52 protein-coding genes (1 of these 52 running past the window's edge) are annotated in these 57,671 nt (G+C 61.7%); 26 read left to right on the top strand and 26 right to left on the bottom strand.

The features are described 5' to 3' along the window. The 5 genes from EOA19_RS26330 to EOA19_RS26310 all read right to left on the bottom strand — a co-directional run. On the bottom strand, positions 1-310 hold the 5' portion of the coding sequence (locus EOA19_RS26330; RefSeq protein ID WP_206638127.1) for a glycosyltransferase family 2 protein. It extends 680 nt beyond the left edge of the window; only the first 310 of its 990 coding nucleotides appear in the window; its start codon is at positions 308-310; the stop codon falls past the left edge of the window. Positions 311-390: 80 nt separating this feature from the next. Further along, on the bottom strand, positions 391-1,890 hold the full coding sequence (locus tag EOA19_RS26325; protein ID WP_128305259.1) for a HAMP domain-containing sensor histidine kinase: 1,500 nt from the start codon (positions 1,888-1,890) through the stop codon (positions 391-393). Continuing rightward, positions 1,887-2,561, bottom strand: coding sequence for a response regulator transcription factor (locus EOA19_RS26320; protein WP_128305258.1), 675 nt, complete (start codon positions 2,559-2,561; stop codon positions 1,887-1,889). Before EOA19_RS26320 ends, EOA19_RS26325 begins: the two co-directional genes overlap by 4 nt. Positions 2,562-2,601: 40 nt before the next feature. Further along, positions 2,602-2,994 (bottom strand): hypothetical protein, encoded by a 393-nt coding sequence (locus tag EOA19_RS26315; RefSeq protein ID WP_128305257.1) that lies wholly within the window; start codon positions 2,992-2,994, stop codon positions 2,602-2,604. Between the two features lie 317 nt (positions 2,995-3,311). Then, positions 3,312-3,929, bottom strand: a complete 618-nt coding sequence (locus EOA19_RS26310; protein WP_128305256.1) for an outer membrane protein — start codon at positions 3,927-3,929, stop codon at positions 3,312-3,314. A 460-nt stretch (positions 3,930-4,389) separates the two neighbouring features. On the opposite strand from EOA19_RS26310, the gene EOA19_RS26305 reads away from it, so the two are divergent. Further along, positions 4,390-4,653: a DUF6460 domain-containing protein gene (locus EOA19_RS26305; protein WP_023813886.1), complete on the top strand. Its 264-nt coding sequence runs from the start codon at positions 4,390-4,392 to the stop codon at positions 4,651-4,653. A gap of 59 nt (positions 4,654-4,712) precedes the next feature. On the opposite strand, the gene EOA19_RS26300 is transcribed toward EOA19_RS26305, so the two are convergent. Further along, the gene (locus EOA19_RS26300) at positions 4,713-5,615 is read right to left on the bottom strand and encodes a histone deacetylase (RefSeq protein ID WP_023813887.1); all 903 of its coding nucleotides are present in this window, start codon (positions 5,613-5,615) and stop codon (positions 4,713-4,715) included. Positions 5,616-5,786: 171 nt separating this feature from the next. Here EOA19_RS26300 and EOA19_RS26295 point away from each other — a divergent pair, with 171 nt between their 5' ends. Then, positions 5,787-7,121, top strand: coding sequence for an MATE family efflux transporter (locus EOA19_RS26295; protein WP_164893050.1), 1,335 nt, complete (start codon positions 5,787-5,789; stop codon positions 7,119-7,121). Positions 7,122-7,599: 478 nt separating this feature from the next. On the opposite strand, the gene EOA19_RS26285 is transcribed toward EOA19_RS26295, so the two are convergent. Both EOA19_RS26285 and EOA19_RS26280 read right to left on the bottom strand, forming a co-directional pair. Beyond that, positions 7,600-8,676 (bottom strand): quinone-dependent dihydroorotate dehydrogenase, encoded by a 1,077-nt coding sequence (locus tag EOA19_RS26285; RefSeq protein WP_128305254.1) that lies wholly within the window; start codon positions 8,674-8,676, stop codon positions 7,600-7,602. Next, a complete protein-coding gene (locus EOA19_RS26280) occupies positions 8,673-9,023 on the bottom strand; it encodes a DUF952 domain-containing protein (protein ID WP_164893049.1) in 351 nt (116 codons plus the stop codon). The genes EOA19_RS26285 and EOA19_RS26280 overlap by 4 nt, the downstream gene beginning before the upstream one ends. Positions 9,024-9,210: 187 nt before the next feature. Here EOA19_RS26280 and EOA19_RS26275 point away from each other — a divergent pair, with 187 nt between their 5' ends. Both EOA19_RS26275 and EOA19_RS26270 read left to right on the top strand, forming a co-directional pair. After that, positions 9,211-9,639: a hypothetical protein gene (locus EOA19_RS26275; protein WP_128305252.1), complete on the top strand. Its 429-nt coding sequence runs from the start codon at positions 9,211-9,213 to the stop codon at positions 9,637-9,639. 122 nt (positions 9,640-9,761) lie between these two features. After that, the gene (locus EOA19_RS26270) at positions 9,762-10,421 is read left to right on the top strand and encodes a response regulator transcription factor (RefSeq protein ID WP_128305251.1); all 660 of its coding nucleotides are present in this window, start codon (positions 9,762-9,764) and stop codon (positions 10,419-10,421) included. A 32-nt stretch (positions 10,422-10,453) separates the two neighbouring features. Here EOA19_RS26270 and EOA19_RS26265 read toward each other — a convergent pair whose 3' ends face one another. Continuing rightward, complete coding sequence (locus tag EOA19_RS26265; protein WP_023813894.1) at positions 10,454-11,965, bottom strand: MFS transporter; 1,512 nt, start codon at positions 11,963-11,965, stop codon at positions 10,454-10,456. A 146-nt stretch (positions 11,966-12,111) separates the two neighbouring features. On the opposite strand from EOA19_RS26265, the gene EOA19_RS26260 reads away from it, so the two are divergent. Then, a complete protein-coding gene (locus tag EOA19_RS26260) occupies positions 12,112-13,020 on the top strand; it encodes a LysR substrate-binding domain-containing protein (RefSeq protein ID WP_023813895.1) in 909 nt (302 codons plus the stop codon). A 147-nt stretch (positions 13,021-13,167) separates the two neighbouring features. On the opposite strand, the gene EOA19_RS26255 is transcribed toward EOA19_RS26260, so the two are convergent. After that, a complete protein-coding gene (locus tag EOA19_RS26255; protein ID WP_128305250.1) occupies positions 13,168-16,656 on the bottom strand; it encodes a PAS domain-containing hybrid sensor histidine kinase/response regulator in 3,489 nt (1,162 codons plus the stop codon). Positions 16,657-16,920: 264 nt separating this feature from the next. On the opposite strand from EOA19_RS26255, the gene mscL reads away from it, so the two are divergent. Both mscL and EOA19_RS26245 read left to right on the top strand, forming a co-directional pair. Next, entirely contained in the window at positions 16,921-17,343 is a 423-nt protein-coding gene (gene mscL / locus EOA19_RS26250) for a large conductance mechanosensitive channel protein MscL (RefSeq protein WP_027038576.1), read from the top strand. A 112-nt stretch (positions 17,344-17,455) separates the two neighbouring features. After that, positions 17,456-18,619: a pyridoxal phosphate-dependent aminotransferase gene (locus tag EOA19_RS26245; RefSeq protein ID WP_128305249.1), complete on the top strand. Its 1,164-nt coding sequence runs from the start codon at positions 17,456-17,458 to the stop codon at positions 18,617-18,619. A 336-nt stretch (positions 18,620-18,955) separates the two neighbouring features. Here the strand turns inward: EOA19_RS26245 and hemA are convergent, their stop codons facing one another. Continuing rightward, positions 18,956-20,233, bottom strand: a complete 1,278-nt coding sequence (gene hemA / locus EOA19_RS26240; RefSeq protein WP_127297829.1) for a 5-aminolevulinate synthase — start codon at positions 20,231-20,233, stop codon at positions 18,956-18,958. A 268-nt stretch (positions 20,234-20,501) separates the two neighbouring features. Here hemA and galE point away from each other — a divergent pair, with 268 nt between their 5' ends. The 3 genes from galE to EOA19_RS26225 all read left to right on the top strand — a co-directional run bounded on the left by galE (position 20,502) and on the right by EOA19_RS26225 (position 24,682). Next, positions 20,502-21,497: a UDP-glucose 4-epimerase GalE gene (galE, locus tag EOA19_RS26235; RefSeq protein WP_128305248.1), complete on the top strand. Its 996-nt coding sequence runs from the start codon at positions 20,502-20,504 to the stop codon at positions 21,495-21,497. 105 nt (positions 21,498-21,602) lie between these two features. Continuing rightward, the gene (locus EOA19_RS26230; RefSeq protein ID WP_128305247.1) at positions 21,603-22,853 is read left to right on the top strand and encodes a D-amino acid dehydrogenase; all 1,251 of its coding nucleotides are present in this window, start codon (positions 21,603-21,605) and stop codon (positions 22,851-22,853) included. Positions 22,854-22,855: 2 nt separating this feature from the next. After that, complete coding sequence (locus EOA19_RS26225) at positions 22,856-24,682, top strand: alanine racemase (protein ID WP_128305246.1); 1,827 nt, start codon at positions 22,856-22,858, stop codon at positions 24,680-24,682. Here EOA19_RS26225 and EOA19_RS26220 read toward each other — a convergent pair whose 3' ends face one another. The 7 genes from EOA19_RS26220 to EOA19_RS26190 form a co-directional block, all read right to left on the bottom strand. Further along, positions 24,683-26,059 carry an FGGY-family carbohydrate kinase gene (locus tag EOA19_RS26220; protein WP_128305245.1) on the bottom strand — a complete coding sequence of 459 codons (1,377 nt, stop codon included), beginning with the start codon at positions 26,057-26,059 and terminating at the stop codon, positions 24,683-24,685. Then, on the bottom strand, positions 26,056-26,373 hold the full coding sequence (gene rhaM / locus EOA19_RS26215) for an L-rhamnose mutarotase (protein ID WP_128305244.1): 318 nt from the start codon (positions 26,371-26,373) through the stop codon (positions 26,056-26,058). The genes EOA19_RS26220 and rhaM overlap by 4 nt, the downstream gene beginning before the upstream one ends. Then, positions 26,373-27,368, bottom strand: coding sequence for an ABC transporter permease (locus EOA19_RS26210; protein WP_128305243.1), 996 nt, complete (start codon positions 27,366-27,368; stop codon positions 26,373-26,375). Before EOA19_RS26210 ends, rhaM begins: the two co-directional genes overlap by 1 nt. Beyond that, positions 27,365-28,345 (bottom strand): ABC transporter permease, encoded by a 981-nt coding sequence (locus EOA19_RS26205; RefSeq protein ID WP_023813906.1) that lies wholly within the window; start codon positions 28,343-28,345, stop codon positions 27,365-27,367. The genes EOA19_RS26210 and EOA19_RS26205 overlap by 4 nt, the downstream gene beginning before the upstream one ends. Further along, positions 28,342-29,883 (bottom strand): sugar ABC transporter ATP-binding protein, encoded by a 1,542-nt coding sequence (locus tag EOA19_RS26200; RefSeq protein ID WP_128305242.1) that lies wholly within the window; start codon positions 29,881-29,883, stop codon positions 28,342-28,344. Before EOA19_RS26200 ends, EOA19_RS26205 begins: the two co-directional genes overlap by 4 nt. Positions 29,884-29,967: 84 nt before the next feature. Beyond that, complete coding sequence (rhaS, locus tag EOA19_RS26195; RefSeq protein WP_128305241.1) at positions 29,968-30,963, bottom strand: rhamnose ABC transporter substrate-binding protein; 996 nt, start codon at positions 30,961-30,963, stop codon at positions 29,968-29,970. A gap of 55 nt (positions 30,964-31,018) precedes the next feature. Further along, positions 31,019-31,828: a DeoR/GlpR family DNA-binding transcription regulator gene (locus EOA19_RS26190; RefSeq protein ID WP_023813909.1), complete on the bottom strand. Its 810-nt coding sequence runs from the start codon at positions 31,826-31,828 to the stop codon at positions 31,019-31,021. A gap of 184 nt (positions 31,829-32,012) precedes the next feature. Here EOA19_RS26190 and EOA19_RS26185 point away from each other — a divergent pair, with 184 nt between their 5' ends. From EOA19_RS26185 to ggt, 3 genes are all read left to right on the top strand, one after another. Continuing rightward, positions 32,013-34,115 carry a bifunctional rhamnulose-1-phosphate aldolase/short-chain dehydrogenase gene (locus EOA19_RS26185; protein ID WP_128305240.1) on the top strand — a complete coding sequence of 701 codons (2,103 nt, stop codon included), beginning with the start codon at positions 32,013-32,015 and terminating at the stop codon, positions 34,113-34,115. Positions 34,116-34,128: 13 nt separating this feature from the next. Continuing rightward, positions 34,129-35,418 carry an L-rhamnose catabolism isomerase gene (gene rhaI, locus EOA19_RS26180; RefSeq protein WP_128305239.1) on the top strand — a complete coding sequence of 430 codons (1,290 nt, stop codon included), beginning with the start codon at positions 34,129-34,131 and terminating at the stop codon, positions 35,416-35,418. A gap of 299 nt (positions 35,419-35,717) precedes the next feature. Next, a complete protein-coding gene (gene ggt, locus EOA19_RS26170; protein ID WP_128305238.1) occupies positions 35,718-37,457 on the top strand; it encodes a gamma-glutamyltransferase in 1,740 nt (579 codons plus the stop codon). Between the two features lie 86 nt (positions 37,458-37,543). On the opposite strand, the gene EOA19_RS26165 is transcribed toward ggt, so the two are convergent. Then, complete coding sequence (locus EOA19_RS26165; RefSeq protein WP_032808338.1) at positions 37,544-37,891, bottom strand: hypothetical protein; 348 nt, start codon at positions 37,889-37,891, stop codon at positions 37,544-37,546. A gap of 514 nt (positions 37,892-38,405) precedes the next feature. On the opposite strand from EOA19_RS26165, the gene EOA19_RS26160 reads away from it, so the two are divergent. From EOA19_RS26160 to EOA19_RS26150, 3 genes are read left to right on the top strand one after another with little or no spacing between them, the layout of a single operon-like run. Further along, positions 38,406-39,281, top strand: a complete 876-nt coding sequence (locus tag EOA19_RS26160; RefSeq protein ID WP_128305237.1) for an ABC transporter substrate-binding protein — start codon at positions 38,406-38,408, stop codon at positions 39,279-39,281. Further along, positions 39,274-41,325: a Fe(3+)-hydroxamate ABC transporter permease FhuB gene (fhuB, locus tag EOA19_RS26155; RefSeq protein WP_128305236.1), complete on the top strand. Its 2,052-nt coding sequence runs from the start codon at positions 39,274-39,276 to the stop codon at positions 41,323-41,325. The genes EOA19_RS26160 and fhuB overlap by 8 nt, the downstream gene beginning before the upstream one ends. Before the next feature lie 25 nt (positions 41,326-41,350). Beyond that, complete coding sequence (locus EOA19_RS26150) at positions 41,351-42,232, top strand: alpha/beta hydrolase-fold protein (protein WP_128305235.1); 882 nt, start codon at positions 41,351-41,353, stop codon at positions 42,230-42,232. Here the strand turns inward: EOA19_RS26150 and EOA19_RS26145 are convergent. After that, complete coding sequence (locus EOA19_RS26145; RefSeq protein ID WP_128305234.1) at positions 42,229-43,338, bottom strand: DUF4432 family protein; 1,110 nt, start codon at positions 43,336-43,338, stop codon at positions 42,229-42,231. The two genes, EOA19_RS26150 and EOA19_RS26145, sit on opposite strands and share 4 nt — an antisense overlap. A gap of 175 nt (positions 43,339-43,513) precedes the next feature. Further along, entirely contained in the window at positions 43,514-43,951 is a 438-nt protein-coding gene (locus EOA19_RS26140) for a hypothetical protein (RefSeq protein WP_023813918.1), read from the bottom strand. Between the two features lie 601 nt (positions 43,952-44,552). Here EOA19_RS26140 and EOA19_RS26135 point away from each other — a divergent pair. The 7 genes from EOA19_RS26135 (at position 44,553) to EOA19_RS26100 (ending at position 50,363) form a co-directional block, all read left to right on the top strand. Continuing rightward, positions 44,553-45,668 carry a hypothetical protein gene (locus EOA19_RS26135; RefSeq protein WP_128305233.1) on the top strand — a complete coding sequence of 372 codons (1,116 nt, stop codon included), beginning with the start codon at positions 44,553-44,555 and terminating at the stop codon, positions 45,666-45,668. Positions 45,669-46,129: 461 nt separating this feature from the next. Further along, entirely contained in the window at positions 46,130-46,579 is a 450-nt protein-coding gene (locus EOA19_RS26125; protein ID WP_128305232.1) for a hypothetical protein, read from the top strand. Positions 46,580-46,684: 105 nt separating this feature from the next. Next, positions 46,685-47,458, top strand: coding sequence for a hypothetical protein (locus tag EOA19_RS26120; RefSeq protein WP_128305231.1), 774 nt, complete (start codon positions 46,685-46,687; stop codon positions 47,456-47,458). 351 nt (positions 47,459-47,809) lie between these two features. Further along, positions 47,810-48,427 carry a hypothetical protein gene (locus tag EOA19_RS26115; protein WP_128305230.1) on the top strand — a complete coding sequence of 206 codons (618 nt, stop codon included), beginning with the start codon at positions 47,810-47,812 and terminating at the stop codon, positions 48,425-48,427. Positions 48,428-48,491: 64 nt separating this feature from the next. Continuing rightward, positions 48,492-49,046 carry a hypothetical protein gene (locus EOA19_RS26110; RefSeq protein WP_128305229.1) on the top strand — a complete coding sequence of 185 codons (555 nt, stop codon included), beginning with the start codon at positions 48,492-48,494 and terminating at the stop codon, positions 49,044-49,046. Between the two features lie 261 nt (positions 49,047-49,307). Next, the gene (locus EOA19_RS26105) at positions 49,308-49,922 is read left to right on the top strand and encodes a hypothetical protein (protein WP_128305228.1); all 615 of its coding nucleotides are present in this window, start codon (positions 49,308-49,310) and stop codon (positions 49,920-49,922) included. A gap of 75 nt (positions 49,923-49,997) precedes the next feature. Beyond that, positions 49,998-50,363, top strand: a complete 366-nt coding sequence (locus EOA19_RS26100) for a DUF3768 domain-containing protein (RefSeq protein WP_128305227.1) — start codon at positions 49,998-50,000, stop codon at positions 50,361-50,363. A 44-nt stretch (positions 50,364-50,407) separates the two neighbouring features. On the opposite strand, the gene EOA19_RS26095 is transcribed toward EOA19_RS26100, so the two are convergent. After that, on the bottom strand, positions 50,408-50,674 hold the full coding sequence (locus EOA19_RS26095; protein ID WP_128305226.1) for a helix-turn-helix transcriptional regulator: 267 nt from the start codon (positions 50,672-50,674) through the stop codon (positions 50,408-50,410). A gap of 118 nt (positions 50,675-50,792) precedes the next feature. On the opposite strand from EOA19_RS26095, the gene EOA19_RS26090 reads away from it, so the two are divergent. Next, positions 50,793-51,149, top strand: a complete 357-nt coding sequence (locus EOA19_RS26090; RefSeq protein ID WP_128305225.1) for a hypothetical protein — start codon at positions 50,793-50,795, stop codon at positions 51,147-51,149. Further along, positions 51,146-52,747 (top strand): DUF4339 domain-containing protein, encoded by a 1,602-nt coding sequence (locus EOA19_RS26085; RefSeq protein WP_164893045.1) that lies wholly within the window; start codon positions 51,146-51,148, stop codon positions 52,745-52,747. The genes EOA19_RS26090 and EOA19_RS26085 overlap by 4 nt, the downstream gene beginning before the upstream one ends. Before the next feature lie 258 nt (positions 52,748-53,005). On the opposite strand, the gene EOA19_RS26080 is transcribed toward EOA19_RS26085, so the two are convergent. Both EOA19_RS26080 and EOA19_RS26075 read right to left on the bottom strand, forming a co-directional pair. Further along, on the bottom strand, positions 53,006-54,070 hold the full coding sequence (locus EOA19_RS26080) for a hypothetical protein (protein WP_128305223.1): 1,065 nt from the start codon (positions 54,068-54,070) through the stop codon (positions 53,006-53,008). Between the two features lie 175 nt (positions 54,071-54,245). Continuing rightward, on the bottom strand, positions 54,246-54,644 hold the full coding sequence (locus EOA19_RS26075; protein WP_128305222.1) for an MAPEG family protein: 399 nt from the start codon (positions 54,642-54,644) through the stop codon (positions 54,246-54,248). Between the two features lie 288 nt (positions 54,645-54,932). On the opposite strand from EOA19_RS26075, the gene EOA19_RS26070 reads away from it, so the two are divergent. Beyond that, complete coding sequence (locus EOA19_RS26070; RefSeq protein ID WP_245486336.1) at positions 54,933-55,226, top strand: hypothetical protein; 294 nt, start codon at positions 54,933-54,935, stop codon at positions 55,224-55,226. A 245-nt stretch (positions 55,227-55,471) separates the two neighbouring features. Here EOA19_RS26070 and EOA19_RS26065 read toward each other — a convergent pair whose 3' ends face one another. After that, the gene (locus EOA19_RS26065) at positions 55,472-55,903 is read right to left on the bottom strand and encodes a hypothetical protein (RefSeq protein WP_128305221.1); all 432 of its coding nucleotides are present in this window, start codon (positions 55,901-55,903) and stop codon (positions 55,472-55,474) included. 99 nt (positions 55,904-56,002) lie between these two features. Further along, positions 56,003-57,671 (bottom strand): hypothetical protein (locus tag EOA19_RS35420; RefSeq protein WP_164893044.1); only part of this gene is annotated, 1,669 nt, incomplete at its 5' end.

Raw genomic sequence — 57,671 nt, 5'->3', positions numbered from 1 at the left:
TCGCGCCGAGCAGTTCAGGCGGATCCTGCAAGTCGGCATCGAGAATGAGAATGCGCTGGCCGCGACAGAATTCGAGCCCGGCGCTCAACGCGATCTGGTGGCCGTAATTGCGGGCAAGGTCGATGGCGACGACATGGTCGTCCTTTTCAGCCAGCTGGAGAATGGCCTCGCGCGTACCGTCGGTCGCGCCATCGATGACAAGGACGATCTCGTAGGAAGGGCCTTGTTCAAGGCATGCGGCCGTTACCCGCCGGTGCAGTTCGGCCACGCCATCCAGCTCGTTGTAGCATGGTATGACCACCGACAGCATGACGCCGCGTCGCGCGGTGTTTCTCTCCGTCTCCACCAAAGCCTTGCTCCCGCTATTCGATTGGGAATAGCGGCAATTGGTTAGAAAACAGATAAGCCAATGGGATCGGCCGCAACCGTCGGCCGGCCATCATTTCTGCCGCACGCGGCCACCGACCGAACCGGCAACTCCATGCGGATGCGGGCGCCTTGCCAGGAGCCCGCCAATATCCGGATGGAGCCGTCGTGCAGCAGTGCGATCTGCCGGGCAAGGTTCAATCCCAGACCGGCGCCGCGCGATTGCGGCTGCAGGCGGTAGAAGGGCTCGAAAACATTCTCGTGCTCATCGGCCGGAATGCCTGGGCCTTCGTCGCGGATTTCGACGCCGCCGGTTTCATAGGTCGCTATGGTGATCGTGCCGGAACCGCCGCCATGATCGATGGCATTGCGCACGAGATTTGCCAGCGCCCGCTCGATTTGCGGCACGTTGATCTCGACATGGACCTTGTTGGCTGTCGGCTCGAAGGCAAGATCGTAGCCTGCTTCGATGGCGAGCGGGGCGAAGTCGGCCGCGACCCGGCTGACAAGATCGCAGAGGTCGATGATCTGGCGCTGGTCCGCCGGGCGGTCGAGCAATTGGTGGTCGAGCAGCTGTTGCGCAAGATGCGACAGGCGCTCGATGTCATGCAGCAGGCGCGCGCTTTGCGGTTCCTGCTTCAGCAATTCGGCGCGCGTGCGCAGGATGGCGATCGGCGTGCGCAGTTCGTGCGCGGCGTCGGTGAGGAAGCGATTGTGCCGGTCATAGCCCTGGGCGAGGCGCGCCAGCGTCTGGTTGAAGGCATGCACGAGCGGCGCGATCTCCTGCGGCACATTCTTGACCGGCAGTTGCATCGCACGGGTGCCGATGTCGATGCGCGCGGCCTGCTGGACGGTGTCGACAAGTCCGGCAAACGACCGGCGCACGACGGCTGGCGTCGTCACCAGGGTCGTGGCTCCCATGACGAGGACAATCGGCAACAGCAGGATGACGATGATGGCCACGAGAGCGGGAAGCGCCTTCTCCCAGTTCCTGCTGCCATCCGGGTTCTTGGCGACGTCGATGCTGGCCGAAATGGTGACCTCGAGGCCCTCGGTCTCTTCCCGCGATGACCTTGTCGCGGCGATGATCTGAACCGTGCCGGCCTTGGTCGAAACCCTTTCGAGATAGGCCTCCGGCCTCAAATCATCTTCGGAAAATCCGATGGTGGCGTGATCGGCCTGGCCCAGCAGATCGCCAAAATTCCTGGTGTAGACGTCGGGTATGCTGCCGAAGCGGATGCTCTGGCCGCTGTTGTCGCGAATGATGTACCAGACATTGGGGAAACCCTCACGAAACGAACGCAGCCCGTCGGTCTCATGGACGATCAATTTGCCGTTGCCGTCACGATCGACGGCCTCCTTCAGGGCGGCAACGGCAGCTTCGTTGTCGACAAGAAGCCGCGGATTGGCGATCCATAGCGCGGCCGCGCACAGCACGATGAAGGCAAGGAGTGTCGCCGCCTGCAGCAGGATCATCCGCCGCACCAGCACCCATTGCAGCGATCGCGTGCGCGGCTTCTTCACGAGGCGGCCCGCAAGAGATAACCGAGGTTGCGGATCGCCCTGATCTCGATACCGGCAGCGACGTCGTCAAGCTTGCGACGCAGCCGCGAAATGTGGGCATCCAATGCATTGGAGCCGATCTCGTCGTCGAGAGCATAGACGGCTTCTTCCAGCGTCCCGCGCATAATCGTCCGGCCCGGCCTGCGGATGAGCGTTTCGAGCACCAGCCGTTCGCGCCGCGGCAGCTCCAGCGTCTGGTCCTCGACAAGCGCCTCGCGATGGCGAAAATCATAGGTGAGGCGGCCGACCACCGTCTGGTGGGCGCGCGTGGTGAACGAACGCCGGTGCAAGGCATTGAGCCTGGCAACCAGTTCCACCGTGGCGAACGGCTTGACCATGTAGTCGTCGGCGCCGGCATCGAGCCCCGCCACGCGATCGTCGAGCCCGCTGAGCGCCGTCAACGCGATCACCGGCACGTCCAGATGCAAGGCCCGCAGGCGCGGGATCAGGCTGAGGCCATCGCCGTCCGGTAGCCGGCGGTCCAGCACCACCGCGTCATGGTGGCCGAGCCGCGCCACGGCTTCGGCATCCGCCAGTGTCGCGGCATGGTCGACGATGATGTCCTGGCGCTCGAGTGCGGTCTTCAGCACCGAGGCCATTTCCGGCTCGTCCTCGATCAGCAGGATACGCATGCGCACTCTCCGTCACAGGCAGCCGGCACGCCGTGGCAATTCATTCGCATTCCAGCTTCGGTTGACGAAAATTGGTGATGAACCATCGGCCGCCCGAGGCGCGGGCATAGAACGTATAGAAGCATTCCTGGCGCTCGATATAGCCAGGCGTTTCGGTTTCTTCGTAGACGGTTCCGTGTTTTGTGTGGCGAACCTCGCCGCTGGAGGTCCCGGAAACCGCGTTGGTGGATATTGTCCGCCACTGATAGGCCCGCTCGCCCCGGCCGAGATCAACGACGGCGGTCGGCGGCCCGTAGTCCAGAATGACCGATTCGACCGGTTGCCCGATGTAGTTCTTCATGATGTCGGAGGCGCATCCCGTCAGCACCAGCACGATTGCGACGAAGAACGCCTTGGAGATCCACACCAGATGGTTTGCGCTGCTTTTGGACATATCCGATTCCCGTCATCAAGGTTATCCGCGGCACCGAATGCATGTCGCCCAAAAGTGGCCCCGGTTTTTGGGACAACGACATGCACAAAAACAAAAACCTGAAGCGGGCCGCATGATCCGCTTCGATGCGACGCGCTTTAGGGTGTGAAGATTGCATCGACATTACGCAGGACCTGGCACACAAATGCGGTCTGCCGACACGCGTCGACGCCGGTGCGGATGGAGGCAAAGCAATTGCGCGGCCCCGTTGCATCCGGGCGCCGCGCAAGGTCGTTCGAGCAAAATACAGACGGGTTCAACGGAACCCATGGCCTGCCCTAGAACCGGTAGTTGATGCCGGCCTTCAGTTCATGGCTGCCGATCGTCGCCTTGGATTTGCCCAGGGCGGACGTCGTTTCGACGCCTGGGGTGCGCACATAGTCATATTCGACCTTGGCCGAGAGGCCGCCGGCAAAACCCTGCTCGATGCCGCCGCCGACCAGATAGCCGAGTTTCCATCCGTCGGTGCTGCTTACCTTGTCGCCCTTGTCGAATTTGGTCATGGCGACGCCGCCGGTTCCAAACAGCAGCGTCTGGTCGAAGCTCAAGCCGGCCTTGGCCTTGGCGGCTCCGCGCCACTTTTCCTTGATCTTGCCGCCCCGGACGTCGTGCTCGGCGCCACCAAGATAGGAGCCCTCGATCTCGGCACCGAGAACCGCTGGACCCATCTGCTGGTTGTAGCCGGCCTGAACGCCGCCGCTGAGACCATTCCTGCCGGCAAACGGGTTCGGCATCCCGGTGAACGCCGTGCCGCCATGCACGCCGACATAGGCGCCGCTCCACTGGAACGCGGGGGGATCATTGTAGGTGGGCGAAAGGTCGGCGGCCATCGCCGGCCCTAGGAGGCATACGGCAAGGGCACTTGCCGTCAGGATGATCTTTGCTTGAGAGAACACTGCATTACTCCACACACGCGCGCATCCGGCAATCGATGCGCAGGTTAATTCCCGAAGAACTCGACCGTTGGGGCGGTCGGGCTCCGATTTAGCGTCTTTCAGGGATGGTTGCGCGGTCCTGGGACTGGCTTTCGCCAGCTGTGGTAGGGGGGTCAGAGCGCCCGCGCGGCCAATCACCTGAAAGACGCCGACCGTCTCGCAGGCGAAAATTGCACGCACATTGCGGGAAGTCGAAAAATGAAGATTTTCGCTTTATTTTCAAGATATTAAAGCGGTTCTGTTTACGCAAATTTAACAGTCTGGCGCGGGTTTGGCCAGTTCAGCAGCACAATCTTGCCATGCAATCGCTCGGTGGAGGCCTTTGACATCCCGCAAAACTGCCGGCTTGAAGCGGGCAAGCCAAGTGCGTATGTCTGGGCCGAAGCCCTCGAGTCTGGGTACCTCAATCTGGAGACGGGCCTTGTCCGCATTGACGCGCTTCCTTGGCGACTCGCCGCTCAAGGTGATCCTGAAACTGCTGGTGGTGTCTTTCCTCGTCGGCCTGGTCATGAATGCCTTCGGCTGGTCGCCGATGGATGTGCTCTACGGTATCCGGAAGTTCTTCATGGACCTGTGGAATCTCGGCTTCCACGCCATCGACCGCTTCCTCGGCTATATCTTGCTGGGCGCGGCTATCGTCGTGCCGGCGTTCATCTTGTTGAGGATCGCCAACTACCGGAAGTAGAGCATGATCCCGAAAAGTGGGAACCGGTTTTCCGACAAGACCGTGCTTGAAAAGGACTATCAGGCGTAGCCCGCGGCGACCTCGAACAGGATGGCGTGGCGCGCCGCGAGTGCGGGCACATCCGTTGAATAGCCACCCCCGATGACGCCACACACCGGAACGCCCCGCGTGCGAAAGTGGCTGATGACCATGTCGTCGCGGGCGCGCAGGCCGTCATCCGACAGCGACAGCCTGCCAAGCCGGTCCTCAGCATGGACGTCGACGCCTGCATTGTAGAACACGATGTCCCAATGGGCTTGGGCGGAGAGCTCCGGCAGGATGGCGGCGAGCCTCTTCATGTAAGCGACGTCACCCGTGCCGTCGGGCAGCGCGACATCGAGGTCGGAGGCGATCTTGCGCACGGGATAGTTGCGGTCGCCATGCATGGAAAAGGTGAACACGCGCGGATCATCGGCGAGAATATCCGCCGTGCCGTCGCCCTGGTGCACGTCGAGGTCGACGACCAGGATGTTTTGTGCCGCGGCTTCGGCGAGCAGGACCAATGCGGCGACGGCGACATCGTTGAAGGTGCAGAAGCCCGCGCCCTGCGCGCGCCGCGCATGATGGCTGCCGCCTGCGGTGTTGCAGGCGATACCGTGGCGCAAGGCCAGCCGCGCCGCCAGCACGGTGCCGCCGGTGGCAAGCTGCGCGCGCAGCGAGACGCGGGGTCCGATCGGAAAACCGATCTCGCGCTCGATCTTCTCGGCCACGCAGCAGTTGACGACCTGGTCGACATAGTCCGCCGCATGGGCAAGCTCCAGCCATGACGCTGGTGCCGGTTCGGCGGTGCTGAGCGCGTCGGGGCCGGCGAGGCCGCGCGTACGCAGCGCCTCCATCAGCAACGGATATTTGCTCATCGGAAAGCGATGGTTGACGGCGAAGCCGGCGTCGTAGTCGGGATGATGGACGATCTGCAGAGGCATGAAATCGTATCCGGCTGGCTCACGCCAGACCGGGATTTCGGTTGGCCGTCAAGGGATAGGTGATTGCGCGGTGGCCGGAAAATGGGGCACATCGACGGTTCTATCAAGCCGCAATCAGCAAGGCAGCAATCCTTGGACAAAGGTGCAACACCAGCCGACGCCGGATCCCCTATCCACGCGGGATCCCCGATCCACCCCGGATCATTTGTCGTCACCAACCGCTCCGTGCTCGCCATCGCCGTGCCGATGACGCTTGCCTATCTGACGACGCCGATGCTCGGCCTGGTCGACACGGCTGTCGTCGGCCAGTTCGGCGATGCCGCCCTGCTTGGCGGCCTGGCGGCCGGCGCATTGATCTTCGACGTCGTCTTCACCTCTTTCAATTTCCTGCGCTCGGGCACCACCGGCCTTGTCGCACAGGCGTTTGGGCGTGGCGATGCCCTGGAGGAACAGGCGGTGTTCTGGCGAGCCGTGCTGATCGCGGTTATCGCCGGCATCGTGCTCGCTGCCCTTGCGCCGCTGGTCGCCATCGTCGGGCAAAAGTTCATGGGCGCCGAACCGCGCGTCAGCGAGGCGATGGGCGTCTACATCAGGATCAGGCTGCTCGCGGCGCCGTTCTCGCTGATCAACTACGCCATCCTCGGCTATGTGCTGGGGCGCGGCGAGGGCGGGCTCGGGCTGATGCTGCAATTGGTGCTGAACGGCATCAACATCGCGCTCTGCTTCCTGCTTGGGTTGGAACTTGGCTGGGGTGTCGCCGGCGTTGCCTGGGCGACCGTCACCGGTGAGTTCCTGGCCATGCTGCTCGGCCTGGCGATCGTGATCCGCCGGTTCCGGTCGGCCCCGCCCTTGCCGCGCCACCGCCTGCTCGACATGGCCGCCTTCCTGCGCATGCTGTCGCTCAACCGCGACATCATGATCCGCTCGTTCTCGCTGCTCGCCGCCTTCGCATTGTTCACCCGCCAGGGCGCGCAGTTCGGCACGGTGACGCTGGCCGCCAACGCCGTGCTGATGAACTTCTTCCTCGTCGCCGGCTATTTCCTCGACGGCTTTGCCACCGCCGCCGAACAGCTGGCGGGCCGTGCCGTCGGCGCACGTGCCGCCGCACCGTTCCGCCAGGCCGTGCGGCTGACGCTGTTCTGGGGTTTCGGACTGGCGGGAGCCGCGACGCTGGTAATGCTGTCTGGGGGCGCCAATCTGGTCGCACTCGTGACGACATCGGAGGACGTCCGTTCGGTGGCCGACATCTACCTGCCGTGGGCGGCATTCACGGCGCTGAGCGGTGTGCTGGCGTTCCAGATGGATGGCGTCTTCATCGGCGCGACCTGGTCCCGCGACATGCGCAACATGATGCTTCTGTCGTTCCTGGTTTTCGCGGCCGCGCTGCTGACCCTTGCGCCCGCCTTCGGCAACAATGGACTGTGGGCGGCGCTGCACGTCTTCCTGCTGGTGCGAGGCTTCAGCCTGCTGACGATCCTGCGGCTCAGGGTACGGACGGCGTTTTAGACGATGTCCCCGGAAGGCCCAGCGTCGTCCATGGCACCGAACGGCTTTCCGCGATAGGAATTTTTTCTTGACTGGGTGCTCTCAGCTATGGTACATTTTTGCTCATGGTGCTGATTTGCGCCGGTGACCCGCCGAACAGGCGGGTTTTTCGTTTGATGCTCCGTCAGCCAACGCCCCGGCGAGGCACCGAAGGAACCCGTTAACCCGAGTTCGACGCCCTGCGGTGCGGTCGGATGCACTTGCACTTCCAGTCGATTTCCAACAGACTTGATGCACCAATTGTTCCAGGGCGAGCTTATGCGAAGCTACCTGCCATATGTCTTGGGCGCGGCGCTGGGATTGCTCGCTGCGTTCATTCTCTCCGCGGTTTCTGGCATCGGCGGAACCGCACAGTTGCTTCTCTTCGGAGTGTTGCCTGCCATCGGCGGCACCATCTGCGAGCGGGCCGTCAGTCGCAATCTACGCTCCTGAGAGCGATTCAGAGTTGCCTGGACGCCCACAAGTCGAGGCGGCTGTCGCGCAACTCGCAAATCGACTTCAGCCGTTCTTTTTCGACGAAACGGATCATTCCGGAAAGAATACGGCCTGGCAGTGAAGGCCCGGCATAGATCATGCCGGTGTAGAGCTGCACCAGATCAGCGCCCGCACGGATCTTGTCTAGCGCCGTATCGGCGGAATCGACGCCGCCGACGCCGATGATGGCGCGGTCCGGTCCGAGCAGTTTGCGCATCTTCGCCAGCACGATGGTCGAACGCTCGAACAGCGGCTTGCCGGAGAGTCCCCCGGTCTCGCGCGCGGTGTCGCCGCTACGCAGCGGCGGTCGGGAGATGGTGGTGTTGGAGACGATGACGCCGTCGATGCGCTTCTCGGTGACCTCAGCGGCGATGTCCTCCAGTTCGGCCTCGACCAGATCCGGCGCGATCTTCAGGAACACCGGCGGCTGCGCCGTTCCCGTGGCGCGCGCGGCCATGACCCGCGACAAGAGCTCGCCGAGCTGCTCGCGCGCCTGCATGTTGCGCAGGCCCGGCGTGTTGGGCGAGGAGATGTTGACGGTGAGATAGCTGGCGTACTGCGCAAACCGGGCGACGCCGCGCTCATAATCGCCGATGCGGTCGCTGCCGTCCTTGTTGGCGCCGATGTTGACGCCGACGATGCCGGGGCGCTCCTTGCGCGCGGCAAGGCGCTTTTCGGCCGCTGCATGGCCTTCATTGTTGAAGCCCAATCGGTTGATCACCGCATCATCGGCCGTCAGCCGGAAAATACGCGGCTTCGGGTTACCGGCTTGCGGCAGCGGCGTGATGGTACCGACCTCCGTGAAGCCGAAGCCCAGGCCAATCAGCGCGTCGGGCACCTCGGCATTCTTGTCGTAGCCCGCTGCCATGCCGAGCGGGTTCGGAAACTCGAGGCCGCAGACCGTAATCTTCAGCCTGTCATCGCGGACCGCCGGCGCACCAACCGGAACGCCGCATCGCAGCGCCGCAATCGACATACCATGCGCGGTTTCCGGATCGAAGGCGAACAGCAGCTTCTGGCCGAGCCGGTCGAGCACGCTCATTGCCCCTCCAGTGCCGGGAACTGGTGTACACCATCGGCGCCAAGCGGCAGTGGCCGGACCCACAGCACGGCCTTGAGGTCCAGCGGGCCATAAAGATGCGGAAACAGCGCACCGCCGCGCGAGACCTCATATCTCAGCGCAGCGCCCAGGCCGGCGCCGTCGATGGCGACCAGCAAAAGGTCCGGCTGGCCGGCAAAGTGCTTTGCCGCCGTTTCCCTGACCTGCGCCGCCGTGGAGAAGTGGATGAAGCCGTCTGCGACATCGATCGGCGCGCCGGTGAAGCGGCCATGTGTTTCGGCCTCGCGCCATGGCGCTTGCGGGGTTATCTTGTAGATAATCTGAGACATGGTTGCGCTATAGAGCAGTTCCAGGAAAAGTGTGAAACGGTTTTCCCGGGAAAAGCGCATAGCGCTTTCCCTTGGGAATTGCGTCAAGAAGATTCCGAACCAGCCATTCGGGAAAGGCCACGCCAAGGGTCTTCCCCATTTCCGGCGCAAACATGCGATATTCCAGACCTTGGCCATGGAGGACAACATGCGTCTGCAGCACATCTTGATCCCCGCCGCGCTCGTTTCGCTGGTCGCGGCTTCAGCTTATTCGGAAGAAACCGACCGTTACCGGCTGGAAAAGTCTGACAACGGCTTTGTCCGTATCGACACGCAGACCGGCGCCATGTCGATTTGCGAGGAGCGTTCGGGCCAGCTCGTCTGCAAGATGGCGGCCGACGAACGCGCTGCTTTCCAGGACGAGGTCGACCGCCTGCAAACCTCGATGAAGGCGATGGACGAGCGCGTCACCAAGCTCGAGAATTCGCTCTCCGCCCGCCTCGAATCGAAACTGCCGAGCGAGGAGGATTTCAACAAGACGATGGGCTACATGGAGCGCTTCCTTCGCGGCTTCATGGGCATCGTCAGGGATATGGACAAGGACAACGGCGCCCAGCCCAATTCGCAGAAGACCTGAGCGCTTCAACCAAGGGAAAACGCGGGGCGCTGGCTTTGCCGCTTGAAAACAGCGCGCCGCCCCGCATAATCGCCCACTGATCCCGAAAAAGCTAAACCCATAGGGGATTCGGGGAGGGACATTTGCCGGCAGGCTATTCTTTCGTCATCGCCGACGATCACCCGCTGTTTCGCGGTGCGCTGCGCGAAGCGCTCGCCGGCATCGGCAACGTCGCCGCCATCCACGAAGCCGGCGATTTCGAGAGCGCCAAGGCGCTGGTCGTGGCCAACGAGGACGTCGATCTGGTGCTGCTCGACCTGTCGATGCCGGGCGCCAGCGGGCTCTCCGGCCTGGTCTCGCTGCGCGGCATCTATCCGGCGGTGCCGCTGGTCGTGGTGTCGGCCCACGACGATCCGGCGACCATCAGGCGGGCGCTCGACCTCGGCGCTTCCGGCTTTATCTCCAAATCGGCCAGCATGGAAGAGATCCGCAGCGCCGTGCAATCGGTGCTTGCCGGCGACATCGCAGCACCAGCCGGCGTCGATCTCGGCATCGAGCGCGATCCCGAAATATCGGACCTTATCAAGCGGCTGCAGGCTTTGACGCCGCAGCAGACACGGGTGCTGGGCATGCTGGCCGAGGGCCTGCTCAACAAGCAGATCGCCTATGAACTCGGCGTATCGGAGGCCACCATCAAGGCGCATGTCTCCGCCATCCTGCAGAAGCTCGGCGTCGACAGCCGCACGCAGGCGGTGATCCTTCTGTCCAAGATCGGCAGCGACCCGCTGCAGCCGGCGGGTTGATCGCCAGGGCGCCTGTTCAATCAGAACATTGTTCAATCAGAGCACTGAACCTCCGTCCGCCGCATCGGCCGGGCGTTGAAGCTTGCGAAACTGATGGCGGCCATGATCCAGACGCCGATCCCGCCATAGAGCATGACCCAGCCAAAGCCGTTGCGCAGCGCATCCTGGGCGACGGTCCCGGCGAGCCCGGAGATGGGATTTCCAGCAGCGATAGCTTCGGCGAGAAGACGCAATTGGGCAGCGTCGAGGTCGGGCAGCGCATGCCTCAGATGCGCCAGCACACCGCTGGCCAGGATGAAGCCCATCACCGCGATGTTTACCGCCAGCGAAACCATGCGGGCGCTCATGTCGATGCCGGAGGCCATGCCGGCGCGGTCGCTCGAAACGGAACCCGTCGTCGTGTTGGTGACAGGTGTGTTGGTTATTCCCAGACCCATCCCCGCGATCAGGCAGCCGGGCAGCATCGTCAGCCAATCCGGCTGCGCGGCGGCGCTGCCGAACTTCATCAGGATGAACCCGACGCCGATGATGACGAGGCCCGCCGGAATGATGATGCCGGGCCGATAACGCAGCGAAAAGCGCTCTGCCAAGGGCGGCAGCACAAGCGTCGGCAGCGTGTAGGCAAGCAGGGCAAGGCCGGTGGAGACGGTGTCATAGCCGAGCCCGGCGTGGAACCAGATCGGCAGGTAGATCATGAAAGGCCAATAGCTGAGGTTCATCGCCGCCGAGCCGACGATGGCGCCGGAAAAGGGTCGGATCCGGAAGACCGAGAAGTCGAACATCGGCCGCTGGCTGACCTTCTCGGCAATGAGGAAGGCGATGAAGCTCACTATCGAGATGCCGAGGATCGCCAGCGCGGTTGGGCTGGAGAAACCCAGATCCGGCCCCTGGATGATGTAGAAGACGAGACAGAAGACCGACGGTGACAGCGTCAGGATGCCCGCTATGTCGAGCTTGCCCGCCTGCGGGTCCTTCGATTCGTGGACGCCCATCAGAGCGAGGGCGAATGCCAGCGCAGCAACCGGCACGTGGACAAGAAATACCCATTGCCAGCTCGAGACCGCGACGATGCCGCCGCCGATGATGGGGCCGAAGCCGAGGCCGATGCCGAAGATGACGCCCCACCAGCCCCATGCGACGGCGCGTTCGCGCCCTTCCCGGAATTCATGAGACAGCACGGCAAGCTGGCAGATCAGCATCGCACCGCCGCTCAGGCCCTGCAGAAACCGGGCGACGATGAGCGTGGAGACGCTTTCGGCGACGCCGCAAATCAGTGATGTCAGGCCGAAGGCGGCGATGGCGACCAGAAAGACACGCTTGCGCCCGTAACGATCGGCGATCGTGCCGACCGCCATCAGCACCGTCGTGACCGCGATCGTATAGGCGTTCATCACCCATTGCAGTTGCTTGAAGTCGGCATGCAGCACCTGCTCCAGTGTCGGCAGGATCGTGGGAACGCTTGAAATCTCCAGACCGAACATCAGGCACGCCAGGCAGGCGGCAAACAGAACGATGATGCCGCGGCGGGTCAGGGCAGTGGGCATGGTTCAACCTTTCGAACGTATTTGTCGGCAATCGGCGAATCCATTGCAGCTCGCCCGGCGCGCGTATGGCCCAGGGTAGGCGAGGCTTGATCATTTTAGAATTGCATGGTTGGCTATTTCAGAGACAACAAGTGCGGATAGCTGACATGACGCTGGACGTAGACGCTGTGAAAACATTCGTCGCCATCGCCGATCTTCAGAGCTTTACGCGGGCGGCCGAGGCTCTTGGCAGCACGCAAGGAGCAATCAGCGTGAAGCTGAAGCGGCTGGAAGAGCGCGTCGGCCAGAAATTGATCGAGCGCACGCCTCGGCTGGTGCGCTTGTCGGCGCAGGGCGCGGTGTTTCTCCAGCCCGCACGCGACTTCCTCGCGGCACACGATCGCGCCATTGCCAGCCTGTCTTCGGTGCGCCGCCGCTTCACACTGGGCATCGCCACCCATGTCGGAGGCGCGGAAGTCCCGACATTGCTGGCGCGGCTCAACGCGCATGACCCGGCGCTCACCATCGAAGTGCGGCTCGATGATTCACACGACCTGCTGGACGCTTTCGATCGCGGTGAGATCGACGCGGCGATCATCCGCCGGGAGGACGACCGGCGCGATGGTGAAGTGCTGGCGCCCGAACATTTCGGCTGGTACGCCGCGCCCGACTTCATCCACCGGGCCGACGAGCCGCTGCGCCTGGCGGCATCCTCGCCATCCTGCGGTATCCGCAACATCACGACCCGCGCGCTCGACGCTGTCGGAATACCGTGGACGGAGGTGTTCCTCGGCTGCGGCTCCTTCGCCGTCGCGGAGGCCGTCTCGGCCGGCCTCGCAGCCTCGGTATTTTCCTGCCGGCTTGCCCCATCCGGCACCATCGAGGTCAGCCGGAAATTCGGGCTTCCGGCGCTGCCGCCTTCCGAGATCGTGCTGCTTTCGACGCTGACGGACGCCAAGTCCCGCGAGGCGCTGAGGACGCTTGCAATGGCCTTTCGCGAGCATCGTCCGCCTGTGGCGGGCAATGCCGGACGGCCCCGGTTCCGCAGTTCCCAGATGGTCGACGGCCTGGCCTAGAGCAATTCTAGGAAAAGTGTGAAGCGGTTTTCCGTCTAGAATTGCGTTAAAACAAAGAGTTAGAGCAGAACGCCGTTTCCGTGAAACGGTGAAATGCTCTAGGACGCCACCCTCGGACACCAGGGCTGAGACCGGGCGCCTTTGATGCTATTCGGCCGCCGGTGCCAGCGGCCTGACCCTGGCCATCATCGAGCGCAGTACCGCTGGTTTGAGCGGTTTGTTGATCACCGCAATCTCGAGCCCGCCGGCGGCCGTGCGCACCTCGTTGGAGCGGTCGGCTGTGACCAGCACGGCCGGCAGGTTGTCGCCATGGATCGCGCGCAGCCTGACGACGAGTTCGAGACCGGTTTCGCCGTCGAGATGGTAGTCGGCAAGAACGATGTCCGGGCGGTGTATCTTCGCGGTCTCCAGATCCTTTGAACCGGCCACGGTGTCGACGTTGCAACCCCATCCTTCGAGCAGGAGCCGCATGCCTTCGAGGATGCGGGCGTCGTTGTCGATGCACAGCACGTGCAGCCCGGCCAGCGAAGCCGTCGCGCGGGCAGGAGCCCTGGTTTCGATCTCGCGCCGCGGCTCCTGCACGGCCGCCACGGGCAGGATGACGGAGAAGCGCGTGCCCTTGCCAGGGGTGGAAAAGATCCGGATCTCCAGGCGCAGCACCCGGGCGATGCGGTCGACGATGGAGAGGCCGAGACCGAGGCCTTCGGCCTCGCGCGCGCCCTCGTCGAGCCGGGTGAATTCGCGAAAGACGGTGTTCAGCTTGTCGCCGGCGATGCCGATGCCGGTGTCGATCACTTGGATCTCGGCCAGTTCGCCGCGCCGCCTGACGCCAACCAGCACGCGGCCGTGGCGCGTGTATTTGATGGCGTTGGAAACGAGGTTCTGGATCAGGCGGCGCAGCAGATTGCGGTCCGTCGTCACTGTCAGCGATGACGGCATGATGGTCAGCGCGAGCTTCTTTTCGGCGGCGAGCGGCCGGAAGTCGTTGCCGATCTGGCGCAGCAATCCGTCGAGGTTGAAGGCGGTATCGTCCGGCTTCATTGCGCCGGCATCGAGGCGGGAGATGTCGAGCACGGCGCCGAGAATCGTCTCGACCGATTCCAGCGAGGATTCGATGTTGACGGCCGCCTTGCCGGCAGGCCCCTTGCCGGCCTTCTCGATCAGCGAGGAGCAATAGAGCCGGGCGGCGTTCAGCGGCTGCAGGATGTCGTGGCCGGCGGCGGCGAGGAAGCGCGTCTTGCCGAGATTGGCCTCCTCGGCCAGCATCTGCGCCTGCGCCAGCTCCTCATTGACCCGGGTCAGTTCGATGGTGCGGGTCTTGACGCGCTGTTCCAGCGATTCATTGGCACGCTTCAGCGCCAGATCCTGTTCCACGCGCCCGGAAATGTCGGCATAGGTGGCGACGATGCCGCCGTCCGGCATCGGGTTGGAGCGCAGTTCCAGGATGCGGCCCGAGGTTTTCAGCTCCATCTGCCATGGGCTGACGAAACTGGTCAGCCGGTTGAGCATGGCCACACGCTGATCGGCGGGGATGTCGCCGCGTTCGGCGAGATGGCGCAGGATGCGGTCGAGCGAGACGCCGACCTGGCCCATCTCGTCGGGCAGGTCGAACAGCGCCCGGTATTGGCGGTTCCAGCAGATCAGGCGGAAATCGCGATCGAAGACGGTGATGCCCTGTTCCATTTGGTCGAGCGCGATCTGCAACAGGTCGCGGTTGTGCTGCAGCGCCTCGGTGGCGTCGTCGAGCAAGCGGAAGGCATCCCTGGATTCGCGGTTGTGGCGCCGAAACAGCAGCGACAGGATCAGCCGCGCCGAGGAGGAACCGACGGCGCTGGCCAGCAATTGCTCGGAGAAGCGGATGACGTCCATGCTCGCCTGCTCGTTGCCGTGCAGCGAGGCTCCGTTGGTCTTTTCGAACGACTGGAAAGAGCGCTCGGTGCGCTCGACGCCGAGATAGCGCCCGATCGTGTCCTTCAGGTCGTTGACGGTGATGGCGGTGCGGAAGCGGCGCAGGCTTGGCATCGGGCCGGCATCGCGCGGCACGAAGATCGACGCCTGGATGCGTTCCAGCGGCACCGATGCGCGCGACAGCGAGCCGAGCACGAAGAACACCGCGTTGAGCGACAGGCTCCACAGCACGCCGTGGTTCAGCGGTTCGGCGACGGTGCCGAACAATGCCTGCGGCCGCAGCGCCTCGAAGCCGAACAGCCCGTGCACGATGATGCCGGTATCAGGGGCGGCAAGCGATGGAAACAGCAGCGTGTAGCCCCAGACGAGGATGCCGGCGACCATGCCAAGTGCCGCACCCCGGCCATTGGCGCCGCGCCAGATCAGCCCGCCGATCAGCGCCGGCGCGAACTGGGCGATGGCCGCGAACGACATCAGGCCGATCGACGACAGCCGCGCGCTGTCGGTGCTCTCGCGATAATAGAGGAAGGCGATGAACAAGAGGATGAAGATCGCCCCGCGCCGCACATTGAGGATGAGCGTCGACCAGTCCTCGGTCTCGGAGGTCGAGGTCTTGAGCAGGCGGCGCACGAACAATGGAATGACGAGGTCGTTGGAGATCATGATCGACAGCGCCACGCTTTCGACGATCACCATCGCCGTCGCCGCCGACAGGCCGCCGATGAAAGCCGCCATCGCCAGCACATCATGACCGCTGAACAGGGGCAGCGACAGCACGTAGAGATCGCTGCTGGTCCCGGTGCCGACCAGCGAAAGGCCGGCGAAGGCGATCGGCAGTACGAACAGGTTGATCGCCACGAGGTAGAGCGGAAACACCCATGTCGCGGTGCGCAGTTCGGCCTCGCCGCGGTTCTCGACGATGGTGACGTAGAACTGCCGCGGCAGCATGATGATGGCAAAACCGCTGAGGCACGTCAGCACCAGCCAGGTGGCGAGCGAGGTGTTGTAGCTCATCGCCTGTCGGACCTGCGCGTTCTCAGCGAGCTTGTCGAACATGTCGCCCGGGCCGCCGAAGATCAGGAAGGTGACCATCAGGCCGATCGCCAGGAAGGCGGCGAGCTTGACCACGGTTTCGACCGCCACCGCCAGCACCAGCCCATCCTGGTGTTCGGTGGCGTCGGCGTGACGGGTTCCAAACAGCACCGCGAACAGCGCCAGGAGCATGGCGACGACCAGAGAGATGTCGCTGACGAAGGGATCGAACGAAGGCGGCGATCCCGTATAGTGCTCGACCATCAGGCTGACCGAACCGGAGATCGCCTTCAACTGCAGTGCGATATAGGGCACCGCGCCGATGGTGGCGATCAGCGTGGCGATCGCCGCGACGGTGAAACTCTTGCCGTAGCGCGCGCCGAGGAAATCCGCGATCGAGGTGATCTTCTCGGTCTTGGCCAGCCGCACGATGCGGTTGAGCAGCGGGAAGCCGAACACGAAGACGAGCACCGGGCCCGTATAGATGCCGAGGAATTCGAGGCCGCGTTCGGAAGAAAGACCGACCGAGCCGAAGAAAGTCCAGGACGTACAGTAGATCGCGAGGCTAAGCGCGTAGATGAAAGGCCGCCCCCGGCTCGGCTCGGAGATGGCCGAGCGGCGGTCGCCGATGCTGGCGATGGCAAACAGCAGCGTCACATAGACGATCGCGATGATGACGATGAACAAGCCCTGCACGCTTGGACTTTCCTCCTCTGCCGTCTTTCTATCCGGCTTGCCCGGACGCAATCACAGCTTGGCGTCCGAGTCCATTGCGGCTTTGGAAGCATGATCGCGACCGCGATATTCAGACAGTACAAGCAAGGTGCCGTCAGGTAAGAAGAAAGCGGTTGTTTTCTCCCTTTTATCGATGTTGCAACCGGAGGTTTTTGTTATGTTGCCTCAGGTCGATGCCGCAAGGACGGAAACGGCAGCTTGGCCAGTCACGACAAGGAGGGTCGAATGCTGAAAGAATTCCAGGAATTCATTTCCAAGGGCAATGTGATGGACCTTGCGGTCGGCGTCATCATCGGCGCGGCCTTCGGCAAGATCGTCGATTCCCTTGTCAACGACATCATCATGCCGATCGTCGGTGCGATTTTCGGCGGATTGGACTTCAACAACTATTTCTTCGGATTGTCCTCAGCCGTCAACGCGACCTCGCTGGCCGATGCCAAGAAGCAGGGCGCGGTCTTTGCCTATGGCAGCTTCATCACCGTGGCGCTGAACTTCCTCATTCTCGCGTTCATCATCTTCCTGATGGTCAAGGCGGTGAACAACATGCGCAAGCGGCTTGAGCGCGAGAAACCCGCTGCACCGGCCGCTCCGCCGCCCGCCGACGTCGCGCTGCTCACTGAAATTCGCGATCTGCTCGCCAGGCGCTGACCACGGGCAGCATTTGCTGGACCAAAACCCCGGTCGTTCGCGGCCGGGGTTTTCTGTTTTCGCATCTGGTAAGGACCGCTGACGAAAACCGCAGACCAAAACGGACCCGCCAATGACCCTGATCGACAGCTTGCGCCCTGAGGCCCGTGCGGCACCCGAAAGCGGCATTGTCGCCGTCGTCAATTACGGCCGCCTGCGCGAAGGCATGATTCCGCTCTGGGCCGGCGAGGGCGACCTGCCGACGCCGGCCTTCATCACTGATGCCGCGTCGAAGGCGCTGGCCGGCGGCGAGACATTCTACACCTGGCAAAGGGGCATCCCCGATCTCAGGCAGGCGCTCTCCCGCTACTATGCCAGGCATTTCAGCAAGACCTTCCCGGAGGAAGAATTCATCGTCACCGGCTCCGGCATGCATGCCATCCAGCTGGCGCTCGACGCGCTCGCCGGCGCGGGCGACGAGGTGGTTTATCTGTCGCCGGCCTGGCCGAATTTCGATGCCGCAGCAGCGATAGCGGGAGCCATTCCAGTCGCGGTCACGCTCGATTCCGGCAATGGCTGGTCCTGCGACGTCGAGAAGATCGCGGCTTCGATCACGCCGCGCACAAAGGCGCTGTTCATCAACACGCCGTCGAATCCGACCGGCTGGACCGCCGATCATGAGACCTTGCAGGCCATCCTCGATCTGGCGCGCGCGAAAAACCTCTGGATCATCGCCGACGAGATCTATTCGCTTTTCCACTATGGCCACGGCCGCGCGCCGTCCTTCCTCGACATCGCGTCGGCGGAAGACCGCATCCTGTACGTCAATTCCTTCTCCAAGAACTGGGCGATGACCGGCTGGCGCGTCGGCTGGATCAAGACGCATCCCAGCTTGCAGCAGGTGTTCGAGAACCTGATCCAGTATTCGAACTCCGGCGTCGCCCAGTTCATGCAGCGCGGCGCGGCCGCCGCCCTTGACGGGGGCGATGCCTTCGTTGCCGAACAGGTGGAGCGGGCGCGCAAGGCGCGTGACCTTGTCTGCGGCATCCTCGGTGCCACGGATCGTGCTCGGTTCACCGTGCCGCAGGGCGCGTTCTATCTGTTTTTCACTGTCGACGGCATCACCGATTCACGCACCGCTGCCTTCGACATTGTCGACAAGGCCAATGTCGGCCTGGCGCCAGGCACCGCTTTCGGCCCCGGCGGCGAGGCGTTTTTGCGGTTGTGTTTCCACCGCCGCCTCGACCAGATCGAGGAAGCGGCGCACCGGCTGGCAAATTGGATGAAGGCTATTTGAGGATTGGGCTGGACAGGAAAGCCGCGCGTTTGAAGATTCTGGACCGCCTCACTCTTCGGCCGCAGTAACGGCATGGATCCTAGGGTCTGCGCCGCGTCGCTTCGCTCCTTACTCCGCCCTAGGATGACGAAGAGAAAGATGCCTCGGCCAACCTCGAAGGTCGGCCATTGCTACGATGCCAAACTCCATCTCTGTGACTAGCCAGAAGCCCCCACGCTTCGTCATCCTAGGGCGTAGCAGTCGCGAAGCGACGCCGCGGAGACCCTAGGATCCATGCCGTGACGTCGGAGCGTCGCGGCGTTGGAAGCAATCGACAGGCGCAACCAGCAACGGGCTTCAGCCGCCCGACTTGGGCACCAGCAGGGGAATGATGCGGTCGCTCTTGGCCACCGAAGGCCGCCCGGCTGAACCATAGGGAATGCCGAGCGCATCCCAGGTCTCGACCAGCGCATCCTGCAATTCGGCGATCAGCGCATCGGAATGGAACGGCGTCGGCGTGATGCGCAGCCGCTCGGTGCCGCGCGGCACGGTCGGGTAGTTGATCGGCTGGATGTAGATGCCGTGCACGCCGAGCAGGCGGTCGCTGGCCATCTTGCAGGCCTCGGGATCGCCGACCAGCAGCGGCACGATGTGGGTCGGCGAGTCCATCACCGGCAGGCCGGCGGCCGACAGGATCTGCTTGGTTCGGCTCGCCTGCTGCTGCTGGGCGTCGCGCTCGGCCTGCGAGCGCTTGAGATGGCGGATCGACGCGGTCGCGGCAGCCGCGATCGCCGGCGGCAGTGCCGTGGTGAAGATGAAGCCTGGCGCATAGGAACGCACAGCGTCGATCACGGCGCTGGTGCCGGTGATGTAGCCGCCCAGCGTGCCGAATGCCTTGGCCAGCGTGCCTTCGATGATGTCGATGCGGTCGGCCAGGCCTTCGCGCTCGGTGATGCCGCCGCCGCGCGGCCCGTACATGCCGACGGCATGGACCTCGTCGATATAGGTCATGGCGTTGTAGCGCTCGGCGAGCTCGACGATCTCTCTGATTGGCGCGATGTCGCCATCCATCGAATAGACGCTTTCGAAGACGATGAGCTTGGCGCGTTCGCGCCCCGCCGCCTGCAAAAGGCTTTCCAGATGCGCCACATCGTTGTGGCGGAAGATCTTCTTCTCGGCGCCGGAACGCCGCACGCCTTCGATCATCGATGCGTGGTTCAATTCGTCCGAGATGATCAGGCAGTTGGGCAAAAGCTTCGCGATGGTCGAGATCGAGGCTTCGTTGGAGACGAAACCGGAGGTGAAGACCAGTGCCGCTTCCTTGTCGTGCAGATCGGCAAGCTCCACCTCGAGCTCGACCAGCGGGTTCGAGGTGCCGGAAATGTTGCGGGTGCCGCCGGCGCCCGAACCCATCTTGCCTGCCGTGTTCTGGAAAGCGGCGATGACGTCGGGATGCTGGCCCATGCCGAGATAGTCGTTGGAGCACCAGACGGTGATTTCCTCGGCGCGGCCATTGGAACGCCAGATGGCGCGCGGGAACTTGCCCGCGATGCGCTCCAGGTCGGCGAAAACGCGGTAGCGACGCTCGGCATGGAGCTGGTCGATCGCTTCCTCGAAGAACCGCTGATAGTTCATGTCGACTTCCCAATTTTTGCGCGGGATCATAATCATTGGCCTGTTGGTCGTCCACCTGGCCTTTTTGGTCAAAATGCCACGCCCCGGACCTGTTCCTAACGACCACGGATCGTGGCCTATTCCCTTGATGTGGATCAACTTTGTTTCAGGACAATGCCACTGGCCGGCGAGGCCGGTTACCACGGGTTCCAATGGTCATGCGGCGGGCTTTCCAGTAGAGCGGGGGTTGAGACAGTTTCCGATAAATCTTGGATAAGCGAGGACGCGGATGACGGTTTTGGTTACAGGCGGCGCCGGTTACATCGGCAGCCATATGGTCTGGGAGCTGCTGGATGCCGGCGAAAGCGTGGTCGTTCTCGACCGTCTTTCCACCGGTTTCGAATGGGCGGTGGCGCCCGAGGCGAAGCTGGTCGTCGGCGATGTCGCCGACCGGGAATTGGTCGGCTCGGTCATCAGGGAGAACAAGGTCGACGCGATCATTCATTTCGCCGGCTCGATCGTGGTTCCGGAATCGGTTGCCGACCCGCTCAGCTACTATGAGAACAACACCTCGAAGACGCGCACGCTGATCGAAACCGCGGTGCGCGAAGGCGTGCCCAATTTCATCTTTTCATCGACCGCCGCCGTCTATGGCGGAGCCGGACTGGAGCCGGTGCGCGAGGATGCCCGCCTGTCGCCGGAATCGCCCTATGGCCTGTCCAAGCTGATGAGTGAGTGGATGCTGCGCGACGCGTCGATCGCGCATGGCCTGCGCTATACCGCGCTGCGCTACTTCAACGTCGCCGGCGCCGACCCGAAGGGCCGCACCGGCCAGTCGACGCCGGGCGCCACCCATCTGATCAAGGTTGCCTGCGAGACGGCACTCGGCAAGCGGCCGTTCATGCAGGTGTTCGGCACCGATTATCCGACGCCGGACGGCACCTGCATGCGCGACTACATCCATGTCAGCGACCTGGCGGCGGCGCATCGCCTGGCCTTGCAGCGGCTGCGTGCCGGGGGCACCAGCCTCGTCGCCAATTGCGGCTACAGCCATGGCTATTCGGTGCTCGAGGTCATCGACAGCGTGCGCCGCGCCTTTGGTCATGATTTCGAGGTGAAGATGGGCGACCGTCGCCCTGGCGATGCCGCGGCGGTGGTTGCCAATTCGGATCTCGCCCGCGCCGAGCTCGGCTGGACCCCGCAACGCGACAATCTCGACCAGATCGTCGCCGACGCGCTCGCCTGGGAGCGCATCCTGACCGGCAAGAACTCCGCGCGCGGCTGAACCGGGTTCTCCCAAGGGCTCGCAAGGCGGGCAGCGAAGCGCTATTGAAGGCATTCGCGGCAAGGCGCGGAGGCGCCGCGCCGCGAGGAGCTCTTGGGGGATGGCATGAAAATAACGGTGCTCGGGGCCGGTGTCGTCGGTACGGCGGCCGCCTATTATCTGGCCAGCGACGGCCATGAGGTGACAGTGATCGAGCGCCATCCGGCGGCGGCACAAGGCACCAGCCAGTCCAATGCCGGCCTGGTGTCACCGGGTGACGCCACCGCCTGGGCCTCGCCGGCGGCTTTGAAGACCTTCCTGCGCGGGCTCTACAACCATGATCTCGGCATCAAGGTCAGGCTGCGCCTCGATCCCTATTTCCTCGCCTGGAGCCTGCGTTTCCTGCGCCAGTGCACGGTGGCGCGCCTGCGCGCCAACACCGACATCAAGCTCAGGCTCGCGCTCTATTCGCGCGACTGCATCAATGCGCTTTCGGAAGCCACCGGCATCCACTACGACGAGCGCAAGAAGGGCATTCTCTATTTCTTCCGCTCGCAAAAGAGCCTCGACACCGGTACCGACAATTACCGTTATCTTGCCAAGCACGGTCTGCCGATCGAAATCGTCGGCCGCGACCGGCTGGTCGAGCTGGAACCAGGCCTTGCCGGCGTCAAGGACAAGATTGCCGGTGGCGTCTATTCGCCAACCGACCAGACCGGAGATTCCAAGCAGTTTGTCGACAGGCTGGCCGCCTATGCTGCCGAGAAGCTCGGCGTCAAATTCCTGTTCGCAACGACAGTCGAAGGCCTCGACATCGAGGGCGATCATGTGCGCGCGGTGATGACGTCGGCCGGCCCGGTCGCTGGCGATGCCGTGGTCATCTCGATGGGACCGGAGAGCGGCCTGCTCGGGCGCCGCTACGGCATCGACCTGCCTGTCTATCCGGTAAAAGGCTATACCGCGACGATTCCCTTGGAGGACGAAAGCAAGGGACCGACCATGGGCGGCGCCGACGAGGACCGGCTGATCGGCTATTCCAGGCTGGGCAGCCGCTTGCGGATGTCCTCGACGGCTGAATTCACCGGCTTCGATCGAACTTTCAAGCCCGCCGATTTCAAGACGATCATCAGCACCGGCAAGGATCTTTTCCCGGGTGCCTTCGACGAGAAGAAGGCTGTGTTCTGGGCGGGCCTGCGGCCGATGATGCCCAACTCGGTGCCGGTCATCGGCCAGGCGCGCTACAAGAACCTCTATCTCGACACCGGCCACGGCCATGTCGGCTGGACCATGGCCTGCGGCTCCGGCAAATTCCTTGCCGACCTCGTTGCCGGCCGCAAGCCGGAGATCGACCCGCAGGGGCTGGTTTACGGAGGCTAGAAATGTCGGGGCCGCAAGTCGCCATCGACCTTGGCCGCATCGAGCGCAATGCGCGCACGATCGTCGAGCGTTGCGCGCTGTCGGGCATAAAAGTATTCGGCGTCACCAAGGGCACTTGCGGCATGCCGCAAGTGGCGCGCGCCATGCTGCGCGGCGGTGTCGCCGGCATCGCCGAATCGCGCTTCGAGAACATCCGCCGGCTGCGCGACAGCGGCATCAACGCGCCGATCATGCTGTTGCGCAGCCCGCCGATGGCGCGGGTTGAGGAGGTGGTACGCACCGTCGACATCAGCCTGCAGTCGGAACTCGCCACCATCCGCGAGATTTCGCGCATCGCCGAGCGCATGGGCCGTGTCCACGACATCATGCTGATGATCGATCTCGGCGATCTGCGCGAAGGCATCTGGCCAAATGACCTTATTCCGACGGTCGAGCAGATACTGCAGTTCAAGGGCGTTCGCATTGCCGGCATCGGCACCAATCTCGGCTGTTTCGGCGCCATCATGCCGACGCCGGAAAATCTCGGCCAGCTCGTCGCCCATGCCTACAAGACCGAGCGCCTGTCCGGCAGAAGCCTCAACGTGATCTCCGGCGGTGCCTCGTCGTCGCTGCCGCTGCTGCTCGAAGGCAGACTGCCGGCCGGCATCAACAATCTGCGGGTCGGCGAGGCGATCCTGCAAGGCGGCGTCGAGACCTTCCGCGACACGCCGTGGGCGGAGCTCGAACCCGATGCCTGCCGGCTGACCAGCGACATCATCGAGGTCAAGCTCAAGCCGTCACGGCCGATCGGCCAATCCGGCTATGACGCCTTCGGCAACCAGCCGGTCTTCCCCGACGAGGGCGACAGGCTGCGCGCCATCGCCAATATCGGCCGCGAGGACGTGCTGGTCGAGGGGCTGACGCCGATCGCCAGGGGGATACGGGTGCTCGGCGCCTCCAGCGATCATCTGCTGCTCGACGTCGCCGATGCCGATCCAAGGCCCTCCGTCGGCGACCGCGTCGCCTTCCGCATGAGCTATGGCGCCATGCTTTTGGCAATGACTTCGGAATATGTCGAGAAGGCCCCGATGCATGACGTCGAGGATTTTTCCGGTCGCAAGATGGTGCAGATCACGGCCGGGCAGGGAGCTGCCGGCATCCTGGCCCGGGAAGGCACCGGCGCCCGGCTGGAAGCGATGAACTTCGACGTCGTGGAACTCGCCGATGTCGAGAGGCCGCCATCGGGGCTGGTCCGGCTCATCGCAGGCGCAGACCGGCGCATCGCCCACAAGGCGCTGACCGCGACGGCGCGCGCGACACATTCTTTCGGCCTGATCTGGATCGATTCGATCGCCGCCCTGATGCCCGAGGACGAGGACGGCATCGACCTGCCGGAAGGCTCGGTGCTGGCGCGTACTCTCGGCCTCGACCACAAGGCGGGTGCGCTGCAGCCGCAGCTGTCGCCGGAAAATGTCGTCATCGTCGGCTTGCGTCACGCCGATCCGGCCGAAGCGCGGGTGCTGAAGGATTCGCGCGTGTCGGCATTCACCATGACCGATATTGACGCCATGGGCATGCGCGACCTGATGCATGAGGCGATACGCATCGCCACCTCTGGTACGCAAGGCTTTCACGTCAGCTATTCGCCGACCGCGACCGAATTCGCCGGCTGGGCTGCGGGCTCCGGCGGGCTGACCGTGCGCGAGACGCATCAGGCGATGGAGGCGATCGCACTCTCCGGCGGGCTACTGTCGATGGATGTGTCGGGCCTGACGGCGGATCTGGAGCCGCGGATCGGCACCGACGCGGTCAACTTCGTCATGTCGGCCTTCGGCAAGCGGATTCTTTGATCAGCCCTGCACGTCCACTGCCGCGCGCCATGCGCTGGCATAATCAACCCAGGCCGGGTCTACAGGCGGTTCTATTCTTTCGCCCTTGCCGTGCGTCGCCGGCTGATCGGATGCCAGCAGCGCCGCGCCGATGCTGGTGCCGGTGGCGGCCTCGGACGCAACCACGGCGCGCGCCGTGGCTGCCGCCAGCATGCCGACAAAGAGCCGGTTACGGGCAAAGGGGCCTTCGACCGTGGTCGGACCGTCCGCGCCGATCAAGTCGAGGCAGGTCGCCGTCATCAACGCCAGATAGAACGAGATGGCGGCAAAGCGCTGGCCGCTGTTCAGGCCCTCGGCATCAAGCCATATTGCGACATGGTGCGGGAATGGGCCCGAGCCTTGCTGGGTCGACGGCAGCAGCAGCATCTTTCGCCCCAACACGGCGCCGACATCATCTTCAGTCCACTGCTCCGGCTGGTCCTTGGTCAGCACGGAAAACTCGCGGCCGCCCATGAAGCGCGCAGAGGGAACGGGATTGCCGAGTGCGTTGACATTGACCAGCGTGTCGCGCGTGGCATCCAGCGCAATCTGTTTGCCGCCGACCGCCATCGACACCACCCAGGTGCCGGTCGAGACGACGGAGAAAGGTGGTTTGTCGGACAGCAGATGCGGCAGCAGCGAGGCGTTGGAATCATGCAGGCCGCAGAACACCGGTGTTTGCGGATCGAGTCCGGTTCGCGCCGCAACAGTGGGCAGGATCGGGCCGAGACGATCCCTGGCCGGCCGCACCGGCGCCATCAGGCTCCGCCAGTCCAGGCTGTCGACCAACGATGAAAAATCCGCCGTCCATGGGTTCCACAGGTCGGTGTGGCAGCCGAGCGAGGTAACTTCGTTGGCGGCGATGCCGGTCAGGCGCAACGCCCAGTATTGCGGGTACATCAGCATCGCGGCGGCCCTGGCGAATTCGGCCGGGAAGCTTTTCTGCTGCCAGAAGAATTGCGCACCGAGATTGAGGCCGAGCGGCAGGCGCGGCGTGCCGGTCTCGGAAAAGAGCGGGCGGATCGCTTCATAATCCGCTGCCAGCCTGTCAGGGCCATCGAACTCATAGTCGAGCACAGGCAGCACCAGTTCACCCGCCGCGTCGACCAGCACGCCGGTCGCGCCGTGGGTGGTGATCGAAATGGCGTCGATGCGCTGTTCGTGGTTGAGGCCGGCAAGGCTTTCGAGGATGAATGCCCACAAGGCCTCGACATCGTGGTGCGGGTAGGGCGCCTGTCGCACCGGCGCATTGGCCATTCGGCGCAGCGCCACCTCGCTCAACGTCGCGAGGTCGACCAGCGCCACCTTGGCGTTGGTCTTGCCGATGTCGATGACGGCGATGTGGCGCATAGCACTCATGCCATGTGGAACATTGTTTCCAGCAGCACGGCCACCGGCTCGTTGTCCGGTCTGGTTTCCATGATGTCGGCCATTTCAGCCCACCAGCGCTGCATCACCGAATGCCTGGGCAATTCGTCCATGCCGTGGTCGTCTCGCCGCCACAGCACACCGAACAGGATATTGGTCTCCTCATCGAGATGAATGGAATAGTCGGAGACGCCGGCCTGCTTCAGCAGCGCGAGCAGCGACGGCCAGATTTCGTCATGGCGCTTCTTGTACTCGGCCTTCATGCCGGGCTTGAGCTTCATCTTGAATGCGTATTTTTCGGCCATCAACGCCCTCCGCGGAGTCGCCGCCAGACGATCGGCAAGGCAATGACGATGACCAGCAGCAGGCCGATGAAGATCGACATGACGATGCCGGGCACGTTGAGCAGGCCAAGCCCGAAGGTCACCAGTCCCATGATGAAGGCTGCAAGCACGACGCCAAGAATGCTGCCGGCGCCACCGAGGATGCTGACGCCGCCGAGCACCACCATGGTGATGACTTCCAGCTCGTAGCCTTGCGCGATCGACGGCCGTGTCGAGCCGAGGCGGGAGGTGATCAGCACCGAGGCGATGCCCGACATCAGCCCGGTCAGGCAGAACAGGATGAACTTGGTGCGGCCGACGCGCACGCCGGAAAATTGCGCAGCGACCGGATTGTTGCCGATGGCGAAGACGCGGCGGCCGAAACTCGTGCGGTGCAGAAGGAACCAGTAGACGACGGCCGCGATCAGGAAGAGCACCAGTTCGAACGACACCACCCACCAGACATAGCCCTGGCCGAAGAAGGCGAAGTTTGAGGGATAGCCCTTGTAGGCCTGGTCGCCGAGGATGATGAAGGCGATGCCGCGAAACAGGCTCATCGTGCCGATGGTGACGACGATGGAGGGCAGGCCGAGCCTTGTCACCAGCAGACCGTTGAAGGCGCCGCAGCCGAGCCCGACGACGATGCCGATCGCCACCAGCACCGGCGTGCCGGCGCCGGCCTGCACCGCCATGCCCATCATGGTCGACGCCAGCGCGATGATGGCGGCCACCGACAGGTCGATCTCGCCCGAAATGATCAGCAACGCCATGGCGAAGGCGATCAGGCCCTTCTCGGTGAAATTGAAGGTCAGATCGGACAGCGAGTAGGGATCGAGGAAATAGGGCGAGGCGAAGCTGTTGATGGCGAAGATGGCGACGGCCACGACGACCAGCAGCGCTTCCCAGGAAAAGATCGCCGAACGAAGCGGCTTGTCGAGCCGGTCGGGAATGTGGCGCGGGGCAGGGATGTCGGTCATGTCCCCGCCTCCACCTTTCTCAGGATGATGCGGCCTTGCTGGCGTTCGCCGCGCGCGTTGAGCACGACGGCCAGAATGATGGCGCTGCCCGAAATCGCCATCTGCCAGAAGGGCGAGATGTTGATGACCGGCAGCGCGTTGGAGATGATGCCGAGGAACAGCGCACCGAGCACCGCGCCGCCGACCGAACCGATGCCGCCGGCGATGGAAATGCCGCCGATGACGCAGGCGGCGATGATGTTGAGCTCATAGCCGTTGGCGACCTCGACCGACGCAATCACATAGCGCGAGATCCAGAGATAGCCTGACAGGCCGCCGATCATGCCGGAGATGCAGAAGACGATGAATTTCGTGCGGCCGACATCGATGCCGGCATAGACGGAAGCCGTCGGGTTGACCCCGATGGCGTAGATCGAGCGGCCGAGCGCGGTGCGCGTCATCAAAACGAAGAACAGCGCGATGACCAGGATGGCGATCCACGACAGCACCGGAATGCCGATGAAGGCTGCGCGCTGAAAGCCGATGAATTCCGGGCTCATCTTGTCGGCATTGACCCAGGCACCGCCGGACAGCACGAAGGTGGCGCCGCGATAGATGGTCAGCGTGCCCAAAGTCACCACGATCGAGGGGATGTTCAGCCGCCAGACCAAAAGGCCGTTGATGGCGCCGAGCACCAGGCCGACGGCCAGCGCAATGACGATCAGCAGCGGGATGGGGATTGCCGGATGCGCGGCGTTCAGCATCGCCACCACCATGCCGGTGAAGCAGAGATTGGACGCCATCGACAGATCGATCGACCGGGTCAGGATGACCACCATCTGGCCCAGCGCCAGGATCATCAGGATCGAGGTGTCGTTGAACACCTGGCGCAGATTGCCGGGGTCGGCAAAGGCCGGGAAGCGCGTCGAGATCAGCCCGATCAGCACGACGATGGCCGCGAGCAGCCAGATTTCACGGTATTTCAAGAAAGCTCTCATGCCGCGATCCCCGCTGCCGTCCTGACCAGCGTCTCGGCGTCCAGCCCCTTGTTGTCGTAGACCGCCGCGACAAGGCCTTCACGCATGACGACGACGCGGTCGGACATGCCGAGGATTTCGGGCAGTTCGGATGACACCATGATCACCGACAGGCCTTGCGCCACCAACTCGGCCATGAAGCCGTGCACGGCGGCCTTCGAGCCGATGTCGATGCCCTTGGTCGGCTCGTCGAGGATGATCACCTTGGGCGACGTCGCCAGCCATTTGGCGATGACGATCTTCTGCTGGTTGCCGCCCGACAGCGTGCCGACGTCCTGGCTGAGCGAGGAGGCCCTGAGGTCGAGCCGCTCGGTGTAGGAGCGGGCGAGCGAAAACTCCTCCGACAGCCGCAGCAGGCCTGACTTGGATGTGCGCTTGAGCGAAGGCAGCGAGACGTTCTGGAAGATCGGCAGGCCGATCACCACGCCTTGCTTGCCGCGTTCCTCCGGCACGTAGACGATGCCGGCATCGATCGAATCCGCAGCCGATTTCGGCGCGAGCGTCTTGCCTTCCAGCGTGATCGTGCCGGCTGATGTGCGGGTGATGCCAGATATCGCCTGCATCACCTCGCTGCGGCCGGCGCCGACCAGGCCGTAGAAGCCGAGGATCTCGCCCTTGTGCAATTCGAAGCCGATATCGTTGAATTCGGTCGGATGCGACAGGCCGGAAACGGAGAGCACCGGCGCGCCGATCTCGGCCTTGCGCTGCGGGAAGATGTGATCGACCGCGCGGCCAACCATCAGGCGCACGATCTGGCTCTGGCCGGCATCCTTGATCAGGCCTTCGCCGACCATCTCGCCATCGCGGAACACCGTGTAGCGGTCGGCGATACGGTAGATCTCGTCGAACTTGTGGCTGATGAACAGGATCGCCTTGCCGTCGCTCTTGAGGAACTCGATCAGCAAAAAGAGCTCCTCGATCTCCTTCATCGAAAGCGCGGCGGTCGGCTCGTCCATGATGACGATCTGCGCGTCGATCGACATGGCGCGCGCGACGGCGACCAGATGCTTGTTGGCGATGCCGAGGTCCTTCAGGCGCGCATCGGCGTCGATATGGCCGGCATGCATGGTGTCGAGCACTTCGCGCGCATTTTTGCGCATCGTGCGCCAGTCGATGGTGCGCAAACGCGTGCGCGGCGCGTGGCCGAGAAAGATGTTTTCGGCGACCGTCAAATCGTCGAACAGCACGGTTTCCTGATGGATGGCAGTAACGCCATAGCCGAAGGCGGCATGCGCGCTGGGCAGGGTGACTGCCTGGCCGTCGATGCTGATGGTACCCTCGTCGGGCTGGTAGATGCCGGTCATGATCTTGACCAGCGTCGACTTGCCGGCGCCGTTTTCGCCGATCAGCGCCGTCACCTGGCCGGGGTAGAGCGACAGGCTGACATTGTGCAGCGCGCGCACGCCGGGAAAGCTCTTGGAGATGCCGGACAGCGTCAGGCGTGGAGCCGAGGCTAGAGGCTGCTCCTTCACCGTGCCGGGTTGGGCTGTCGTGTCCATAGTCGTATCAAGCCCTGAAACAAGGTCCGTTTAAAGTCGCGGCGGGACGTGAGCTCCGCCGCGACAGCTTGAGAGCGCTCCAGATCAATAAATCTTGGAGAACTTCTCGATGTTCGACTTGTCGAACTGGAACGGCGGAGCCATCGCAGCCGAGTTGGTGTCGTCGAGCGTGACCTTGCCGACGCGGCCGATCGACAGCGTGGCGCCGGGCTTCGCCTCTTCCTTCTTCACCGCCAGATTATGGGCGAGGTAGACGGCCGAGTAGCCGAGGTCGATCGGATTCCACAGCGCAACCGCCTGGCTGGAACCGTTGTCGATAAACTTCTTGAACTCGGACGGCAGCGCCAGGCCGGTGACATTGACCTTGCCGATCAAGTTCTCATCGGTGACGACCTGGGCGGCGGCAACGACGCCGACGGTGGTCGGCGCTATGATCGCCTTGAGGTTCGGATAGGACTTCAACAGGCCCTTGGCCTCATCAGTGCTCTTGGCCGAATCGTCATCGCCATAGACGGTGGCGACAAGTTTGATCTTGGGGAACTTCTCCGGCAGGATCTTCTTGGCCGCATCGATCCAGGCGTTCTGGTTGGTCGCGGTCGAGGAGGCCGACAGGATGGCGACTTCGCCGCCTTCCGGCAGGTAATCGGCGGCAAGCTTGATGATGGTCTCGCCGATCAGGCCGGTGTCGGACGGGTTGAGGTGAAGCTGGCGGCCTTCCTTGGCGACGCCCGAATCCCAGGAGATGACGGTGATGCCGCGTTCCATGGCCTTCTTCAGCACCGGTACCAGCGCGTCGGCGTCATTGGCCGAAATGGCGATGGCGTTGACCTTCTGCGCGATCAGCGAATTGACCACTTCGATCTGCGCTTCGGCGGTCGCCTTGGTCGGGCCGGTGTAGATGATGTCGACATCGCCGAGTTCCTTGGCCGCCTCTTCGGCGCCCTTGTTGGCGGCATCGAAGAAGCCGTTGCCGAGCGACTTCACCACCAACGCGATCTTGACGTTCTCGGCATAGGCGGCATTCACGAACATGGCGGCTGAGAATGCAGCCGTCACCATCAATTTCTTCAAGAAGCTCATCGAATTTCCTCCCTTGAGCGTTGCATTCCATCGCCGCTGCGAGCGCGAGTTGGCCTCAGGCCTGCAGTGAAGATTCTTCCTTGTTGGTTGCGGATGTGCGGGCGACGATCAGCGTCACGCCGGCGGTTTCCAGCATCTTGGCTTCGCGATCCTCGATGCCGTCATCGGTGATGACGGTGGCGATGCGCGACAGGCCGCACAGGATCAGGCTGGAGCGTTTGCGGAATTTTGAGGAATCGACCAGCACCACCAACTCGTCGGCCTGGTCGATCAGCTTCTGCTCCGCCTGGATCAAAAGCGGATCGCCTTCCATCAGGCCAAGCGGCCCCAGCCCCTGCGCGCCCATGAACATGCGGCGCGCATAGAAATTGCGCGTCACGTCATTGTCGAAGGGAGACAGGATGATGTTCTGCTCGCGATAGATGGTGCCGCCCGACAGCATCACCGTGTTCTTGGAGTGCTTGAGCAGATGCTCGGCGATCGGAAACGAGTTGGTGAAGATCGGCATCCGGCGGCCGGTCAGGAAATGCACCATCTGGAAGGTGGTGGTGCCGCCATTGATGATGATCGGTTCGCCGTCCTTGCACAGTTCGACCGCTTCACGCGCGATTGCCCGCTTCTGCGAGGCGTTGATCGTTTCGTTGACGGAAAAGGGCCGGCCGGCCAGCCCGATGAACTGCGGCGGCGAGATTGCCTCGGCGCCGCCGCGGACGCGGCGCAGGCGCTTCTGGACGTGGAGAGCCGCGATATCGCGCCGGATCGTCGCCTCGGAGGACTCCGTCAGGTCGACCATCTCTTGCACCGTCACAACAGGCTTTTCCTGGACGGCGGACAGAATGATCCTGTGGCGCTCTTTTTCGTGCATGGTTCCTCCCTGCCAGAGCATCTAGGCACCCAAAACGCGCAGTGTCAATCATTTCCGATCATATAATTTCATTGTGCAGTGCAATATGATCGATCTTGATCGTTTGTGATTGACAAGCCGGCTGCTTCCGTGGAAATTCGAACCAAATGGCCGCGCCTTTTGCGTGCCTTCGGGAGGATTTCTTATGCTCGACAAGCGCACCGGCGCGCGCCTCGCCAATCTGTGGGATGAGGCCAAGGCTCACGCGATGAGCGGGCCGGAACTTCTGGTCTACCGCTCGAACACACTTGGCTCGGACAAGCGCGTCACCAACTATGGCGGCGGCAACACGTCCTCGAAGATCTGGCAGAGAGACCCGCTCACCGGCGAGGATGTCGAAGTGCTGTGGGTCAAGGGGTCGGGCGGCGACAGCGCCTCGATCAAGCTGGATGGCTTCGCCACGCTCTACATGGACAAGCTGCGCGCGCTCAAAGGCCTCTATCGCGGCGTCGAGCACGAAGATGAAATGGTCGGCTTCCTGCCGCACTGCACCTTCAACCTCAATCCGCGCGCGGCCTCTATCGACACGCCGTTGCATGCCTACGTGCCGAAGCCTTTTGTCGACCACATGCATCCCGATGCCATCATCGCCATTGCCGCGGCAAAGGATTCGAAGGCGCTGACCAAAGAAATCTTCGGCGACGCCATTGGCTGGTTGCCGTGGAAGCGCCCGGGCTTCGAACTCGGCCTGTGGCTGGAAAAATTCTGCCTCGAACATCCTGCCGCCAAAGGCGTTATCCTGGAAAGCCACGGCCTGTTCACCTGGGGCGACACCCCCAGGGAATGCTACGAGACGACGATCTCGGTGATCAACCAGGCGATCGAATGGTTCGAGCGCCGCTCCGAGGGTGTCGCTATCCTCGGCGGTGAAGCGGTCAAGTCGCTCGACGCCACTGAGCGCCGTGCGATTGCCGCAAAGCTGATGCCGAGGATTCGCGGCCTGATTTCGGAAAAGAGCCACAAAACAGGCCATTTCGACGATTCCACTGCTGTGCTCGAATTCGTCAACTCCAGGGATCTGCGCCCGCTGGCGGCACTCGGCACGTCGTGCCCCGACCATTTCCTGCGCACCAAGATCCGCCCGCTGGTCATCGAGTTCGATCCGGCAAAACCCGATGTCGATGCGGTCATCGCGCGCCTTGCCGACGACATCGCCGAATATCGCGTCGGCTACCAGGCCTACTACGACAGCTGCAAGCATGCGGACTCGCCCGCCATCCGCGATCCCAATGCCGTCGTCTACCTGATGCCCGGCGTCGGCATGTTCACCTTCGCCGGCGACAAGGCGACGGCGCGCATTTCGGGCGAATTCTACGTCAACGCCATCAACGTCATGCGCGGCGCCTCCACCGTATCGTCCTATGTCGGCCTGCCCGCACAGGAAGCCTTCGACATCGAATACTGGCTGCTCGAGGATCTGAAGCTGCAGCGTATGCCGAAGCCGAAGTCGCTTGCCGGCCAGATCGCGCTGGTCACCGGTGGCGCCGGCGGCATCGGCCGCGCCACGGCCAACCGCCTGCTGCGCGAAGGCGCCTGCGTGGTGCTGGCCGACATCGACGAGACAGCGCTGGCCAGCGCCAATGACGAACTGGCGAAAGTCTACGGCAAGGATTTCGTCCGCCCGGTATTGATCAACGTCACCTCGGAGGACCAGGTCATTTCGGGCTTTGCCGAGACGGCGGTCGAGTTCGGCGGCATCGACATTCTGGTGTCGAATGCAGGGCTGGCCTCCTCGGCGCCGATCGAGGAGACGACGCTGGCGCTGTGGAACAAGAACATGGACATATTGTCGACCGGTTATTTCCTGGTCTCGCGGGAAGCGTTCCGGCTGTTCCGCGCGCAGAAGATCGGCGGTAACGTCGTCTTCGTCGCCTCCAAGAACGGCCTTGCCGCATCGCCCAACGCCGCCGCCTATTGCACCGCCAAGGCCGCCGAGATCCATCTCGCCCGCTGCCTGGCGCTGGAGGGCGCGGAGGCGCAGATCAGGGTCAATGTCGTCAACCCGGACGCGGTGCTTCGCGGCTCGAAGATCTGGACCGGCGAGTGGAAGGAACAGCGCGCCGCCGCCTACAAGATGTCGACCGACGATCTGGAGGAGCACTATCGCTCGCGTTCGATGCTGAAGCGCTCGGTCTTCCCGGAAGACATCGCCGAAGCGATCTATTTCCTGGCGTCCGACATGTCGGCCAAGTCGACCGGCAACATCATCAATGTCGACGCGGGCAACGCCCAGTCGTTCACGCGCTGAGCGGAGGAGGACGATGGAACAGATCATCGCCGCCGATACCGTCGACAAGGACAATGCCGCGCGCAAGGCCGACCTCGAACGCGACTACGCCTCGCTCGGCGAACGCCTCGACCGTCGCGGCATCGCCATCGACGCCATCCGCGACAAGGTCGAGAAATTCGCGGTGGCGATCCCGTCCTGGGGTGTCGGCACCGGCGGCACGCGCTTTGCCCGCTTTCCCGGCGCCGGCGAGCCGCGCGACATCTTCGACAAGATCGAGGATTGCGCCGTCATCCAGCAATTGACGCAGGCGACGCCGACCGTCTCCCTGCACATTCCGTGGGACAAGGCCGACCCGAACCGGCTGAAGCAGGCGGCTTCGCGCTTTGGCCTCAGCTTCGACGCCATGAATTCCAACACTTTTTCCGATGCAAAGGACCAAGCGCTTTCCTACAAATTCGGCTCGCTGTCGCATGCCGATGCCGGCACGCGGCGGCAAGCGGTCGAGCACAATCTCGAATGCATCGAGATCGGCGAGACGCTTGGCTCCAAGGCGCTGACGGTGTGGATCGGCGACGGCTCGAACTTCCCGGGCCAGGTCAATTTCGCCAAGGCGTTCGAGCGCTATCTCGACGCCATGAAAGAGGTTTACGCCGGGCTGCCCGCCGGCTGGAAGCTGTTTTCCGAGCACAAGATGTACGAGCCGGCCTTCTATTCCACCGTCGTGCAGGACTGGGGCACCAACTACATCATCGCCAGGGAATTGGGCGACAAGGCGTTCTGTCTCGTCGACCTTGGCCACCATGCCCCCAACGTCAACATCGAGATGATCGTCTCGCGGCTGATCCAGTTCAAGAAGCTTGGCGGCTTCCACTTCAACGACTCGAAATATGGCGACGATGATCTCGATGCCGGTTCGATCGATCCCTACCGGCTGTTCCTCGTCTTCAACGAACTGGTCGATGCAGAACTTTCCGGCGCCGAGGGTTTTGACCCGGCGCACATGCTCGACCAGAGCCACAACGTAACCGACCCGATCGAAAGCCTGATGCTGTCGGCGGTCGAGGTGCAGCGCGCCTATGCGCAGGCGCTGCTCGTCGACCGCAAGGCGCTGGAAGGTTTTCAGGACTTGAACGACGCGCTGATGGCGACGCAGACGCTAAAAGCCGCCTACCGCACCGATGTCGAGCCGATCCTCGCCATGGCGCGGCTGAAGACCGGCGGCGCCATTGATCCGGTCGCGGCGTATCGTGCGGCGGGCTACCGGGCGAAAGTCGCGGCCGAACGCCCGGCGGTCGCCGGCGGCTCTGGCGGCATTGTGTAGCCCATAATTCGACGTTTCCGTCGATCCGACAGAGGCGAGGACAGCACTTGAGCACCCCCCTCTGTCCTGCCGGACATCTCCCCCGCAAGGGGGGAGATTGGCCGCTTCATCGGCAGCGCTCTTCCTGCAATGTCGAAGATTGGCGAAAGCAGAGACAACAACCGATCTCCCCCCTTGCGGGGGAGATGTCCGGCAGGACAGAGGGGGGTGTGAAGGATCGCCACCCGTTATTATTGGCTAGACTAACCCACCCCAAGAGGCTCTTCTAGGCGCACCCCTCACGCTCCCGGAGGCAGGCCATGCCGCTCACCCGCAGAACACTGATCGCCGCCAGTCTTTCCATCACCTTTGCCCTGGCGCCGTTGACGGGCGTCTTCGCCGCCTCGCCGGCGCCTGCCAAGGGCGAGCACGGCATGGTGGTGACGGCCCAGCATCTGGCGTCCGAAGTCGGCATCGAGGTCTTGAAGAAGGGCGGCAATGCTGTCGATGCGGCGGTTGCCGTCGGCTATGCGCTCGCGGTCGTCTACCCCAATGCCGGCAATGTCGGCGGCGGCGGCTTCATGACCATCCGCTTCAAGGACGGCAAATCGACCTTTCTCGATTTCCGCGAGCGGGCGCCGCTGGCGGCGACAAAAACCATGTATCTCGACAAGGACGGCAACCCGGTGAAGGGGGCGAGTCTCGACGGTTATCTTGCGGTCGGCGTGCCGGGTTCGGTGGCCGGTCTGGAGATGGCCCGCGAAAAATACGGCAAATTGTCCCGCCAGGATCTGATGGCGCCGGCAATCGGCTACGCCAAGGACGGGTTCATCCTCAACCAGGGCGACGCCGCCTCTTTTGCCGGCAGTGCCGGCAGGCTGGCGAAGGACCCCGCGGCCGCCGCCATATTCCTGAAACCCGACGGCAAGCCCTATGGCATCGGCGAGCGGCTGGTCCAGCCCGACCTCGCGGCGTCGCTCGCAACCATTTCCGAAAGGGGTACGGATGCCTTTTACAAAGGCGCCATCGCCGATGCCATCGTCAAGGCGAGCGGCGCCAAGGGCGGCATTCTCGCCAAACCGGATTTCGAGCAATATGCGGTGCGCGAACTCAAGCCCGTGACCTGCACCTATCGCGGCTACGAGATCACCTCCTCGCCGCCGCCCAGCTCCGGCGGCGTCACCATCTGCGAAATCCTCAACGTTCTGGAGGGCTATCCCTTGTCCTACCTTGGTGCCGGTTCGGCCGAGACGGTCCATGTCATGGTCGAGGCGATGCGCTACGCCTATGTCGACCGCAATTCCGCGCTCGGCGATCCCGATTTCGTCGACAATCCGGTCTCGAAATTGCTCGATAAGGCCTATGCCAAGGATATCCGCGACAAGATCGACCCGTTCCGGGCCGGCGTGTCGCAGGATCTGATGCCGAAGGGCTTTGGCGAGAGCAAGGAGACGACGCATTATTCGATCATCGACGATGAAGGCAATGCGGTCGCGGTCACCTACACGCTGAACGGGTCCTTCGGCGCCGGCGTCGTTGCCGACGGCACCGGCATCCTGCTCAACAACGAGATGGACGATTTCACCCAGAAGCCCGGCGTGCCCAACCTCTATGGCCTGGTCCAGGGCGAGGCCAACGCCATCCAGCCGAAGAAGACGCCGCTGTCGTCGATGAGCCCGACCGTGGTCGCCAAGGACGGCAAGCCGTTCATGGTCATCGGCAGCCCGGGTGGCTCGCGCATCATCACCATCACGCTGGAAGCGATCGTCAATGTCATCGACCACGGCATGAACATCCAGGAGGCGATCGACGCGCCTCGCATCCACCATCAATGGCTGCCCGACAAGGTTTATGTCGAGCCGTTCGGCCTGTCGCCGGACACAGAAAAGCTGCTGGCCGGCATGGGATATCACCTCGATCTCGCTGACCAGACCTGGGGGCAGGCGGCCGGCATCCTGGTCGGCGGCAAGAGCCTGGCGGAAATCGAGAAGGGCGGCGGCGCGCGCTACAACGGCGCCATCGACAGCCGCGCGGCCTCTGGCGAGGCGCTCGGATACTGACAGCTCGGAGGAAAAGCTTGGTGCCGCGCGGCGATTCGGGTTGATCGCCCGCTGCTCAAGTGGATCGGCTCACACCGATTTGACCGTCACAAGACCAGCGTGAGGGTGGACGCAACCAGCATCAAGGCGGCAATGCCGACGAACAGCGCATAGATACGCGGCCGGTCGAGCAGCAGCGCGTTTCCGGATATCCAGGCGGACGTGGCGCCGCCAAGCGCGAAGAGGAAGCCGTTGCGGTGCCCGAAGACCATCGATGCGGCCATCAGCCCGCCAATGATCAGCGCACCGAACACGATGATCACGGCAACGGCATATCTCTCGAAATCATTGCCGCTACCCATGCTCGGGCCGATTGCGTTCAACGTCGGCAGGTCGTCCGGATCGAAGGGGTTCGTCGACCCGTATTCGTCTTGACCGGCAGGCTCTCGCATCATTCGTTCTCCGTATAGCGGCAACAAATCATCAAGCCTTGCCGAGTGCAACCCGATCGCGCTGCCTTGATGCGTTCGACCGGTCCTTGACGTCTTCAGGCGGCGGCTTGCTGCCGGCTTTTTTGGTTCGTTCCTTGGCCGTCTTTGGTCTCTCAGGCAATCCAGGAAACGGCTGCCCAAAGGCGACCGTGGCTTCGTCTATCATGGAATGCCTTCGTGGAGGAAAAATGATGCGAGGCGCGGATTGGGCTTCGCGGGCCGTGATTTTTTGGCGGCCACATCGCACAGCGCTGTTGTACGGGCGAATCGCCTTGCGGCCAAGCGGCGGCTGCGCCTGGCATGCGGTTGCGTAAAAGTTGACTTGTCAGGCCACCAAAATGTTGACTATTAAACTCATGTTTCATAGTCAACCGGGCAGTGGTCACTGGAGACCGTATCCCGAAAAGCAGGGCACGCCGCATTGCAGAGAGACCGAGAGCCCCAGTCGAGAGCCGCGTCCGATCACTTGCGCAGCCGAATGACCCGGCGCCAGGCGCTCGGGCTTTTCACGCTGCCGTTCGCCGGCATGGGGTTCTCCACGGCTGAAGCCCGTCCGTTGCGCATAGTCTGCCTGGATGACGGGTTGACCGAGACCTTGCTCATGCTCGGCGTCAGCCCGGTCGCCATTGCCGATCGGGAGGTCTGGGAGAAATGGGTGGTCGAGCCGCGGCTGCCGCCTGACATCGCCGATGTCGGCACGCTGCTCGAGCCCAATCTTGAATTCCTGCAGCAGCTCAGGCCCGACATCATCCTGTCCATGCCGTATCTCGACGGCATCAAGCCGCTGCTCGAACGCGTGGCTCCGGTGACGACGATCGGTCTCTACACCGAAGCCGGGCAGCCCTATCAGCACGCCGTCGAGGCGACGCGCCAGCTCGCCGGGCTTGTCGGCAAGGAAAGCGAAGGCGAAGCGCTGATCGCGGCGGCAGACGCGTATTTTACGGAAGTTCGCCAGCAACTGGCGCCGCTGTCGGCACGGCCGATCTATGTCGTCAGCTTCCTGGACCCCCGCAATGTGCGCGTCTACGGCGCAAAGAGCCTGTTTCAGGAGGTGTTCGACCGCATCGGGCTCAGCAACGCGTGGACGGCCGAGACCAATTACTGGGGGTTTTCGACCGTCGGTATCGACGGGCTGGCAACATCCAGCGATGCGCGCCTCGCCTATCTCGAACCCTTGCCTGAGGGCGCTGGCGGCACGCTGACCGAAAGTCCGGTCTGGAACGCCATGCCTTTCGTGCGCAACCGCTGGATCATGCGCCTTCCTGCCGTCCTGATGTTTGGCGCGCTTCCATCCGCGCGCCGTTTTGCTCGGGTCCTGGCGTCGGCGATGACCGCGGAGGCCGCCCATGGCTGAGGATGCCGCGGCCGTCACTCAAGAAGGAAAGCTTGCGCCGTCGGGCCGCGCCTTGCCATGGGGCTCTCTTGGCAATCAGCCGGTAGGCGCGATCCTGCTTTGCGCGGTGCTGCTCGCGACGGCGATCGCGGCAACCGTCTCAAACCTCACCGTGCAGCTGCCATCGGCGCTCTGGCTCCAATCGCTCGCCGCCCCGGACATTGATGATATGCGGCAGGTGCTCGTCCACTACGCCTTCCTGCCCAGGCTTGCCGTCAGCCTTTTATGCGGTGCGGCGCTCGGGCTTGCCGGAACCGTCCTGCAGCAGGTTCTGCGCAACCCGCTTGCCTCGCCCGAAACGGTTGGCGTCTCGGCGGGCGCCTATCTGGCGCTGGCACTAGCAACGCTTCTGTCACCGTCGCTGCTTGCCTTTGGCCGCGAATGGGTGGCGCTGGGCGGCGCATTCGTTGCCCTTGCCGCCGTCATCGCTCTGTCCTGGCACAAAGGCCTGTCACCGCTTTCGGTCGTGCTGGCGGGGCTTGTTGTCAGTCTCTATGCCGGCGCTATCGGCGCTGCCCTCATTGTGCTGCGGCATGAATGGTTGGCCGGCCTGTTCATCTGGGGCGCCGGTTCGCTGGGCCAGCAGGACTGGTCGATGACACTGTGGCTGTTGCCACGCATCGGCGGCGCGGCACTGGCGATCTTCCTCATGGTGCGGCCGCTGGCCCTGCTTGGTCTCGACGATGAAGGCGCGCGCAGCCTTGGCGTGCCGCTCGGCGCCTATCGCTTCGCAGGACTGGCGGCCGCGGTCGCCCTGATCGCGTTTGTCGTTGCCGCTGTCGGCGTCATCGGTTTCGTCGGCCTGGCTGCGGCGACGCTCGCGCGCATCGGCGGTGCCCGGCGGCTGGGCCAACAACTGGTGATGGCGCCGCTGATCGGCGGGGCGCTGTTGTGGACAGCCGACCAGGCCGTACAGATCGCCACTGGACCGCAAGGCGACCTGCTGCCGACCGGAGCGATCACAGCACTTCTCGGCGCGCCTCTGCTTCTCTGGCTGCTGCCGCGCCTTGCTCTTGGCTCGGAAGTCCCGACCTTGATGGCCGCGCGCCTGCCGCGCGCAAGCCGGCCCGGCCTTGTGCTGGTGGCGATCGGCCTGGCTCTGCTTCTGCTGCTCGGGCTGGCCCTGCTCTATGGACCGGGTCCGCATGGCTGGACCCTCGCCTTCGGCGACCAGTTGCAGCCTTTGCTGTCGTGGCGGTGGCCTCGTGTGCTTGCCGCGCTGAGCGCCGGGGCGATGCTGGCGCTCGCCGGGCTGATGATGCAGCGGCTGACCGGCAATCCGATGGCCAGCCCGGAAGTGCTTGGCATCAGCGCCGGTGCCGCCCTTGGCATGATGGTGGCGCTGTTTGCGCTCTCCGATGCCGGACGCCCGGTTCAGACGGCGGCGGCAACCATCGGCGCCTTCGCCGCTTTGCTGGTGACGCTGGCGATCGGCCGCCGTGCCGCCTATGCGCCGGAGCGGCTGCTGCTCGCAGGCGTTGCCCTGACGGCCTTGTTCGACGCGCTGATCCTGGTGCTCACCGCCACCGGCGATCCGCGTGCCATGCTGCTGCTCAACTGGCTGACCGGCTCGACCTATGGCGTCGATGTCGGTGACGCCTTGCTGACCGGTGGTATCGCCGTCTGCCTCTTCGCGCTCGCGCCTTTCTTCATGCGTTGGCTCGACATCCTGCCGCTTGGCCCCGCCGCTGTGCAGGGCCTTGGCATTGACCTGAAGAGGACGCGGCTTTTCGTGCTGCTGGTGGTCGCGGCACTCACCGCAGCCTCGACGCTGATCGTCGGTCCGCTGACCTTCATCGGCCTGATGGCGCCGCACCTTGCCCGTCGCTTTGGCCTCTCCCGTGCGCTGCCGCAGGCCATTGGCGCGGTGCTCGCCGGCGCGCTGATCATGGTCGCCGCCGACTGGGTGGGCCGCACCGCCATCTTCCCGCGCCAGATCCCGGCCGGTCTCGTCGCCACGCTCATCGGCGGCCCGGTGCTGATGTGGCTGCTGCGCCGCCGCTGACTTTTTTGTCCCTCTGGAGATATCCATGTCCAAGTCGATGGCGGCGCCAGCCTTGATTGCCGACACCACGATCCACGACTTCGTCCCGGCGCAGGGCGGCGCCCCCTGGCGGATATTCCTGCATGTGCCGTCCGGGCCGGTGCCAGAAGCCGGCTGGCCGGTCCTCTACATGACCGACGGCAATGCCGTCATCGGCACGGCGGTCGACGCCATGCGCGCGCAGGCCTTCTATCCAACGGGCACCAATGTCGGCTGGGGCGTCATCGTCGCCATCGGCTATCCCGTCGAGGGCGCCTACGACCCGTTGCGCCGCTCATGGGATCTCGGCCCGCCGCCGGGCAAGACCTACCCGCCCTTCTACGAGGGCACGCCCGAAGTTCGGACGGGTGGGGCAGCGGAATTCCTTGCCTTCATCGAAGACGAGCTCAAGCCATGGGTCGCCGGTCGGGTCACGGTCGACACAAACCGCCAGGCGCTTTACGGCCATTCTTTCGGTGGCCTGTTCGCGCTCTATGCCCTGTTCACGCGGCCGTGTGCCTTCCAGACCTGGATCGCGGCGAGCCCCGCCCTCTATTGGGAAGAGCGTGCCATCGACCGCTTTCTCGAAACCTTCGAGGCCGCCGTTCCCGCTGGCCTGACGGCGACCATGATCCTGTCGGCCGGCGAGTACGAGACCGAGAAGCTGGCGCCGTTCCAGATTGGCGCCGAGGACGAGGAAAAGCGCCTGCGGCAGAAGAAGGTGACACGCACCGATGAATTCGCGCGGGCAATGGCGCAGCGGCTTGATGCTTTCCCGGGCGTGCGCGCGCGCTTCGAGCTGCACGCCGGCGAGAACCACATGTCGATCCTGCCGGTCACGGTCAATCGCGCGGTTCAGGCAGCATTTGCGGTCAGGGCTTGCGACTAACGGCCTTCACCTCTCAACGCTGCGATGGCTTGTTCCCGTTGTGCGGCTGCGTCCGCGTCCATAGCGCCAAAACGCAGGGCACAGCGGAATTTTTCCCCGGGTACGACGCGAACCAGGCGGCCTCTTTCCTTGGCCGCAAGATAGCCGTCTGGTTCGGCGGTGGCCGGCAGCACGAGGCCAAGTGCGTCCTGGTCGGCGCCGCGCGTGATCCAGCGGACGGCATAATTGAGCTCGTCGGGGCGAAAGCTGACGAAATCCGCCGTACGGTCCGGATGGACCTGCAAGGCGTGCGCCCAGCCCTGGAGGTCCGCCTTAGCCCTCATCGTCAGCACGAGTTCTGGGTCGATCGGCTCGCCCTTGGTCAGCAGGCGATGCCGCGAAGGATCGGCGACAACGGCATCGCGGTAAGCAAGGTAGCTTTCGCTCGGTGTGAAAAAGGGCGGCAGCGTCTGGCGCACGACAATGTCCGCGGAATCATCCGCTACGGTGTCGACCAGGCGCCCGCCATCGGCCGGCTTGAAATTGATGTGCGCCAGGTACATCAACTCCATGGCCGAGCGTTTCAGGTTCTCGATCACGATGTCGACGGCGACGCTGCTGGCATCGAGTTGCAGCCGTACGGTCGGCTCCATCACATAGTCATGGCTGAAAGCGACGGTCTGTCGGCAGCGCCCCGTCAGCGCCATGAAGGGTCCTTCGGAATTGCTGCCGGCGATCAGTTGCACGTCCTGATAAGGCGCATTGGGCAGATCGCCGTGAAGCGGGTGACGGTCATCCGGGCCCGGATTTCCCATTGCGGTGGCGCCGCAGTGAATGAAGAGCGCGCCGTAGTTGGAAAGATAGTCCCGGGTCGCGACCGGCTCATCGAACATCGAGCGCATGGTCAGGGAGCGGCCGAGGAAGGTCGCGTCCCAGATCTGCTGTCCTTGGAACGGCAGCATGACGATTTCGCCCTTCGCGTTGCTGATCCGAAGCCCGGCAACGCCGGATCGATAGCGAAAGGCGGTGGCGACAAGCCCGCGATAGCGCGCCACGATGGTTTCCGACGCGCCGAACTGCTCGGGCACGAGGTCGACGAAGACGTGATCGGAGTGGTCCAGATGCATTGTTTCGACCTCTATCTTCCGCAAGTGTGCGTGCCGATAGTCGCAGGAAACATCTGGAAATCAACGGCAGCACGCCTCACAGCTTCTGCCAGGACGGCTGGTGGAAAAGTCTCTTCGCGCCCTCCTGGGAGAGCGCTCGAAACTGCAAGCTTGCCAGGCAATATCCCGCGATTGCCTATCCGCGAGCCGGCGGCAGCTCGAACAAAGTGGCGCCATTCTCCCGGCCGCGCTCGACATAGCCGATAACGCCAAACCATCTTGCGACATCCGGCCCCTGCAGCCAGCTGCGCGAGTGGATGGCGAGGTTGCCGGCGAGCGCCTGGATGTGCCGGATATGCCGCTTGCAGAAGCGAACGGTCGCGGCACGGAAGAAGTCCTCCCGTGCGGCGAACAGCGTGTCGGCGGCGTCGCTGTTCTCATGCCAGGCGATGATCGCCACGGCCTTGTCGCCCTCGACAAGCGCGTGCGCGCGGCCCTCCTTCAAATTCATCATCAGATTGTCGTAGGCGATCTTGCTGTCCTTGCCGGCCGCGACGTATTCGTCCGACATCCGCTTGGACAGACCACGAAAGACATCCTCCAGATCCCCAAGCGTTGCTGCGCGTGCTCTCATTTCACCTCCTGCAGCCCCGGCAGGCAGTTTGCCCTAGGGTTGAGGGGTGGCCAAGCAAATTAAATCCGTCGGCGGGCCGATGTGCGCAAAGTGATTTCACTTGGCGATGCTGGCGGCGACGCGATGGGGTGTGTCCAGAATGGACCTTGGGAAAATGGTGCCCAGAGGCGGAATGGGCAAAATGCAGAGAAAAGACAACAAAATCAATGGCGAGGCAAGCCGACTTTAGCGAGTTGTGTAACACCGACGTGTTGCAAAGTCGAGGCTGCCACGTAGGAGAGGAGGGGGCAGGGTATGTGGTGAGCGTCGCAGGGCGCATCTCCATCCGAAACCCATGAACCAGAATCCTGGGTAGCCCTACCGCTCCTCCGGAGGGACCGCGAGTCGACTGGGCATAGCCTCCCGTGATGTCACCGCCGAGAACTGTGAAGAGATCCGGAAGTGGCATCCGGCGCGGCGTTCCAAAGGCTTTGGATCCCCCGGGCCTTTGCCTTTCAATGGCTTGCGCCACACGTGCCGAAGGAGTTCCGGTGGCGGTACTATATTAGCGAAACAGCACCGTTTCGACTGATCATTAGCGCTCGGAACCGGAAGCGCGAAATTGACGGCGGCACTGGCGGTCGAAAGGCGCCTACCAGCTTCCGTACTAACGATCTTAACAATAAGATGTTCAGAGAGTGTCGTCGCAGCAGAACCAGCATCAGCTCCTTTGGAAATCAAAGATACCCTCATGCTTCCAGAATCGTCGGGCCGCGCGAAGCGCTATTCAGAGATCGAAAAGACAGCCGCGTTAAAGGCGTATGAAACTAAGATCGCGTTTGGCCTTACTTCCACTGACGCGGCCCGTAAGGTGTCTGTACCTCGAAAGACGCTTGAGCGTTGGCTAGATGAGCGTAAACGTCACCAAGAGCAGACTGAAGCCAGCAATGGAACAAGGCTGATTGAGACGTCCATCGCCACCTTGGCTGCTCCAGGTCGCTTCAACCCCGAAGCAGTTAGGTCGGCATTATTTGCGTTTGTCGCATGGCTTCGGTGGCCAGGAGAGGTCCGAAATCTTGCCGCCTATGTACTATTACTCCACTGTGGCTACCTAGTTCAAAAGTATGGCGTGAGCCGCCTACAGGAGCTTCCTGAATCCGAAAAAAAAGCGATTCAAAACGACATAGATATATCATTAATATTTGATTTATTTCTAGGGAAGGTCGTTTTCCCCTTTCATATGGATTACGAACATGAATACTACACGAGAAGGGACAAGAACGCTGAAATATGTTCTTTTTTTACGAACGCTAGACATAATAGTATAGATTCAAGTATCGGAAAGGCCTTCCATATTGTAGAAAATAACGGGTTCTCGAAAGACTTTGAAATGGGAGAAAAAGCATTCCGAGCTTTTTGGAGGAGCAACGCGGCCGTAATGCCTTTCGATTATGTCGAGTTGTATCATTTTCCTACACTCGACCTTGGGCTTGATCCCGAGGAGCCGGATTTCTACGAGAAAATAGATGATCTCTTGCAGCGGCTCCCCGAAATAGCCGAATACCTGGCAGGCTGCAAATGGGCGGTGCGCGAGTTCCGTTCATCGCTTGACCCTCGAGCTTTAACCTCCATTTGGTCGCCTGGTTTTCCGCTGCACCTTTTACCCAGAGAGCTCCCAAGGGTGAAGTTGCCTGGCAAGTTATTTGAGGCGCTTTCTCGACCTCGCGTGATCGCCTAAAAACGCTTTATCGGCGCAAAATCAATATCTTGCTGTGGAGTGGTATACCTCGCTAGTGCCCGGTGACTTGGGTCCTTTGTTATGTTCATGGTGCCAACTCGATAGTGAGCCGCAAGTCAAAGGAGGCTACATGAATGAAGCACTCGAAAGTTCCACGAGTATTGCCGAACCGGGATTTCAGCCGCCCGAAAGACATACTGGCTCCTGCAGGCCCGATCCCCATTAGACGCTCGTCGTGGGTGTCGCGGGTTCGCTCCGAAAAGGGTCTCGTACGACGGCTTCGCGGGCGGCTGACATCCACGCTCTGATCAACAAACTGTCCCGGTCGGCTTCCGTCTGAGCGCTTAGTGCCCGTGCGCTAGTCGGCCGAGCACCCATAACCCCGCAGCAGCGAACTTTCACCTCAAGCCTCCTCCGGGGCTGAGCGGGCTCCTTGCTGCCAAAATTCGAAGGAACAGGAAATGAAGACGATCAAGAAGCTGCCGCAAATGATGGAATTCCTCTTTGACAAGCTGGATGAGGGAAGAGGCCATCAGTTTCTCACCACACCTGCGGTCGACGCGATGACCGACATGCGTTTTCGACTTGAGGAAGGCCTACCATTTTCAATCGAGATGCCGATGGAGAAGTACCTCTGTGAAATGGTGCAGATCGACGAAGAAGGCTTCGAACCCATCGGAGTCGTCCGTTACAGTTGGGGATTCTCTGAGTTTTACTGCACGGTCGCGGGTTTCCTTCTGGACAACGGCCGCAAAGTTTTGCCGTTTTTGGAAGTCGTGGCTCTCCTTCTGAGGGAACTTGGGCTCACCGATTTGATCGCCATCGAGAACAACGACGGCACTACGGTCGTCAAGAGCTCCAGGACCTTCAATAAGCAGTACGACACGCGGATCGACGTAACGATCGGCTAGTGCGCCATCCCCGAACTCAATAACCCGGCGACTGCACGGTCGCCGGTTTCCTTACTCACGACTTGGGTCTGAACAATCGTTCGACCGCAAACGAAAGGTGCACCCATGACGATACGCAAGAGAAGAAATCTTGGCAAGGCTTCAGAGAACCATGCTGTTTTGAGAAGAAAGGCAGCCCGCAAATCGAATGGCGATTCTTCGGGCAGACCGAAGAATGAAGCTGCTCGCCGGAAAGCCCAGGAATTTGAACGATTCGCTGCAGATCAAGGCGACATGATCGAAGGCATGGCGGAAGCCACGGTTCAGCTTGACTACGAGGCGGTAGCCGCAATCGTTGCCAAGGGACAAGAGCTTGCAAGGGACGAGAGGGCTTGGCTAGAATTTATCGCTTTGCCTTTCTGGACCGACGAGGTGAAGAAGGGCAGACCAAAACCAAAACACCGACCTGAGGCGGTGCGGTTCATGCTGCGGAGGTATCGTGGCTCGTCCGAATCCAAGCAGGCAAGTGAGCGATGGCGGGCGGTGAAAGTGTTGCTTGATGAGGGCACACCGCCAAGCCGAATGGTGAAGACTCTCGAACAGCGCGGCGGATATCGAGGCATCAACCGGTCCAAGCGTGAAGGTCAGAGCTCCGTCAAGACGGAGGCCAAAAGCGTCAGTGCGAAGCCGTCCGGTGTCGGTTCTAGCATGACGTCGGGCTTGCCTGACAAGACCGCCGTCTCCTGCCTTCTGAAGGCGGTTTTTCCGGACAATGTCCGTTCCCTGACCAGCTTGGCTGTTCCTTGCAAGGTCAAACTGATCGGCACCATCGAAGAACTGGGCGCTATGACTGAGATCCGTGTGCAGAGGCTGGTGAAGTTGAAGCCACGTGACAGCTAGGAATGATGGTGACCGCCGATGTCGGTGCGCCGGTCACCATCCATCTCTCTCAGGCTACCTGTAGGCGCCAAATCGCAACACTGGATGCATTGCGTAAAGCACCATGTCCCCCATCAGCCGGGATGCCAATTTCAAGCACATCGACCAGCATCAATGCGTCGGATTCGCCGCGCAGGAAGTGCTGCTCTTCACAAGGTCAGATGCCGGTTTTTAGGAGCCTGCATATGGGTACCTGTGCCTGAAATCGTACGAAACCATTGTGCACTCGCAGCAACGCTGATCACTGCACCGATCATCATACGACAACACCCGTCATACACAACTTCGAGGAGGTCCTAAGAGATGCCTATCATGGAATATCTGATCGCCGGGTATGGCTACATGTTCAGAGAACGGGTCCGGCAAGGCTGGCGGCTGACCTTCCTAACTTTCACGTTCAACCATCTCCGAGGATCCGCGAGCAACGTTGCGTGGCAGATGCGTGACGAGCTCGAGCGCGTCTACGCGAAGGTGCTCACTCGCATCGAGCGCAAGCCTCGCAATGTCCCGCCAGACCTTCTCCCCTTGTGGGTGTGTTGCCCTGACTTCCCCGTTTCCAAAACCGAAAAACATAGCTTCCGAGACGCCGTGGTGAACAATGGACGGCACGTCCATGCCATCGCTGCCGTCCCACCGTGGTCGAGGATGAAGGGGACGTTGGAGGACCATTTCTACGAACATCAGAACCAGTACACCGGCAATGGCAAGCCCCTGTTTCGCATAGACGCCCAGCCGATCACGCACGATGGATGGTTCGCTACGGACTATGGCCTGAAAGGCGCGAAGAGCTCACGGGTCGGCTACGACGAGCTTTTCATCCTGCCGCGCAGCACATCAGAGGTTCCGGTGAGAACGAAGTCGGTGAGAGATGGCGATGCGCAACCCCGTTTAACGCACCCCGTCACGGCCGATCAGGAAAGCGCAGGGTAACAAGAATCGCTCGGTAAAGCGCAGCGTCCACACCGACGTGGATTGATCATAGGAGATGACAAATATGCGTAATCCCCGCGAAGTTTCCACCTGCGATGACCTGCGAGAATTGTTGACCGGCTTGCTGAGGTCCGGCAATCGAGAATGCAGCCTGCCTCGTGCCTTTGACTTCTTGCTTGATGATATTTTCCTGCGCCTGGATGCGACGATCGATTCACCGTACATCGAGCCTCTCGTCGGCCGGTGTATGTTTCGGGTGCTCGACGACTCGAGTCAGAAAGTCTTGCAGGATAGCTCCCCCATTGAGATGACCCAGCAGAGCGTCGTCTTCCTCAAGGGGATCGCTCGCATTTCCACGACGGGCATGTGGGTAGAAAAGATGGACGTTGTCGACGCTGCAACTTCGGCGCTCGGTTGTGACCGCGGCCTGCTGCCCAGCTATGTTGGCAACCGCCTCTGTGTTCGCAGCTCCCGCAAGTTTGAAAAGCGCTTCCATTGCAGGGTGGCGGTGGACATCGGCTACGACCTGCTCATGGAGCCCTTCACCGGCAGTGCCCCTTCCCATGACGAGGTTGGCAATGTCTTTCGGCGGCGTGTCGGTGCCCAGTTCGAGTTCTAAACGCTAGGTTCTGACGGAACCATTTTCGCGGCCCCGTCAGGACCACTTTTGGGCCCAGCAAATTGAGATTTGTTGACTTAGGAATGTTTTCCTGATATGCTGAGCGAGGCGAACTGCGTCGGCTGACGCGGTTAGGCCAGACCCTAACAGGAGCTTTAACATGCCTTTGACAGATCGACCCGACGCGCCGTGTCGGCACCACGCACAGCACACCGTAAGGGCCCCTCTGGGCCCTTTGTCATATCAGGAGGCAAGACAATTATGAATGTCGCCTCCGAAACCACCCGCTCGCTAATCGTTTTTGGCCGGGATGAATCCCGCAAGCCCCATGCCTCGGTGTTCCTGCTGCCCGAGGTTGAAGCGGCAGAAAGTGCTGCAAGGTTGATGGGGATGCATTCGCACCGCGTTGAGCCCGGCGAAGCACCCGAGATCGTCATGCGCCTTCCGGCTGGCAAGCTGTTCGATAGCGGCAAGGCTTTTGTCCCCTTCGTCAAATCGGAGGTTTACACCCGTATCGCGGCCCTTGCGGGGGTCGCTGACGAGCGCGACGGCGGGCCGGGCGACGACAAGGCCGCCGACAGCCCTGAAAACGCTTCAGCGGGCTCGCCTACGCCGGTGGCGAGCCACGGCGAGGGCGACGAAGGGGGCGGTGCCGCTGGCGATAACGGTGGCGACCTTTGGGCGAAGCTGGCCGTCGGCGACATGGTGCTGGCGTCAGAGGGTCCCGACGAGGGATATTTCGAAGCCCGGATCATGAAGGCGAAGGCCAAAGGGATCTTTACCCTGAAGTTCAGGGACTATCCGGAAGCCCCCCAGGTGGACCGCAGCTACTACCAGCTCGGCCTGATCCACCCCCGCCAGCTGGCGAAGAAATAAGCGGCCTACAAACGGGCCGGGTTCGATCCGGCCCGCCACCCCCTCAATCACTCATCCATTCGAAGGAACCACCTCATGACATGCTCAACAGAGCGCGTCGGTCGGCTATCGGCGGCCGATCGAACCGCGCGCATTCGGACCCTCAACGACCAGCTGCGCCAGACGGGTGCTGGCGGGCGCATGATGATGACCGCCGGTGTCGCCGCACTGCCTGCCCAAGAGATCGGCGCCATTCTATTGGCCGTCGCCAACTTCGACGCATTCGACCAGGACAACGATCCCTATGAGCAGCACGACTGCGCTCTGCTGCACGTCGGCGACCGGCAGATCTTCTTCAAGATCGACACCTACGACCGGACGCTGGCGAACCTTTCGCCCGATGCCTCCGACCCAGCCGTCACCATTCGCGTGATGACCGTCATGCTGCCGGAGGAATACTGATGGCCTCCGCTGCACAGGGCACAGGGGTACATCCGCCAGCCCCTTTAGGCTTGCTTCGGTTTTCTGCCGGACGACAACGGCATAGGCTGCCGCTCCCCTTTGGCAGGCTCGACCAAAAGAGCCGCGGCGGGCACACCAAGGACAATTGCCAAGGCATCCAACGTATCGATGGTGACATTCTCCGAACCGCGCTCGATGCGGCCAACGTAAGATCGATCAATCTCCGCCGCCAATGCCAGCCGCTCTTGCGACAAACCTTGCTCAGCTCGCAGTTTGCGGAGATTCCAGCCAATGATCTTGCGCACATTCATTGTGGGCAAGAAGGCAATATAAACGGCTTGACAATCGACGGACTGACAGTCCCCTATTCATTGCGGGGATTGCTTCAGGTTCTAAGCAAACTGGTTACGAAGCTTCAGGGGGATTGATATGAAAATTGCAGTTGGAATTACCGGAATTCTGCTCGGCTTGATTTCGATGCTACAGTCTTGCGCTGTGGCAACGGGCGGAAGCATCACAGCCAACCACGACCTCGCTGGAGCCGGGTCGGTTGGCGTGTTGGTCGGGCTGCTGTTTTTCGTCGGCGGAGCCTTTGCATTTGGCCTGCCGTTAGTCTCGGCGATCATTTTCGTCGTCGGCAGCCTGTTCGCCTTCATTGCCGCCAGCAGCTTCACCGACATGAAGGTTTGGGCCTTCGCGGACCTGATTCTCGCCGCCATGGCATTCTTCGCATGGAGAAGCGCTCGAAAGGCCAAGACCACGCCTTCGGGAGTGGCTCCGAAATGACGATCTGGTTTTACGAAGAAAACGGACAGCCGCGCGGTCCGATCGAAGAAACCGATCTGACTGCCATGTTCTCGAGTAAGGCGCTTCCGGCAAACACACGTATTTGGACGGATGCTTTCGGCAGCCAGTGGAAGGCGGCCTCCGAAACGGACATTGTCCCAAAGGAAGTCAGGGTAACCCCGCCTCCGTTGAGTGTTGTTCAAACGGCTGTTCCCGCGACAGCTGTTGTCGATAAATGGGCGAGATGGATCGCGTTCTCGCCACTGGTCATCCTCGCTGCCGATACGATCGTCCTGCTCGCCGGTGGCCACCCCAACATTCCGCCTATCAGCACTGGCGTATCGCTGTGGGCAGCGATCGGCGTTTTCTGGCTGGCCTACAAGGACGCCAAGGCGATCAAGAATGCTGGGCAAAACCCGACGGGCAAGGCACTCGTTCCGTTCATGCTGCTGACCCCAGTCGGCTATCTCTGGCGTCGATCGGCCGTCATACGCGCACCGCTCAGATACCTATGGATCTGGCTCGCCTGCGCGGCGGTCTTCTTGATCGCCGAACTGGCCATAGATCCAAGCCTCAGCGTTGCCAACGCAGCGGAGACAGCAGATCTCCTGCCGTACGGATCACGCGCCGGGATGACTGTGACCATCACAGGCCGGTCTGGCATCGATACGGACCATGCCGAGATTACCCTCGATCCCACAGCCGCGAACTCGAAGGGCTTCTGTATCGATTCCAACGGGGATGACGGTGAGACATGTGTTGGCAAAAAGTTGGCCGACGCCAAAATTCAATCGAGCATCGTAGCAAATTGTTTTACAGGAAAGTTCATTAGCCCATGGGGCAACGGCTTCCAATTCAAGGGCCGCGCTGCCGATGGCGACTATTCCTACATAGTTCAGCCGGACGTCGTTCCGCACGAAGTGCTTGATTACAGAGCCAACTATGATGTGGCGATTGAGGCCTTCAAGGCGCTGTGTCCCGCCAGAGTTGCGCGAGCCGATCGTGAAGACCCCATTCCTGAGGTTGCCGAAGAAATCAGTCCTGACGACGCCGAGCAAGCTGCCCCGAACGTGGCTGAAGAATCCGTCACGGACACCACTTTGAATGGATCGACCTTCCGCGGCATCGAACTAGGCATGACCGAAGCGCAGCTAACGCAATCGCTGGATCGTTCGTTCGTTTTAAGCTCGAAGTGGGTTGGCACCGAGCTGCAAGCGTTCGCTGCCCTTGCCGAAGGCATGAACTCAGGCATACCCACCGGCCAGACGCTGTTCATAGTTAAAGGTCCACAGGCTTGCGGGCAGATTGTAATGCGCGACGGCGTTGCCGCCCGCCTGCGGTTCTACCAGTGCTACTTCGATATCGGCGATGGGATGTCGATCGGCGATTTCGCGCAACAGATCGCGGAAACCTACCAGCTTGAAGACGGCATGTCTGGTCACTGGGAAATGCGCGGCGATGGAGCGTACCGATTCAAGTACACCGAGTATGTCGGTGTCAGGCAGGCTACCTCGGAGCGGTTTACGGCCTCACTCCATCAGATGGACAACAATCTGACATTGACCATCGAACGCGTTCCGCGAGCGAATTTCGAGTAGCGACTAACGCAGAGGGACTGCAATCTCACCCTTGCGACAGCAAAGATCCTCAGCGACCTCCTGTGCGCGGTAAGCGCTGTTGTGGGACCACCTTTCGGGAGTGGTCCCGATCTGTGAGGTTGCCGGTTCTGCATCGGGGTCGGAGATTGGCTTTGGTCCAAAGCGAAGTGACGCGTTTGAACATAAGAGGCCGGACTGGGTTTCCGTTTTGCCTGTGATTCTCACTTTCCGACAAACGGGTGATACCCTTTCAATTGATCACTGCATCTGACACGCAACGTGCAACCGGACGGTTGCGGGACCTCGTTGAGAACCAGCAACGTTCAGGACCTCAATATTCCATTTGCTTTTGTCATCCGAGGGATAACTTTCAAGCTGGTATATTGTGGCGACCCCAGTGAGGATATACGCTCCTCCCGCTATTACCGTTGATTTAGGCGTCGGACAGGGGATCGACGCACGAGCGCGCCCTGCACCGCCCGCAGCAATCGGGACGTCGACATAGGCGTATTCAATCCGACGAGCTTCCAGCTGCGCTGTACGAAATGCAAGTCGGTTGTAGAGCCCCTGAAGCTCATCGATACGGGGCACATCAACACCCGGCAAGCTCACAGGTTGGCTCCTACCGGAAGCCTCAGTGTTGATGGAGAGTTGTGCCGAGTTACCACTTGGCTTTTTACATGTTACCGCCAGCGTCATCTGTTTTGTTCTGAACGGTAACCCTATTTTCTCTCCATTAAAGTAGCATTCTACAGAACCTTCTACAGAAGTAATGATATTAACTCCTGCCCCCAGCGGCTTGAATGTAACCTCAACGATAAACGAGTCGAGAAACGAGTTCTCTGGCGTCGCCACTGCAAAAACACCAAATTGGTTCAAAAGAGTCGACGAAGAAATCGACACGCACTTCTCGAACGCATTTACCATCGAGCTGCTTATAATTTCTGAACTTTTATCCCGAAACGTTTCATCGTAGAGCTGAGCGTCTGCCGAATTACACCATTCATGGAGGGATTGTTGAAATTGTGAATCGCTGCCCGTCGCATTGATTCCAATCGGTATATCGGCGAGAGGAATATCGAGCGCGAATGATGAGTCACTCATCTGTCTGGATGTTTGAAAATTTGACTCGCAAGCCCAATTTTTAAATTTCCTCGCCTGATACGAATAATTTATCACGCGATTCTTGTCGTATACGTTTCCCTGTAATACTTTTGTACACTGAGAAAACAGCTCCGTCGCTTGAGATCTAGCGATCTCTATGTTAGCCAAAACTGCAGCAATCGTGATGAGACTGTAAGCGGCGAGGATTTTCGGTCGCATAGCCTTCCTCCCAATTAAATTGATTGCCGCGCTCTTGTATTGTTTGCGTTCCCGAGTTCCTGTGCGGCAACTTTTTCTTATAGCTGATGCCTGCACATACGGCAACAATCAACGGCCAAAGTATCCTCACCCCGCCGACCTAATCGGGTGACGTCGCAAGGTTTGAGCGCCTCACCTATCGCTGCATCATCAAGAATATGATCCTCCCAAGAGCGCCGAAGAGCAGGGCGAATGCGGCGAGAGATTGAATAAAGAAGCCGGGGTACCGCTTCAGCGGTGCGGACAGGTAACCGATGAAGTAGGCAATCCTTCCCATTATCCAAAGCAGTCCCAGTGCAGCCGCCCATGGCGCGCTCCAGTAGACCGCGAAAAGCCACATCGACGGCAGAAAGATCGGCAGCCATTCGATCGAGTTTGAATGAGCGCGGATTGTCCGCTCAAGCAGCGGATCGCCAGTCATGATCGGGGCGAGAATGCCCGTCCTCTTGTGGGTTCTGGCGACTGTAAGCGCCATGCCAAAGATCATTAGGCTGCAAAGCAACGTCACAATAGCCACCGAGAAATACCGTTCCATGCTTGCCTCCTCTCATGGCGGAAGAGGTAGGCAAGCAAAGGTTGTCTCCTATGGCAAGCTGCAATAGTCGTCACTCCTGACAACCAACGGTTAGGAATGCAATTCTCCTAAAATGCTTGGAACCGACAGGGGCGCTGTGGCTTGAGTCGCAGTTCCTGGAGTTGCGAGTATATGATCAGGCCAATGAACGGCTTTCATTCATCGAGTTCCAATCGCCACACTGGTCGAGAAAGCTCCCGAAGGCGAAGATTTGGCTTCACGAGATAATGCGACGGCTATAGGACGCAGCTGGTCGTTGAAGGCGGAAAGGCGCGAGCATTCACACGCCGAGGATATGACTGGTCGCACCGATACAAGCGAATGGTTCAGGCTGCGGCCAGCCTGCCCGTGAAGTCGGCCATTCTCGACGGCGAAACCGTCGTTCTTGGCGGTGCGGGTCTGCCGGATTATCAGGCCTTGGAACGGCATTGGGCAACCCGAACTCGGCCAAGCTCATGTCTATTGGATTTGGCTCCAGCGTCTCCGCGACGAACCGCGCCTTGTCATCCACCGACCACTGACGCCGACCACCAGCACCGTTGATCACCTCGAAACCCCGAGGCTGCCGCTCCGGGTCAAGCGTAAGGCCAAGTCCAGACACAAGCCGATCTCCGATCCCAATGCAGAACCGGCAACCTCACAGATCACGACCACTCGCGAAAGGTGGTCCCACAACAGCGCTTACGTCGAGTCGGCTGACGCAGAAGCAGCAAGCGCAACACCGAAGAATAGGCTTGCATATCTCGTCGGCGAGACTCTCGCTCCAAGACTGAATACAGAGGGTTTGATTATGTGACGGGCAGCATTGCGCACTGCGCAAGTTTCTGCAAACCCTCGCCAGCGATCCAAACTGTCATCTGATCGTTGGCCGCGTCGCGAAGCTCGAAGTCGATCGCCTCCAGTTCGCAATTCCCCCCAATTGATCCTCCGCCCTTCCTCTCGATCATAAAGTAGCCTTCGGTCTTTGCCGGACTGATGAAAGGGATGGCGACTACAATCGGAACCTTAACAAAGGATACCTTCAAATGATTGCCCGCAATGTTCTGGTCGATCATGCTTTGGAGCGTCTTCGGCAGCGATTGTGTGATCGAAAAATAGGATAGACCTGTCCAGATTGCCGCGCCAATCATTGCCAGAACAAGCAAAGATGAAAGTTGTCTCACGCCCGAAGCCCCCCCCGTTGGATAGGAAGCGTTATCCCGGCGGGTGGAAGCCGTCAATCAAGCCCTTCCCAAAGTCGTCGCGACGAACCCATTACGTCACCGGCCTCTGGCCGAACCAGCCTTGCTGCAGCCAACCAAGAGTATTTTATTTTTGCCCTAGTTAACCACCCAGAGGCTCTTCAGCTCATGGCCAACCGCCCAATCCGGCGAAGTGTCCTTGTCACACCTCGCCTCATACGGATCGCGCACCATCTTAAATTCGTCGTCGATCACTGCGCCAAAGACGAAACATTCGCTTTTGTATTCTCCGCGTTCGGCACTCGCCGTCTTAACGACCGTCTTGATGATGATCGCTTCTAGGTTGCGGCTCTTCCAAGTCACCGTGCCATAGTTATCGACGGACGAGCTGACGTCGGTTGCCTTCCACGCGTCCTGGCCGAGTTGCTGATTCCAACGAGCAAAATCGGGAAACAGGGCTCCGATATCTATCCCAGACGGAGCTTGCGTTTTGATCGCCCCGTCGAGGGCCTCTGTTTTAAGGCCGTCAGAGAACATATTCAAAAGGGCAGCTGCGGCTGCACCATTCTTTTGATGAAGAGCCGCTTCCTGCGCCGCCTTTGACTTTTGCGCTTCCTCAAGATGTTGGGCGGTAACGCGTTTTTCCTCTTCAGCTGCAACGCGAGCCGCTTGTTCAGACTTGACTTGGCCCTGCCGGGCAAGCTCAAACTTCACTTGCGCCGCCGTGATGTCACTCTGTTCGAACCAGATCGGGGCATAGGCAAAATTGACGCTGTCCCGGGTCAAGGCCTCGGTTACCGCCTTGAGGGTCGCGCTTGATCCATAGAGGATCCGGCACTTATCCCGGCGTACATCCTGGTAAGCAGTATCGACGTTCGATACTTGTGGATCAGCCTTAGGGATGGAGACAAATTCGGCCAGCTTGGCAATGGTCGCCAAATGAATCTTTGGTTCCCCGTCGATCACGACGCAGATTCTCGTGGACTTGCTGTCCAGCAGAATTCCGCCGTATCCCAGCTTAGACCCTTTCTCGACATCAGTCGCAATCTGTGTGGTGAGGGCCTTATCTTGATCCATTCGCCGCTTTAGGTCGGCGTAATTTATCGCATCGAAGGGGCGCAGGATCTTGGTCTCGACGGCCTCCAAGTACGCAACCGCGAAGCTCGGCTTTGCTTCGACGAATTTCTTGCGCTGAATAAAGAAGACGTCTGCTTGGTTGATATCCGCTTGCCCGCATTCCCGGTTAATGTGGATGGTTTTCCCGCCTAGCGGGTCCAAGGCAACATGAACAACCTTTTCAAGCGCCGGTGTGCTCTCAACACCAAAGAGACAAATCCAGGCTTCGTTTTTGGTGAATGAAAATTCGCCTGACAGGGTTTTCAAAAGCGACGGGGCTGCTGGACCGGCGTTGTAGAGGACAACGACATCATCAAGCGCGCCCCTGAGCAGAACTTTGTTCAATTCGGTAACGGTGAAGGCAGGATTGTTGTCTGCCTGCGGTTCGGTCTTGCCTTCCCCTTGCGACGGGGCTTTCAAGGCCGCCAACTCATTGGTGAGACCTTGGCTCACGATGAGCGCACGAACGCTATCTCTAGCATCAGTAAGGGCTTCCAAATCCGACGACGAGGTCACGCCGTCAAGCGCCTTAACTTCGCTTACAACCAAGGGCAGCTTGTTGGAAGTGAGATGAGTCGCCATCCAAGTCTTGAGTGCCTGCTGGTTGCCCCGAAGCTCAGCCAAGATAAGTGCCTTTTGTTTTTCGATGCCCTCGTACCGTTCCTTGTCCCTCGATGCGGAAAATTCGGCA

This window comes from Mesorhizobium sp. M7A.F.Ca.US.010.02.1.1 (genome assembly GCF_004023085.1).
GTDB lineage: Bacteria > Pseudomonadota > Alphaproteobacteria > Rhizobiales > Rhizobiaceae > Mesorhizobium.
The sequence above is the reverse complement of the archived record's forward strand: the minus strand, read 5'-3'. Positions and strand labels throughout refer to the sequence as shown.

Bases quoted from the DNA above. Each gene is read 5' to 3' on its own strand.
- EOA19_RS26320 (WP_128305258.1), bottom strand. From the start codon at position 2,561: ATGCGTATCCTGCTGATCGAGGACGAGCCGGAAATGGCCTCGGTGCTG.
- EOA19_RS26315 (WP_128305257.1), bottom strand. From the start codon at position 2,994: ATGTCCAAAAGCAGCGCAAACCATCTGGTGTGGATCTCCAAGGCGTTC.
- EOA19_RS26300 (WP_023813887.1), bottom strand. From the start codon at position 5,615: ATGCCTCTGCAGATCGTCCATCATCCCGACTACGACGCCGGCTTCGCC.
- EOA19_RS26285 (WP_128305254.1), bottom strand. From the start codon at position 8,676: ATGAGCGTGCTCGACCGGCTCGGCCAGAAGCTGCTGTTCGCCTTCGAT.
- EOA19_RS26280 (WP_164893049.1), bottom strand. From the start codon at position 9,023: ATGTCTCAGATTATCTACAAGATAACCCCGCAAGCGCCATGGCGCGAG.
- EOA19_RS26275 (WP_128305252.1), top strand. From the start codon at position 9,211: ATGCGTCTGCAGCACATCTTGATCCCCGCCGCGCTCGTTTCGCTGGTC.
- EOA19_RS26265 (WP_023813894.1), bottom strand. From the start codon at position 11,965: ATGCCCACTGCCCTGACCCGCCGCGGCATCATCGTTCTGTTTGCCGCC.
- EOA19_RS26260 (WP_023813895.1), top strand. From the start codon at position 12,112: ATGACGCTGGACGTAGACGCTGTGAAAACATTCGTCGCCATCGCCGAT.
- mscL (WP_027038576.1), top strand. From the start codon at position 16,921: ATGCTGAAAGAATTCCAGGAATTCATTTCCAAGGGCAATGTGATGGAC.
- EOA19_RS26245 (WP_128305249.1), top strand. From the start codon at position 17,456: ATGACCCTGATCGACAGCTTGCGCCCTGAGGCCCGTGCGGCACCCGAA.
- hemA (WP_127297829.1), bottom strand. From the start codon at position 20,233: ATGAACTATCAGCGGTTCTTCGAGGAAGCGATCGACCAGCTCCATGCC.
- galE (WP_128305248.1), top strand. From the start codon at position 20,502: ATGACGGTTTTGGTTACAGGCGGCGCCGGTTACATCGGCAGCCATATG.
- EOA19_RS26230 (WP_128305247.1), top strand. From the start codon at position 21,603: ATGAAAATAACGGTGCTCGGGGCCGGTGTCGTCGGTACGGCGGCCGCC.
- EOA19_RS26225 (WP_128305246.1), top strand. From the start codon at position 22,856: ATGTCGGGGCCGCAAGTCGCCATCGACCTTGGCCGCATCGAGCGCAAT.
- EOA19_RS26220 (WP_128305245.1), bottom strand. From the start codon at position 26,059: ATGAGTGCTATGCGCCACATCGCCGTCATCGACATCGGCAAGACCAAC.
- rhaM (WP_128305244.1), bottom strand. From the start codon at position 26,373: ATGGCCGAAAAATACGCATTCAAGATGAAGCTCAAGCCCGGCATGAAG.
- EOA19_RS26210 (WP_128305243.1), bottom strand. From the start codon at position 27,368: ATGACCGACATCCCTGCCCCGCGCCACATTCCCGACCGGCTCGACAAG.
- EOA19_RS26205 (WP_023813906.1), bottom strand. From the start codon at position 28,345: ATGAGAGCTTTCTTGAAATACCGTGAAATCTGGCTGCTCGCGGCCATC.
- EOA19_RS26200 (WP_128305242.1), bottom strand. From the start codon at position 29,883: ATGGACACGACAGCCCAACCCGGCACGGTGAAGGAGCAGCCTCTAGCC.
- rhaS (WP_128305241.1), bottom strand. From the start codon at position 30,963: ATGAGCTTCTTGAAGAAATTGATGGTGACGGCTGCATTCTCAGCCGCC.
- EOA19_RS26190 (WP_023813909.1), bottom strand. From the start codon at position 31,828: ATGCACGAAAAAGAGCGCCACAGGATCATTCTGTCCGCCGTCCAGGAA.
- EOA19_RS26185 (WP_128305240.1), top strand. From the start codon at position 32,013: ATGCTCGACAAGCGCACCGGCGCGCGCCTCGCCAATCTGTGGGATGAG.
- rhaI (WP_128305239.1), top strand. From the start codon at position 34,129: ATGGAACAGATCATCGCCGCCGATACCGTCGACAAGGACAATGCCGCG.
- ggt (WP_128305238.1), top strand. From the start codon at position 35,718: ATGCCGCTCACCCGCAGAACACTGATCGCCGCCAGTCTTTCCATCACC.
- EOA19_RS26165 (WP_032808338.1), bottom strand. From the start codon at position 37,891: ATGATGCGAGAGCCTGCCGGTCAAGACGAATACGGGTCGACGAACCCC.
- EOA19_RS26160 (WP_128305237.1), top strand. From the start codon at position 38,406: ATGACCCGGCGCCAGGCGCTCGGGCTTTTCACGCTGCCGTTCGCCGGC.
- fhuB (WP_128305236.1), top strand. From the start codon at position 39,274: ATGGCTGAGGATGCCGCGGCCGTCACTCAAGAAGGAAAGCTTGCGCCG.
- EOA19_RS26150 (WP_128305235.1), top strand. From the start codon at position 41,351: ATGTCCAAGTCGATGGCGGCGCCAGCCTTGATTGCCGACACCACGATC.
- EOA19_RS26145 (WP_128305234.1), bottom strand. From the start codon at position 43,338: ATGCATCTGGACCACTCCGATCACGTCTTCGTCGACCTCGTGCCCGAG.
- EOA19_RS26140 (WP_023813918.1), bottom strand. From the start codon at position 43,951: ATGAGAGCACGCGCAGCAACGCTTGGGGATCTGGAGGATGTCTTTCGT.
- EOA19_RS26125 (WP_128305232.1), top strand. From the start codon at position 46,130: ATGAAGACGATCAAGAAGCTGCCGCAAATGATGGAATTCCTCTTTGAC.
- EOA19_RS26120 (WP_128305231.1), top strand. From the start codon at position 46,685: ATGACGATACGCAAGAGAAGAAATCTTGGCAAGGCTTCAGAGAACCAT.
- EOA19_RS26115 (WP_128305230.1), top strand. From the start codon at position 47,810: ATGGAATATCTGATCGCCGGGTATGGCTACATGTTCAGAGAACGGGTC.
- EOA19_RS26110 (WP_128305229.1), top strand. From the start codon at position 48,492: ATGCGTAATCCCCGCGAAGTTTCCACCTGCGATGACCTGCGAGAATTG.
- EOA19_RS26105 (WP_128305228.1), top strand. From the start codon at position 49,308: ATGAATGTCGCCTCCGAAACCACCCGCTCGCTAATCGTTTTTGGCCGG.
- EOA19_RS26100 (WP_128305227.1), top strand. From the start codon at position 49,998: ATGACATGCTCAACAGAGCGCGTCGGTCGGCTATCGGCGGCCGATCGA.
- EOA19_RS26095 (WP_128305226.1), bottom strand. From the start codon at position 50,674: ATGAATGTGCGCAAGATCATTGGCTGGAATCTCCGCAAACTGCGAGCT.
- EOA19_RS26090 (WP_128305225.1), top strand. From the start codon at position 50,793: ATGAAAATTGCAGTTGGAATTACCGGAATTCTGCTCGGCTTGATTTCG.
- EOA19_RS26085 (WP_164893045.1), top strand. From the start codon at position 51,146: ATGACGATCTGGTTTTACGAAGAAAACGGACAGCCGCGCGGTCCGATC.
- EOA19_RS26080 (WP_128305223.1), bottom strand. From the start codon at position 54,070: ATGCGACCGAAAATCCTCGCCGCTTACAGTCTCATCACGATTGCTGCA.
- EOA19_RS26075 (WP_128305222.1), bottom strand. From the start codon at position 54,644: ATGGAACGGTATTTCTCGGTGGCTATTGTGACGTTGCTTTGCAGCCTA.